The 57,671-nt window shown below is 73.5% G+C and carries 50 protein-coding genes and 1 pseudogene (1 of these 51 only partly in view); 27 read left to right on the forward strand and 24 right to left on the reverse strand.

The genetic code is table 11. From position 1 onward, the window contains the following. Positions 1–177: 177 nt before the first annotated feature. The 3 genes from IE260_RS03340 to IE260_RS03350 form a co-directional block, all read right to left on the reverse strand. Positions 178–1,470, reverse strand: coding sequence for an HRDC domain-containing protein (locus IE260_RS03340; RefSeq protein ID WP_189868919.1), 1,293 nt, complete (start codon positions 1,468–1,470; stop codon positions 178–180). A 187-nt stretch (positions 1,471–1,657) separates the two neighbouring features. Further along, the gene (locus IE260_RS03345) at positions 1,658–2,320 is read right to left on the reverse strand and encodes a response regulator transcription factor (protein ID WP_003972894.1); all 663 of its coding nucleotides are present in this window, start codon (positions 2,318–2,320) and stop codon (positions 1,658–1,660) included. A gap of 343 nt (positions 2,321–2,663) precedes the next feature. Next, a complete protein-coding gene (locus IE260_RS03350) occupies positions 2,664–3,341 on the reverse strand; it encodes a DUF3000 domain-containing protein (protein ID WP_189868920.1) in 678 nt (225 codons plus the stop codon). Positions 3,342–3,502: 161 nt separating this feature from the next. On the opposite strand from IE260_RS03350, the gene hemE reads away from it, so the two are divergent. The 4 genes from hemE (at position 3,503) to IE260_RS03370 (ending at position 8,315) form a co-directional block, all read left to right on the forward strand. After that, positions 3,503–4,570, forward strand: coding sequence for a uroporphyrinogen decarboxylase (hemE, locus tag IE260_RS03355; protein WP_189868921.1), 1,068 nt, complete (start codon positions 3,503–3,505; stop codon positions 4,568–4,570). 61 nt (positions 4,571–4,631) lie between these two features. Continuing rightward, complete coding sequence (locus IE260_RS03360) at positions 4,632–5,213, forward strand: GNAT family N-acetyltransferase (RefSeq protein WP_189868922.1); 582 nt, start codon at positions 4,632–4,634, stop codon at positions 5,211–5,213. A 61-nt stretch (positions 5,214–5,274) separates the two neighbouring features. Continuing rightward, positions 5,275–6,681 (forward strand): cellulase family glycosylhydrolase, encoded by a 1,407-nt coding sequence (locus IE260_RS03365; RefSeq protein ID WP_189868923.1) that lies wholly within the window; start codon positions 5,275–5,277, stop codon positions 6,679–6,681. A 104-nt stretch (positions 6,682–6,785) separates the two neighbouring features. Next, positions 6,786–8,315: a ricin-type beta-trefoil lectin domain protein gene (locus IE260_RS03370; protein ID WP_189868924.1), complete on the forward strand. Its 1,530-nt coding sequence runs from the start codon at positions 6,786–6,788 to the stop codon at positions 8,313–8,315. 212 nt (positions 8,316–8,527) lie between these two features. Here the strand turns inward: IE260_RS03370 and IE260_RS03375 are convergent, their stop codons facing one another. Beyond that, positions 8,528–9,346, reverse strand: a complete 819-nt coding sequence (locus tag IE260_RS03375; RefSeq protein WP_189868925.1) for a rhomboid family intramembrane serine protease — start codon at positions 9,344–9,346, stop codon at positions 8,528–8,530. Positions 9,347–9,479: 133 nt separating this feature from the next. Here IE260_RS03375 and IE260_RS03380 point away from each other — a divergent pair, with 133 nt between their 5' ends. Beyond that, complete coding sequence (locus IE260_RS03380; RefSeq protein ID WP_189868926.1) at positions 9,480–9,800, forward strand: hypothetical protein; 321 nt, start codon at positions 9,480–9,482, stop codon at positions 9,798–9,800. Between the two features lie 52 nt (positions 9,801–9,852). Here the strand turns inward: IE260_RS03380 and IE260_RS03385 are convergent, their stop codons facing one another. Beyond that, on the reverse strand, positions 9,853–11,250 hold the full coding sequence (locus IE260_RS03385; RefSeq protein WP_189868927.1) for an FAD-dependent oxidoreductase: 1,398 nt from the start codon (positions 11,248–11,250) through the stop codon (positions 9,853–9,855). A 28-nt stretch (positions 11,251–11,278) separates the two neighbouring features. Next, complete coding sequence (locus tag IE260_RS03390) at positions 11,279–12,304, reverse strand: DUF4349 domain-containing protein (RefSeq protein ID WP_189868928.1); 1,026 nt, start codon at positions 12,302–12,304, stop codon at positions 11,279–11,281. Between the two features lie 163 nt (positions 12,305–12,467). Between IE260_RS03390 and hemG the strand changes: the two genes are divergently transcribed. Both hemG and hemQ read left to right on the forward strand, forming a co-directional pair. Then, a complete protein-coding gene (gene hemG, locus IE260_RS03395) occupies positions 12,468–13,931 on the forward strand; it encodes a protoporphyrinogen oxidase (protein ID WP_189868929.1) in 1,464 nt (487 codons plus the stop codon). A 4-nt stretch (positions 13,932–13,935) separates the two neighbouring features. Then, positions 13,936–14,667, forward strand: a complete 732-nt coding sequence (gene hemQ / locus IE260_RS03400; RefSeq protein WP_189868930.1) for a hydrogen peroxide-dependent heme synthase — start codon at positions 13,936–13,938, stop codon at positions 14,665–14,667. Between the two features lie 84 nt (positions 14,668–14,751). Here hemQ and IE260_RS03405 read toward each other — a convergent pair whose 3' ends face one another. From IE260_RS03405 to zapE, 12 genes are all read right to left on the reverse strand, one after another. Further along, the gene (locus IE260_RS03405) at positions 14,752–15,540 is read right to left on the reverse strand and encodes a TIGR04222 domain-containing membrane protein (RefSeq protein WP_189868931.1); all 789 of its coding nucleotides are present in this window, start codon (positions 15,538–15,540) and stop codon (positions 14,752–14,754) included. Positions 15,541–15,641: 101 nt separating this feature from the next. Next, on the reverse strand, positions 15,642–16,952 hold the full coding sequence (locus IE260_RS03410; protein WP_189868932.1) for an MbnB/TglH/ChrH family RiPP precursor modification enzyme: 1,311 nt from the start codon (positions 16,950–16,952) through the stop codon (positions 15,642–15,644). Between the two features lie 148 nt (positions 16,953–17,100). Next, positions 17,101–17,817 (reverse strand): peptidyl-tRNA hydrolase, encoded by a 717-nt coding sequence (locus IE260_RS03415; protein WP_189868933.1) that lies wholly within the window; start codon positions 17,815–17,817, stop codon positions 17,101–17,103. Between the two features lie 48 nt (positions 17,818–17,865). Then, the gene (locus IE260_RS03420) at positions 17,866–18,060 is read right to left on the reverse strand and encodes a hypothetical protein (RefSeq protein WP_189868934.1); all 195 of its coding nucleotides are present in this window, start codon (positions 18,058–18,060) and stop codon (positions 17,866–17,868) included. Positions 18,061–18,078: 18 nt separating this feature from the next. Beyond that, positions 18,079–18,945, reverse strand: coding sequence for a polysaccharide deacetylase family protein (locus IE260_RS03425; RefSeq protein ID WP_189868935.1), 867 nt, complete (start codon positions 18,943–18,945; stop codon positions 18,079–18,081). 75 nt (positions 18,946–19,020) lie between these two features. Then, complete coding sequence (locus IE260_RS03430) at positions 19,021–20,547, reverse strand: FAD-dependent oxidoreductase (protein WP_189868936.1); 1,527 nt, start codon at positions 20,545–20,547, stop codon at positions 19,021–19,023. A gap of 55 nt (positions 20,548–20,602) precedes the next feature. Continuing rightward, complete coding sequence (locus tag IE260_RS03435) at positions 20,603–22,024, reverse strand: PhoX family protein (protein ID WP_189868937.1); 1,422 nt, start codon at positions 22,022–22,024, stop codon at positions 20,603–20,605. Positions 22,025–22,114: 90 nt separating this feature from the next. Continuing rightward, positions 22,115–22,915, reverse strand: a complete 801-nt coding sequence (locus IE260_RS03440) for a slipin family protein (protein ID WP_189868938.1) — start codon at positions 22,913–22,915, stop codon at positions 22,115–22,117. Positions 22,916–23,037: 122 nt separating this feature from the next. After that, the gene (locus IE260_RS03445) at positions 23,038–24,528 is read right to left on the reverse strand and encodes a SulP family inorganic anion transporter (RefSeq protein ID WP_189868939.1); all 1,491 of its coding nucleotides are present in this window, start codon (positions 24,526–24,528) and stop codon (positions 23,038–23,040) included. A gap of 8 nt (positions 24,529–24,536) precedes the next feature. Beyond that, on the reverse strand, positions 24,537–25,118 hold the full coding sequence (locus tag IE260_RS03450) for a carbonic anhydrase (protein WP_189868940.1): 582 nt from the start codon (positions 25,116–25,118) through the stop codon (positions 24,537–24,539). Between the two features lie 76 nt (positions 25,119–25,194). After that, entirely contained in the window at positions 25,195–25,596 is a 402-nt protein-coding gene (locus tag IE260_RS03455; RefSeq protein ID WP_189868941.1) for a hypothetical protein, read from the reverse strand. A 177-nt stretch (positions 25,597–25,773) separates the two neighbouring features. Further along, positions 25,774–26,895: a cell division protein ZapE gene (zapE, locus tag IE260_RS03460; protein ID WP_189868942.1), complete on the reverse strand. Its 1,122-nt coding sequence runs from the start codon at positions 26,893–26,895 to the stop codon at positions 25,774–25,776. Between the two features lie 606 nt (positions 26,896–27,501). On the opposite strand from zapE, the gene IE260_RS03465 reads away from it, so the two are divergent. The 4 genes from IE260_RS03465 (at position 27,502) to msrB (ending at position 30,918) form a co-directional block, all read left to right on the forward strand. Then, positions 27,502–28,296: a pyrimidine reductase family protein gene (locus IE260_RS03465; RefSeq protein ID WP_189868943.1), complete on the forward strand. Its 795-nt coding sequence runs from the start codon at positions 27,502–27,504 to the stop codon at positions 28,294–28,296. A gap of 227 nt (positions 28,297–28,523) precedes the next feature. Further along, positions 28,524–28,997, forward strand: a complete 474-nt coding sequence (locus IE260_RS03470; protein WP_189868944.1) for an indole-3-glycerol phosphate synthase — start codon at positions 28,524–28,526, stop codon at positions 28,995–28,997. A gap of 101 nt (positions 28,998–29,098) precedes the next feature. Then, the gene (gene murC, locus IE260_RS03475) at positions 29,099–30,496 is read left to right on the forward strand and encodes a UDP-N-acetylmuramate--L-alanine ligase (RefSeq protein ID WP_189868945.1); all 1,398 of its coding nucleotides are present in this window, start codon (positions 29,099–29,101) and stop codon (positions 30,494–30,496) included. Between the two features lie 14 nt (positions 30,497–30,510). Beyond that, positions 30,511–30,918, forward strand: coding sequence for a peptide-methionine (R)-S-oxide reductase MsrB (gene msrB / locus IE260_RS03480; protein ID WP_189868946.1), 408 nt, complete (start codon positions 30,511–30,513; stop codon positions 30,916–30,918). A gap of 9 nt (positions 30,919–30,927) precedes the next feature. Here msrB and IE260_RS03485 read toward each other — a convergent pair. Continuing rightward, positions 30,928–31,698: pseudogene (locus tag IE260_RS03485) on the reverse strand (sensor histidine kinase); the annotation flags it as partial. Positions 31,699–31,950: 252 nt separating this feature from the next. On the opposite strand from IE260_RS03485, the gene IE260_RS03490 reads away from it, so the two are divergent. From IE260_RS03490 to cyc2, 7 genes are all read left to right on the forward strand, one after another. Then, the gene (locus IE260_RS03490; RefSeq protein ID WP_189868947.1) at positions 31,951–33,075 is read left to right on the forward strand and encodes an ABC transporter ATP-binding protein; all 1,125 of its coding nucleotides are present in this window, start codon (positions 31,951–31,953) and stop codon (positions 33,073–33,075) included. Then, a complete protein-coding gene (locus IE260_RS03495) occupies positions 33,072–33,776 on the forward strand; it encodes an ABC transporter permease (RefSeq protein WP_189868948.1) in 705 nt (234 codons plus the stop codon). Before IE260_RS03490 ends, IE260_RS03495 begins: the two co-directional genes overlap by 4 nt. Then, positions 33,773–34,438, forward strand: a complete 666-nt coding sequence (locus IE260_RS03500; RefSeq protein WP_189868949.1) for an ABC transporter permease — start codon at positions 33,773–33,775, stop codon at positions 34,436–34,438. The genes IE260_RS03495 and IE260_RS03500 overlap by 4 nt, the downstream gene beginning before the upstream one ends. Positions 34,439–34,516: 78 nt before the next feature. Next, complete coding sequence (locus IE260_RS03505; RefSeq protein ID WP_189868950.1) at positions 34,517–35,473, forward strand: ABC transporter substrate-binding protein; 957 nt, start codon at positions 34,517–34,519, stop codon at positions 35,471–35,473. Between the two features lie 335 nt (positions 35,474–35,808). Then, the gene (locus IE260_RS03510; protein ID WP_189868951.1) at positions 35,809–36,456 is read left to right on the forward strand and encodes a ScbR family autoregulator-binding transcription factor; all 648 of its coding nucleotides are present in this window, start codon (positions 35,809–35,811) and stop codon (positions 36,454–36,456) included. Between the two features lie 22 nt (positions 36,457–36,478). Continuing rightward, the gene (locus IE260_RS03515) at positions 36,479–37,669 is read left to right on the forward strand and encodes a damage-control phosphatase ARMT1 family protein (protein ID WP_189868952.1); all 1,191 of its coding nucleotides are present in this window, start codon (positions 36,479–36,481) and stop codon (positions 37,667–37,669) included. A 129-nt stretch (positions 37,670–37,798) separates the two neighbouring features. Next, entirely contained in the window at positions 37,799–39,982 is a 2,184-nt protein-coding gene (cyc2, locus tag IE260_RS03520; RefSeq protein WP_189868953.1) for a germacradienol/geosmin synthase Cyc2, read from the forward strand. On the opposite strand, the gene IE260_RS03525 is transcribed toward cyc2, so the two are convergent. Next, positions 39,975–40,739: a CTP synthase C-terminal region-related (seleno)protein gene (locus IE260_RS03525; RefSeq protein WP_189868954.1), complete on the reverse strand. Its 765-nt coding sequence runs from the start codon at positions 40,737–40,739 to the stop codon at positions 39,975–39,977. The two genes, cyc2 and IE260_RS03525, sit on opposite strands and share 8 nt — an antisense overlap. A 93-nt stretch (positions 40,740–40,832) precedes the next feature. Between IE260_RS03525 and IE260_RS03530 the strand changes: the two genes are divergently transcribed. From IE260_RS03530 to IE260_RS03545, 4 genes are all read left to right on the forward strand, one after another. Then, positions 40,833–41,699: a LysR family transcriptional regulator gene (locus IE260_RS03530; RefSeq protein ID WP_189868955.1), complete on the forward strand. Its 867-nt coding sequence runs from the start codon at positions 40,833–40,835 to the stop codon at positions 41,697–41,699. An 82-nt stretch (positions 41,700–41,781) separates the two neighbouring features. Continuing rightward, complete coding sequence (locus IE260_RS03535; RefSeq protein WP_373303305.1) at positions 41,782–42,138, forward strand: hypothetical protein; 357 nt, start codon at positions 41,782–41,784, stop codon at positions 42,136–42,138. 311 nt (positions 42,139–42,449) lie between these two features. Continuing rightward, entirely contained in the window at positions 42,450–43,580 is a 1,131-nt protein-coding gene (locus IE260_RS03540) for an aminopeptidase P family protein (RefSeq protein ID WP_189868956.1), read from the forward strand. 47 nt (positions 43,581–43,627) lie between these two features. After that, positions 43,628–44,575 (forward strand): aminoglycoside phosphotransferase family protein, encoded by a 948-nt coding sequence (locus IE260_RS03545; RefSeq protein WP_189868957.1) that lies wholly within the window; start codon positions 43,628–43,630, stop codon positions 44,573–44,575. A gap of 61 nt (positions 44,576–44,636) precedes the next feature. Here the strand turns inward: IE260_RS03545 and treZ are convergent, their stop codons facing one another. Continuing rightward, positions 44,637–46,382, reverse strand: a complete 1,746-nt coding sequence (gene treZ / locus IE260_RS03550) for a malto-oligosyltrehalose trehalohydrolase (RefSeq protein WP_189868958.1) — start codon at positions 46,380–46,382, stop codon at positions 44,637–44,639. A gap of 174 nt (positions 46,383–46,556) precedes the next feature. Here treZ and IE260_RS03555 point away from each other — a divergent pair, with 174 nt between their 5' ends. The 3 genes from IE260_RS03555 (at position 46,557) to IE260_RS03565 (ending at position 49,049) form a co-directional block, all read left to right on the forward strand. Beyond that, a complete protein-coding gene (locus IE260_RS03555; protein WP_189868959.1) occupies positions 46,557–47,108 on the forward strand; it encodes an FHA domain-containing protein in 552 nt (183 codons plus the stop codon). Between the two features lie 199 nt (positions 47,109–47,307). Further along, entirely contained in the window at positions 47,308–48,627 is a 1,320-nt protein-coding gene (locus IE260_RS03560) for a M14 family zinc carboxypeptidase (RefSeq protein WP_189869056.1), read from the forward strand. After that, a complete protein-coding gene (locus IE260_RS03565; RefSeq protein WP_189868960.1) occupies positions 48,624–49,049 on the forward strand; it encodes an SSI family serine proteinase inhibitor in 426 nt (141 codons plus the stop codon). The genes IE260_RS03560 and IE260_RS03565 overlap by 4 nt, the downstream gene beginning before the upstream one ends. A 44-nt stretch (positions 49,050–49,093) precedes the next feature. Here IE260_RS03565 and lpdA read toward each other — a convergent pair whose 3' ends face one another. Further along, positions 49,094–50,497 carry a dihydrolipoyl dehydrogenase gene (lpdA, locus tag IE260_RS03570; protein WP_189868961.1) on the reverse strand — a complete coding sequence of 468 codons (1,404 nt, stop codon included), beginning with the start codon at positions 50,495–50,497 and terminating at the stop codon, positions 49,094–49,096. Between the two features lie 119 nt (positions 50,498–50,616). On the opposite strand from lpdA, the gene IE260_RS03575 reads away from it, so the two are divergent. After that, positions 50,617–51,567, forward strand: coding sequence for a LysR family transcriptional regulator (locus IE260_RS03575; protein WP_189869057.1), 951 nt, complete (start codon positions 50,617–50,619; stop codon positions 51,565–51,567). A gap of 290 nt (positions 51,568–51,857) precedes the next feature. On the opposite strand, the gene treY is transcribed toward IE260_RS03575, so the two are convergent. Then, on the reverse strand, positions 51,858–54,233 hold the full coding sequence (gene treY, locus IE260_RS03580; protein ID WP_189868962.1) for a malto-oligosyltrehalose synthase: 2,376 nt from the start codon (positions 54,231–54,233) through the stop codon (positions 51,858–51,860). Between the two features lie 81 nt (positions 54,234–54,314). Here treY and IE260_RS03585 point away from each other — a divergent pair, with 81 nt between their 5' ends. Beyond that, on the forward strand, positions 54,315–55,619 hold the full coding sequence (locus tag IE260_RS03585) for an MFS transporter (protein ID WP_189868963.1): 1,305 nt from the start codon (positions 54,315–54,317) through the stop codon (positions 55,617–55,619). On the opposite strand, the gene glgX is transcribed toward IE260_RS03585, so the two are convergent. Beyond that, positions 55,616–57,671 carry the 3' portion of a glycogen debranching protein GlgX gene (gene glgX / locus IE260_RS03590; RefSeq protein WP_189868964.1) on the reverse strand. Its footprint extends 62 nt past the window's final position, so the window shows 2,056 of its 2,118 coding nt (coding positions 63–2,118); its start codon lies off the right edge, out of view — the gene reads right to left on this strand; it ends in the stop codon at positions 55,616–55,618. The genes IE260_RS03585 and glgX overlap by 4 nt on opposite strands.

The following is a 57,671-nucleotide window of genomic DNA, read 5'->3' on the forward strand; positions in this document are numbered from 1 at the left end:
AAAGGGGCGCGGGGAACTGCGCGCCCGACCACGACGAACCGGCAGCCGCCCACGAGGAGAACCCGGCAGACGCTCAGCGCGTGTCCCGGGAACGGGTGCCTGCGAAAACACCCCCGCAGACACGCCCCGCCCCGACGGACCCGCAGCCGCCGCCCACGGCAGGAACCCCGCGGACGCTCAGCGCGTGTTCCCCGCCGAGGCCAGCGCAGCGACAAGTACCGGCGTCACCTGCTCCACCTGCCAGGGCCGGGCACCGTACCCGGCGAGGGCCGCGCCCACCGACTCCGCGTCGACGACCTTGGGCGGCTCCCAGCAGACCCTGCGCACCGTGTCGGGGGCGATCAGGTTCTCCTGCGGCATGTTCAGGCGCTCGGCCACCGCCGAGACCGCCGTCCGCGCGGCGGACAGCCGGACCGCGGCGGCCGGGTCCTTGTCGGCCCACGCGCGCGGCGGCGGGGGACCGGCCACCGGCTGTCCGGGCTGCGGCAGCTGCGATTCCGTGAGGCTCTTCGCCCGGTCCACCGCCGCCTGCCACTGCTCCAGCTGCCGGCGGTTCACGCGCCCGAACCCGTTCAGCGCGGCCAGCGCGTAGGCGTTGGCCGGCATCGCGAGCGCCGCCTCGACGATGGCCGCGTCCCCGAGGACCTTGCCCGGCGAGACGTCCCGGCGCCGCGCGATCCGGTCCCGGGTCTGCCACAGCTCCCGCACGACGGCGAGCTGCCGCCGCCGGCGCACCTTGTGCATGCCCGACGTGCGGCGCCACGGATCCTTGCGGGGCTCGGCCGGCGGGGCCGAGGCGATGGCGTCGAACTCCTGCCGGGCCCACTCCAGCTTGCCCTGCCGGTCCAGCTCCTTCTCCAGGGCGTCACGCAGGTCGACGAGGAGTTCCACGTCGAGCGCGGCGTAGCGCAGCCACGGCTCGGGCAGCGGGCGCGTCGACCAGTCGACGGCCGAGTGGCCCTTCTCCAGCACGAAGCCCAGGACGTTCTCCACCATCGCGCCGAGACCGACCCGCGGGAAGCCGGCGAGCCGTCCGGCGAGCTCGGTGTCGAACAGGCGGGTGGGCACCATCCCTATCTCACGCAGACAGGGCAGGTCCTGCGTGGCGGCGTGCAGCACCCACTCGGCGCCGGAGAGCGCCTCGCCGAGCCCGGACAGGTCGGGGCAGGCCACGGGGTCGATCAGCGCGGTCCCGGCGCCCTGGCGGCGCAGCTGGACCAGGTAGGCGCGCTGTCCGTAGCGGTAGCCGGAGGCGCGTTCGGCGTCGACGGCGACGGGGCCGCTCCCGGCGGCGAACGCGGCGGTCACCTCGGCGAGGGCGACCTCGTCCGCGATCACCGAGGGAATGCCCTCGCGCGGTTCGAGCAAAGGTATCGGCGCCTCCGAAGCAGAAGATCCGGCCTCGTCCGGAGGGGCGCCTCCGGTGGTTCGCAGTGAACGGTCTGCTGCGGTTTCGTGGGCGTCGGTCACCTGTCAAGAGTATCTGTGTATCGACGGCGCCCGCCGACGGAACGTTCCGTCGGCGGGCGCCGGGGGGTCGTAAACCAGTCAGGGCGGTGAAAGATCGGGTCCACGGTCGGCGGTGGGGGCGGTCCGGGACCGGCGGTGATCTCTGTTCACGCCGGTGAACGGTGGGGGAGAGGGGACGGCACGGGGATCAGTGGATGATGCCGGTCCGCAGGGCGACCGCGACCATCCCGGCGCGGTCGCCCGTGCCGAGCTTGCGGGCGATGCGGGCGAGGTGGCTCTTGACGGTCAGTGCGGACAGGCCCATCGAGACGCCGATCGCCTTGTTGGACTGGCCTTCCGCGACCAGTCGCAGCACCTCCACCTCGCGGCCGGACAGCTCGCGGTAGCCGCCCGGGTGGCTCGGGGCACCCGGGGGGCGGCGGTGGAGACGGGCGGCGGCGGCACCGATGGGGGCGGCGCCCGGCCGGGTGGGGAGCCCGACGTTGGTACGGGTGCCGGTGACGACGTAGCCCTTGACGCCGCCGGCGAGGGCGTTGCGTACGGCGCCGATGTCGTCGGCGGCGGACAGGGCGAGCCCGTTGGGCCAGCCGGCGGCGCGGGTCTCCGACAGCAGGGTGAGACCGGAGCCGTCGGGGAGGTGGACGTCGGCGACGCAGATGTCGCGGGGGTTGCCGATGCGGGGACGGGCCTCCGCCACGGACGAGGCTTCGATGACATCGCGTACACCGAGCGCCCAGAGATGGCGGGTGACGGTGGAACGGACGCGCGGGTCGGCCACGACGACCATGGCGGTCGGCTTGTTGGGGCGGTAGGCGACCAGGCTTGCAGGCTGCTCGAGGAGAACGGACACCAGGCCTCCTGGGTGCGGGACGGGGTCGGCTCGTGGGGGGAAGAAGCCGGGACGAACCGTGCTTTCAAGGTCACAGTCGTCTTCGGCACCGAACCGGTCCGCCTTTAGGGAATGATCACGATCTGGTGAGTAACAATCTGCGCAATTCGGACACGCGATCGATCATTCGAAGATCGAACGGGTCCGCTCTGCGTCGATACGCGCTCGAAAGTGTCCGTGTCGACAAAGTGACGGACGATGCTGCACATGGGCAGGAAGTCCGGCGAAGAGCCGCCGAGGAGCCGAGGAGAAGAGCCGCGAGCAGAGTCCTGCCGGGTCCGGAAAACGCCGGGGGCCGGTGCGCCTACCGCGCCTGCGGCCCGCGCCGCTGGGGCAGCGTCACCACCGACGCGTCCCCCGGGCCGGCCGGCGGCAGACCCGCGACCTGGGCCAGCAGATCGCACCAGGAGGCCAGGTGGGCGGCGGTGTCCGGGACGCCGCCCAGGCCCTCGCGCGGCGTCCAGGAGGCGCGGATCTCGATCTGCGAGGCGGCCGGGCGGTCCGCGAGGCCCCCGAAGTAGTGGGAGCTCGCGCGCGTGACGGTGCCGCTGGGCTCGCCGAAGGCCAGACCGCGCGCCTGGAGGGCGCCGGTGAGCCAGGCCCAGCACACCTCCGGCAGCAGGGGGTCGGCGGCCATCTCCGGCTCCAGCTCCGCGCGCACCAGCGTCACCAGCCGGAAGGAGCCCTGCCAGGCGTCGTGTCCGGCCGGGTCGTGCAGCAGCACCAGGCGCCCGTCGGCCAGGTCCTGGTCGCCGTCGACGACCGTCGCCTCCAGCGCGTACGCGTGCGGGGCGAGCCGCTGCGGCGGGCGCGTCGCCTCCACCTCGATCTGCGGCCGCAGCCGGGCGGACCTGAGCGCCTCGACGGCGGCGCCGAAGAGCGGCGGAGGCGCACCGGCGCCATGCCGGGCTCCCCCCTCGGTGTCCTTCGGTTCGTCCATTCCGCCAGCGCCGTCCGACAGTCGTCCCTGAGCCGCAGCCATGCGGGGAAGATTAAGCGGAACGCGGCCGCGTCGCAGGGAGGGACACCCGCGTGCGGGCGCGATGTCCGGATCACACCGCGCCACGGGGGCGCGCCCGGACGTTCGGAGGGTGTGCGCCCCGCGGTCCGGCGCCGTCGGGCGGACATGCGAGACTTGCCGACGTGAGTGCCAACCAGAGCCCCGCGGGCAAGCAGCCGACCGCCACGTACGAGTCCGCATTCCTCAAGGCGTGCAGGCGCGAGGCAGTGCCGCACACGCCGGTGTGGTTCATGCGCCAGGCCGGGCGTTCGCTGCCGGAGTACCGCAAGGTGCGCGAGGGCATCCCGATGCTCGAGTCCTGCATGCGGCCGGAACTGGTCACCGAGATCACCCTTCAGCCGGTGCGCCGGCACGGCGTGGACGCGGCGATCTACTTCAGCGACATCGTGGTGCCGCTCAAGGCCATCGGCATCGACCTGGACATCAAGCCGGGCATCGGCCCGGTCGTCGAGAGCCCGATCCGCTCCCGCGCGGACCTGGCGCGGCTGCGCGACCTGACCCCCGAGGACGTCTCCTACGTCACCGAGGCGATCGGCCTGCTCACCCGCGAGCTCGGCGGCACCCCGCTCATCGGCTTCGCGGGCGCGCCGTTCACCCTCGCGAGCTACCTCGTGGAGGGCGGTCCGTCCCGCAACCACGAGCACACGAAGGCGCTGATGTACGGCGACCCGCAGCTGTGGGCCGACCTGCTCGACCGGCTCGCCGACATCACGGCCGCCTTCCTGAAGGTGCAGATCGAGGCCGGCGCGAGCGCGGTCCAGCTCTTCGACTCCTGGGTCGGCGCCCTCGCCCCCGCGGACTACCGCAGCTCGGTGCTGCCCGCCTCGCGCAAGGTCTTCGAGGCCGTCGCCGGGTACGGCGTGCCGCGCATCCACTTCGGCGTCGGGACCGGCGAGCTGCTCGGGCTCATGGGCGAGGCCGGAGCGGACGTCGTCGGCGTCGACTGGCGCGTCCCGCTGGACGAGGCCGCCCGCCGCGTCGGCCCCGGCAAGGCGCTCCAGGGCAACCTCGACCCGGCCGTCCTGTTCTCCTCCCGGGAGGCGGTCGAGACCAAGACCCGCGAGATCCTGGACGCGGCGGCGGGCCTGGAGGGCCACGTCTTCAACCTGGGCCACGGCGTCCTGCCGTCCACCGACCCGGAGGCCCTGACCCGGCTCGTGGAGTACGTCCACACCGAGACCGCGCGCTGAACCACAGGCGGGCCCGGCGGGAAACCGACCGCCGCCGGGCCCGGCGTGACATCGTGGTGCCATGACCATCGACGTGCGCCCGGCCTCGGTCTTCGAGGACGTCCGCGCCGTGCTCGGCCCGAAGTCCCCGACGGCCAAGGTCTGCTGGTGCCTCAGCCACCGCATCCCGTCCAAGCTCAACAACGAGCTGCGCGGACCGGCCCGCGGCGAGTACGTGGCCGGGCTGTGCGACGCGGATCCCCCTCCGGGGGTGCTCGCCCACGACGGGGACGAGCCGGTCGGCTGGGCCGCCGTGGCACCGCGCTCGGAGACCTCCTTCGCCCGCAACCGCAGGATCCCGCACGTCGACGACCTGCCGGTCTGGTCGCTGTGGTGCATCCGCGTGCGCCCCGGTCACCGCAAGAGGGGCATCTCGCACGCCCTCATCGCCGGCGCGGTGGCCTTCGCCCGCGAGCACGGCGCACCGGCGATCGAGGCGTACCCCCTCGACAACGGTGACGCCAAGGTGGACCTGACCATGGCGTACGCCGGGATCCGGAAGAACTTCGAGCGCGCCGGCTTCGTGCACGCCGCCGACACCACCTCGGTGCTCGCAGGTCATCCCCGGATCCTGATGCGGCTCGACCTGCGCCCGGAGTCTTGAACAATTCTCAGCTTTACTGATGTGATCTGCGGCACTGCCGACCGACCGTGCCGGAGGTCCCATGTACCGCCGTCTGCTCGCCGCGCTCGTCTGCACCGTCCTGCTGTCCGCCCCGACCGCCCACGCGAAGGCCGCCGCCGAGGACCACCGGGACCCGCCCCCCGGGATACCCCGGCTCACCGACGACCGGGGCCGCGTCCTGACCCTGCGCGGCTGGAACGTCGAGGACAAGACCCACCGCGGCGAGGCCGCCCTGTCCGCGATCGGTGAGCGCCACTTCCGGGACCTGCGGGCCCGGGGCTTCAACTTCGCGCGGCTGCTGGTCTTCTGGGACGACCTCGAACCCGAGCGGGGCCGTTACAGCGAGAGGTACCTCCGCAAGATCGAACGCGTCCTGGACTGGGCGCACAAGCACCGCGTCCGGGTGCTGATCGACGCGCACCAGGACGTCTTCGGGCCCGCTTTCGGGCACCGCGGCATCCCCGAGTGGGCGACCAGGACCGACGGGCTGCCGTTCTCCCCGCACCCCGACGACTGGTTCGCCGAGTACTTCGAACCGGCCGTGCAGCGTGCGTTCACCCACCTCTACGAGGACCGGGACCTGCGGCGCGCCCAGGCGGACATGTGGCGGGTGCTGGCCGCACGCCTCGGGGACCATCCGGCCGTACTCGGCTACGACCTGATCAACGAGCCCATGGGCGAGATCGCGCCGGGCGAGGACCTGCCCACGGCCGCCCGGCGCATCGAGCGCGATCAGCTCACGCCCCTGTACAACCGCCTCGCCGACGCCGTCCGCTCCGTCGACGACGACTCCTGGATCTTCTTCGAGCCGACCCCCATCGTCGGTGAGGGCGTCCCGACCGGGCTGGGCCGGATCGACGACCCGAAGGCCGTCTACGCGCCCCACTTCTACAACACGGCGATGGAGGCGGGCGCCGACTACGACCCCTCGGCGGGCTGGATCGAGGCGTACGAGTCCGCGGTGACCGTCTACCCGCGCCGGTACCGCGTCCCCGTCGTGGTGGGGGAGTGGGGCCCGCTCAACAACTCCCTGCCGAACATGGGGCGTTTCTACCGCGACGCCCTGTCGTCCCTGAACCGCTACAGCTCCGGCTGGGCGGGCTACGTCTGGTGCTACGGCGGCGGTTACTGCGCCGTCGACGCCGAGGGGCGCTTCCGGACCAACAAGGAGCAGACCGCGGCGCCGTACGCCCCGGCGGTCGCCGGCCGGGTCACCGCCGAGGCGTACGAGCCGGACGGCCGCGCCTTCCGGCTGTCGTACCGGGCCGGGCGCGGTGTCACCGAGATCTCCGTGCCGCCCCGGGCGGGCGGCTGGCGCATCGAGCTGACCGGGGCCGCCCGGACCGGCACGCCCGTGCTGCCCGGGGACCGCGCGGCGACCGCGCGCGTACTGGCGCGGCCCGGCGCGCACGTCACCGTCGTCGTCACTCCGCGCCCGCCGCGCTGACTCCCGGACCAGCCGCAAAAGTTGAGCAGTTGTCTTGTTTCAGCCGTTCCCCCGGTGCCTACCGGCCAGTACAACCCCTGGTAACCCCACCACCAGGAGGTGCAGTGAAGGGCACACGGCACAGACATCACTGGCTGACGGCGGCTGCCGCCGCGGTGGCGGTGGCATGCGGAACCATCACCGCCGCCGCCCCCGCACAGGCCGCCCGGCCCGGCTCCGCCGAGTCCGTCTCCTCCGTACCGCTCTCCCCGGAACTGGAGGCCATCCGCGCGGCCGAGGCCACCGAGATCTACGGAAGCCCCGGGGAACGGCCTCTCGAGGACCGCAGGACCAGCCTGATCTCCCTCGGCGACAGCGAGATCTCCGGCGAGGGGATCGGCACCTACGAACCCGGCACCAACGGTCCCGACAACTGGTGCCACCGCTCGCCGGACGCCGCCATCCACCGCACCGGGATCCCCGCCGACCTCACGTTCAACGTGTCCTGCTCCGGTGCGTACACCGGTAACATCCGCATCGGCGGCTCCAAGCAGTACGCCGACGAACTCGTGCAGAGCGACAGCCTCGCGATCAAGGCGCGCAACACCCGCGTCAAGATGGTGCTGCTGGTCGCCGGAGCCAACGACGACCTCCAGTTCGGCCCCGTCATGACCGACTGCGTCACGCGCTACCTGCTAGTCCAGGGCCCCTGCGAACCCAAGTACGCCCCCGGCTGGCAGGCCCGCGTCGACGCTCTCGTGCCCAAGGTCGAGCAGACCGTGCGCGACCTGAAGAGCGTGATGAGGGACGCGGGTTACGCCGACGGCGACTACAGGCTCGTCGTCATGGGCTACCCCAGCCCGATCGGCCCCGACTTCCGCGACAACCCGGACTTCGCCGGCAAGCTCGCCTGCGGCGGCCTGGGGTACGACTCCGACACCGTCTGGGGCCGCAACAGCGCCGTCCCCGCCTTCGAACGCGGGATGCGCAAGGCCGCGGCCGACACGGGCGCCGTCTACCTCGACAACTCCCGGCTCTTCCACGGACACGAGGTCTGCATGGAGGACACCTGGGCCCGGGGCGCCTACATCGACCTCTCCAAGCCCGGCCTGCCGGACGAGAACTCCCTGCGCCAGTCCTTCCACCCCAACGAGCGCGGCCACGCCGCCTTCGCCTCCTGCCTCACGCAGCTGTACGACTCGGGTGCCGACGAGGCGAGTTGCGCGGACGTGGGCTCCTCCGGGCGGCCGGTCCTCTTCCCGTACGCCTGGGACACGGTCTACCGGCCGCTGACGGACCGGGCGACCGGCACCTGCGTGGACGTCGACGCCGCCGAGAGCGCCAACGGCACCCGCGTCCTCGGCTGGGCTTGCCACGGTGGGCGCAACCAGGGCTGGTGGTACGACCCGGCACGGGGCACCATCCACACGGAGCTGACCCAGGACCGCTGCCTGGACGTCCCCGACACCAGGTACCCGGCCGGCACGGGTCTGGTCCTGTGGAACTGCCACGGCGGGACCCACCAGAAGTTCGTCCGTGACGGGGCCACGATCCGGCCGACGGCCGCGCGGGGGCTCTGCCTCACCCTGGCCGGCCCGGGCCAGCCGCTGCGGATCCAGAACTGCGACGGTTCGGCGAACCAGCAGTTCGCGTAGGTACCGCCGCCGTCCCCACCCCGGCCGCGCCCGCCTGCCGAACAGCGGCCCGCGCGGCTCCGGTGGGGGCGGGTACCTGCCGCACGACGGCTCCGTCGGCACTCGTACGGACGACTTCCAGGACGGGACGGACGACTCCCTCGTCACCGATCTTTACCTGACGGCCCATCGGGTAGGCCGGTATCGGGTCACCGTAAGCCTGCGGCAGGCTCCTACGGGGCCCGCCGGGCCTGCCGGCCGAAGAGGATGCCGCGTGGTTCCGGTGGTGGGGGAGTGCCGGGCTTGAGGGGCCAGGCGATCAGCATGCCCGCCAGGAAACCCGCCACATGGGCCAGATAGGCCACGGTGCCGGCCTGGGAGACACCCTGCCCGGACGAGTAGACCGCCTGGATCCCGAACCAGGAGCCCAGCACGATCCAGGCCGGCAGCCGGAGCGGCAGGAAGATCAGGAAGGGGACGAGGACCCACACCCGGGCCCTCGGGAACAGCACCAGATACGCGCCGAGGACCCCGGCGATCGCCCCGGACGCGCCGACCAGGGGGTCGGCGGAGTCGGAGTTCGCCAGGGCGAAACCGTAGGCACCCACGTACCCGCACACCAGGTAGAAGAGGGTGAAGCGGATGTGGCCCATCCGGTCCTCGACGTTGTTGCCGAAGATCCACAGGAAGAGCATGTTGCCCAGCAGGTGCAGCCAGCTGCCGTGCAGGAACATCGCCGTCAGGACGCTCAGCTCCGGGGACTTGTCGTAACCAGGCGGTCCGATCACGCAGCCCGGTCCCTGCGGGCCCACCCCGACGTCCCCCGTCGGCACCAACCGGGGCATCCGGTGGTGGAGCAACTCCTGCGGCACCGCCGCGTAGTGGTCCAGGAACGCCTCGTAGTGGCACAGCTCCGCGAGATTCGCGTCACCGGCCACGGAGCCGGCCAGACCGGGCGTGAACACGAAGACCAGGAAGTTGGCGACGATCAGTGTGTACGTCACCCAGGGCGTGCCGCGCACCGGGTTCACGTCATGGACGGGGATGACCACGAGGAACTATTGCCCGTACGGCGGCGGGCGAATCGGCACGCGGTCCTGAACGCCGCCGTCCGGGTCTGCGTATGTCCTTTCAACGGCCCGCGGCTCGGGGAAGGCGGCTGCGGGGACGACGTGAGGACAGGCGATGAAGGACCGAGTCACCCCCGCTATGCACGCCCTGCCCGACGGTGAGGCCGAGGTCGCCCTCGTGCTGCGCCTGCCCTGGGAGGACGTCGCCAGGCTCGGCCAGGAGGCCGGACGGCTGGCCGCGCAGATGCAGCGGCCCGTGACCCTGGACGAGGCGGTGAGTCACCGCCTGCGCTCCGCACGGGGCGCCGCGCACGCCAAGCCGGCCGGGGAGCAGCCGCCGGCCGTGACGGCACCGGCGTCGGTGTCGTCCCTGCCCTCGCGGCCGCCGGCCGAGCAGGCACGGCAGGCGATCGACCGGATCAACGGGACGGCGTAGGGAACGCGCCGGGCCTCGCCCGGCACGGCGGCCCGTACCGGGCGCCCGCCTGTCAGGACTGCTGCGCCACCGCCCTCGCCGCCTTGCGGGCGGCCACCAGCACCGGGTCCCACACCGGGGAGAACGGCGGCGCGTAGCCCAGGTCCAGGGCGGTCATCTGTTCCACCGTCAGGCCGGCCGTGAGCGCCACCGCGGCGATGTCGACCCGCTTGCCCGCGCCCTCACGGCCGACGATCTGGACACCCAGAAGCCGGCCGGTGCGGCGCTCGGCGAGCATCTTCACCGTCATGGGCGAGGCGCCCGGGTAGTACCCGGCGCGACTGGTGGACTCGATGGTCGCCGTCACGAACTGCAGCCCCACCCGGCGCGCGTCCTTCTCGCGCAGTCCGGTCCGGGCGATCTCCAGGTCGCAGACCTTGCTGACGGCGGTGCCGACCACTCCCGGGAAGGTGGCGTAGCCTCCGGCCGCGTTGGTGCCGATGACCTGGCCGTGCTTGTTGGCGTGCGTGCCCAGCGCGATGTGCCGCTCCTGGCCGGAGACCAGATCCAGCACCTCGACGCAGTCGCCGCCCGCCCAGATGTTCTCGTGCCCGCGCACCCGCATGGCCAGGTCGGTCAGCAGACCTCCGTGGGCTCCGAGCGGAAGGCCGGCGTCCGCGGCGAGCCCGGTCTCGGGGCGCACACCGATGCCGAGCACCACCACGTCGGCCGGGAACTCGGCGTCCTCGGTGGCCACCGCGCGCACCCGCCCGTCGTCGCCGGTGAGCAGCTTGGTGACCTCCGCGTCGTTCACCATGGTGATGCCGAGGCCCTCCATGGCCTCGTGCACCAGGCGGCCCATGTCCGGGTCGAGCGTGGACATCGGCTCCCGGCCGCGGTTGACCACCGTCACCTCGTAGCCCCGCTTGATGAGCGCCTCGGCCATCTCCACGCCGATGTAGCCCGCGCCGACGACCACCGCGCGGCGGCCACGCGTGGCCGCCAGCGTGTCCAGCAGTTCCTGCCCGTCGTCCAGCGTCTGCACGCCGTGCACCCCGGGCGCGTCGACGCCCGGCAGGTCCGGGCGGATCGGACGGGCGCCGGTCGCGATCACGAGCTTGTCGTACGACGTCCAGGACTCCGCCCCCGAATCGACGTCACGCGCGCGTACCCGCCCGCCCGCGACGTCGATCTCCGTGACCTCGGTGCGCATCCGCAGGTCGATGTCCCGCGCCCGGTGCTCCTCGGCCGTACGGGCGATCAACCGGTCCCGCTCGGGGACGTCGCCGCCCACCCAGTACGGGATGCCGCACGCGGAGAACGAGGTGAAGTGGCCGCGCTCGAACGCCACGATCTCCAGTTCGCCGGGCCCCTTCGACCGGCGTGCCTGCGACGCCGCGGACATCCCCGCGGCGTCGCCGCCGATCACCACCAGTCGCTCTCGCGTACCCCTCGCAGCGTTCATGCTCATGCGAACACGCTACGGGGGGCGGGGCATTTCAGTCCCGTTCGCCGCCGGACCCCGCGCCGGGCGCGGGCTCGGGCGCCTGCCGGGCCGCCGGCAGCGGGCCCAGCGCCGTCATCGGGGGCTCGGTGGCCGGGCGGCGCGGCAGCCGGGGCCGCACCACCCGCAGCCACAGCAGCAGGAGCAGCGCGGCCACCGCGGCGAACGGCAGCACCGCGCCCAGCGCCACGGCCAGCCAGCGCAGCATGGTCACGAACGCGTCCCAGCCGCCCGCCAGCGCGTCCATGAACCCGGGGTCGTCGTTCTCCTCCTGCGGCTTCACCGGGGTCTCGGACAGCGACAGGGTGATGGTCGCCAGGCTCGTCCGGTCCTTCAGCGACTCCTGCTGGGCGAGCAGCGCCTCCAGCTCGGCCTGGCGGGAGCTCAGCTCGCCCTCCAGGGTCACCACGTCGCTGAGCCGGGTCGCCCGGTCCATCAGCTCGCGGACGCGGGCGACGCTGGCGCGCTGCGACTTGATGCGGCTCTCCACGTCGACGACCTGGTCGGTGACGTCCTGGGCCTTCGCGTTGCGCTCCAGGAGCTTTCCGGCGCCCTCCAGGTCGTCGAGCACCTCGTCGTACTTCTCGACGGGCACGCGCAGCACGACCCGGGTCTGCTCGTGGCCCTCCTCGTCCCGGTCGGTGTTCTCGTCGCCGACGTAGCCGCCGGCGTTCTCGGTCGTGGTGCGGGCCGCGTCCAGGGCCTTGGGAACGTCCTTGACCTGCACGGTCAGCGACGCGGTGCGGATGATGTGGCTCGGCGAGACCTTGGGCGGCGCGGTGGCCTGGGAGGCGTCGGCCCGGGAGGAGCCGGCCTCTGCGCCGGCGGAACCCGCCCGCCGGTCGTCGGCCTGGGGCCCCAGGGCCTCCTTGGCGGCGCCGCCGGCGGAGTCGGAGCCGTCGTCCGCGCCGCTGCACCCGGCGAGGGCGAGGGCCGCGGCCAGCACCAGCCCGGCCAGGGCCGGGACGGGGCGCCGCGCGGAGCGTCGGGCGGATGGTCGTGGTGAACGTGGTGCGCGCATGTGGGCTTGCCCCCCGGGACGTCGTGACGACTGATGCTCCTACGACGCCGGCACCGGCCCGGAACGTTTGCGGGAAAGGGTCCCGAAGAGGTCACGGTCCGGACTCGCGCCGGACACCGGGCCTGCGGGACGCACTGTCGGCGGGGTCTGAGAGGCTGGGCCCATGTGCGCAAGCGAGACCCGTACCGGCACGGGGCATGTCGTCGTCATCGGGGCAGGCATCGCCGGACTGGCCGCCGCCCACCGGCTGCTTCTGCGTGGCGCGCGGGTGACCGTGCTGGAGGCGTCGGACCGCGTCGGCGGCAAGCTGCTGCCCGGCGAGATCGCCGGGGTCCGCGTCGACCTGGGAGCCGAGTCGATGCTGGCCCGCCGCCCGGAGGCCGTCGGCCTCGCCCGCGAGGTGGGGCTCGCCGACCGCCTGCAGCCGCCGGCCACCGCGACGGCCTCCCTGTGGACCCGCGGCGCCCGGCGCCCCATGCCCAAGGGGCACGTCATGGGCGTCCCCGGCACCGCGTCCGCCCTGTCGGGCGTCCTGTCCGAGGAGGGGCTCGCCCGCATCGAGCGCGACGCCGAGCTGCCCCGCACGGAGGTCGGCGACGACGTGGCGGTCGGGGAGTACGTGGCGGCGCGGCTGGGCCGCGAGGTCGTCGACCGCCTGGTCGAGCCGCTGCTGGGCGGCGTGTACGCGGGCGACGCGTACCGCATCTCGATGCGGTCGGCCGTGCCCCAGCTCTTCGAGGCCGCCCGGACGCACACCTCCCTGACCGAGGCCGTGCGCGGCATCCAGGGCCGGACCGCCGCCGCCCCGCAGCAGGGGCCGGTGTTCATGGGCATCGAGGGCGGCATCGGCACCCTCCCCCTAGCGGTCGCGGAGTCGGTGCGCGCCCGGGGCGGCGAGATCGTCACCGAGGCGCCGGTGACCGAGCTGCGCCGCACGGCCCCGGACGGCTGGCGGGTCGTCGCCGGCGACCGGGTGCTGCACGCCGACGCGGTCGTCGTCGCCGTCCCGGCACCCGCCGCCGCCGGCCTGCTGCGGGCCGAGGCCCCCGCCGCCGCGGCCGAGCTGGCCGCGGTCGAGTACGCCTCCATGGCCCTGATCACCCTCGCCTACCGCCGCTCCGACGCCGCCGCGCTCCCCGAGGGCAGCGGCTTCCTCGTGCCGCCGGTCGACGGGCGCACCATCAAGGCGTCCACGTTCGCCTCCCGCAAGTGGGGCTGGATCGCCGACGAGGACCCGGACCTGGTCGTCCTGCGCACCTCCGTCGGGCGGTACGGCGAGACGGGGATCCTCGGCCGCGACGACGCCGGGCTGGTGGCCGTCTCCCGGCACGACCTCGCGGAGGCGACGGGCCTGACCGCCGAGCCCGTCGCGGCCCGCGTCACGCGCTGGCAGGACGGCCTGCCCCAGTACCCCGTCGGCCACCACGCGCGCGTGGCCCGCATCCGTGAGCAGGTCGCCGAGCTCCCCGGCCTGGCCGTGTGCGGGGCGGCGTACGACGGCGTCGGCATCCCGGCGAGCATCGCGAGCGCGTACGCGGCCGTCGACCAGATCCACGGCGACCTGCGAGGTGTGGAGGAGCTCACCGCCCACCCGGTGCAGAGCCTGCACGGCGGAGCGGGAGAATAGGACCATGAGTGACGACGCCTCCACCCCCGCCGCCGAGCGGATCCCCAATAAGGGCAAGCTGGCCAAGGACCTCAACGAGGTCATCCGCTACACCCTCTGGTCCGTCTTCAAGCTCAAGGACGTGCTGCCCGAGGACCGCGCGGGTCACGCCGACGAGGTCCAGGAGCTGTTCGACCAGCTCGCCGCCAAGGACGTGACGGTCCGCGGCACCTACGACGTGTCCGGTCTGCGCGCCGACGCCGACCTCATGATCTGGTGGCACGCCGAGACGGCCGACCAGCTCCAGGAGGCGTACAACCTCTTCCGCCGCACGAAGCTGGGCCGCGCGCTGGAGCCCGTCTGGTCGAACATGGCGCTGCACCGCCCCGCCGAGTTCAACCGCTCGCACATCCCGGCCTTCCTGGCCGACGAGACGCCCCGGAACTACATCAGCGTCTACCCCTTCGTGCGCTCCTACGACTGGTACCTGCTGCCCGACGAGGACCGGCGCCGCATGCTCGCCGACCACGGCAAGATGGCCCGCGGCTACCCGGACGTGCGCGCCAACACCGTCGCCTCCTTCTCCCTCGGCGACTACGAGTGGATCCTCGCCTTCGAGGCCGACGAGCTCTACCGCATCGTCGACCTCATGCGCCACCTGCGCGGCTCCGAGGCCCGCATGCACGTCCGCGAGGAGGTCCCGTTCTTCACGGGCCGCCGCAAGGACATCGGCGAGCTGGTGGCCGGGCTCGCCTGACCGTGCCCTCGGGCCCGGGCCCGCGCTCGGGCCCCGGCTCCGCGGGGAGGCGGCCCCCGAGCAGGTGCGCCGCCTCCCGCACCCTCACCCCCTGCGGTCCTCCTCCAGGTACTCCTCGCGGTGGGCGAAGGCCGCGCGCAGGTCCGGTTCGCCGATCGCGTGCACGCCCAGGACCGCGACGGACGTCAGGTACGTACGGTCGTCGACGGGGCCTTCGGACCGCCGGGCGAGAGTGGCGAGCAGCCGCTGTCCGGCCGGGGAGGCCCAGCGCGAGTACGGGTGGATCTCCATGCGCGCGATGGCGAGGCAGCTCAGGGTCAGGGCGAGCGGCAGCGCGAACCACAGGGCGATCAGGTGCCGTGGCACGTCCGTCGGGACGGGCAGCGCGACGGCCACCGCGCCCAGCAGGCACACGGCCACGGCGGCGAACCGCACCCGCCGGACCCCGGCCGCGACGGAGCGGGCACCGTCCGGTACGGCGAGGCCCGCGCTGACGAGCCGGTCGGCCAGGCCCCGCACCGCGTCCGCGGCGGCAGCGGCGGCCCGCACGGGGGCGATCCGGGACTGTCCCTCCGGCCCGATGGCACCTATCACGGACCGCTCCATCTCGTCCCGGCCGCGCGGGTCGACCACGGTCGCCCAGCCGGTGTGGGCGAGCAGCAGTCGGCGCTGGCGCGCCATGGACACGAGCGTCAGGTCGGCGACCCGCCGCGGCCCGCCGGACAGGAACGCCGCCTCGTACAGCGTCAGATCGCGTCCGCGGCCGGCGGCGCCGGTGTCGACGGCCGCGTCACGCACGGCCGCCAGGCACAGCCGTGTGCACGCCGTGGCGGCGACGGCCCAGGCGGGCAGGAGGAGAAGGACCCAGAACATGCCGTTTTTCTATGCCAAAGGCTTTCGCCGGCGCCATGCCCTGTTCACATTCCGGGACGCAGGTATGTGACGTTCCGTTTGATGCGCCGGTCACCACCGTCTCAACGGCGCAACAGCGCCCGCCGGGTCGCACGTGCCAGCCGCACCCCCGGGCGCCGCGAACGCGGCACCGGCCCCGACCGTTCCAGCCACCACTTCCGCAGCTCCCGCCGCACCCGGGCGTCCCCGGGCTGTCCGTCGCGCCACAGCCGTTCGGCGAAGTCCAGCGCGTCACGCCGGTAACCGCCGGTCATCGGATGCCCCTGGGCGTAGCCGAGGAAGGCGGGCCGGTAGGCCGTACCGAGGATCTCCGGCAGTTCGGGCGCGACCTTCGCCACCACGTCCGCCCGCTTCCCGGCGAGCGCCCGCGCCTGCACCCCGAGCCGCACCCGGTCGAACCCCTCGGGCACGGGCGTCCCGGCGACCAGCGCGGACAGCAGCGCGGTCTGCGCGAGGGCGAGCCGCCGACGCGCGGCCTCGGGCTCGGCCGCCCGCTGCGGGGACCGCCGCCCCGGTGCCGTGGATCCGGAGAGCGCCCCGCCCGAGGCCCGCCCCTTCTCCACGGCGGCACGGATCGCCTCCACCTCGCCCTCCAGCTCCGCCGGCTCGGGGAAGTTCTCGTCCCGCTCCAGGAGCACGCCCGGCGGCGCGACGCGCGCGGCGAGGTCGGTCAGGATGTCCAGGACCGGCTCCGGCACCGGGTGGGCATGGCTGTCGTGCCAGACGCCGTCCCGCTGGAAACCGCCCGCGACATGGACGTAGGCGATGGCCTCCAGAGGCAGTTCGGCGAGCGCCTCGGCCGGATCCTCACCGCGGTTGACGTGGTTGGTGTGGAGATTCGCGACGTCGATCAGCAGCCGAACGCCGGTGCGGTCGGCCAGTTCGTACAGGAACTGTCCCTCCGTCATCTCCTCGTCCGGCCAGGAGAAGAGCGCGGCGATGTTCTCGACGGCGAGCGGCACGGGCAGGGCGTCCTGGGCGATGCGCACGTTCTCGCAGAGGACGTCGAGGGCGTCCCGGGTACGCGGCACGGGCAGCAGGTGCCCGGCCTCCAGGCGCGGGGAGGCGGTCAGGGGCCCGCCCGCCCGGACGAACGCGATGTGCTCGGTGACCAGCGGCGAGCCCAGCGCCTCGGCCCGCTCGGCCAGTGCCGTGAGCCGTGCGGCGTCGGGCCGCTCGGCACCGCCGAGCCCCAGCGAGACGCCGTGCGGCACGACGGTCACGCCGCGCCCGCGCAGCCTGATCAGCGAGTCGGGGAGGTGGCCGGAGCAGACGTTCTCGGCCACGACCTCGACCCAGTCGATCCCCGGCATGCGCTCCACGGCGTCGCCGATCTCCGGCCGCCACCCGATGCCCGTCCCCAGCCGCTCCATGGCCCGTCCCCCTTCTTGGCGCCGGTCGCTCACGCTCGACGGGGGTATGGCCCCGGCGGTGGCGGACGAATCCCGTGGAGGGTGTGTTCAGAGCAAGATCTGAGGTTGCCGCCGGAATCCCCGCCACCGTCGGTCCGGCGGCGCGGACCTACCGCAGCGCCGGATGATCCGCCACCACCGTGCACGAGCCGGGGGCGATCTCCGTGAACCCCGCGTCGCGGACCACCGGCAGACCGCTCGTGGTGAGCCGCTTCCACCGCTCGGGGTCCGGGGTGCGCACCGCCAGGGGGAAACCCGCGTCGCGCCAGGCGGTCCGCTCCTCGTCCGGCAGTTCCCACCAGGCGAGCTGGGCGCCGTGGCCGGCCTGCGCCATCGCTTTGCCCGCCGACATGCCGAGGTCGGGATTCATCCACAGCACCGGCGCGGCCGGGTCGGCGGCCACCGGCGGCTCGGGGTCGTCGAGGTCGGTGCCGGAGACCTGGAGACGGGCGAGGTCCTTGGGCCAGCCGTCCAGCGGGACCGGCGGGAAGACCCGCACTTCCGCCGCCTTGCCGGTGACCGTGATGCCGTCCAGCGCCTCGGCCCGCCGCCACTCGGCGCCGCGCGCCCGGCGCACCACCTTGCGGATCCGGGCGTCCTGCCAGTCACGCATCGCCTGCGCCCATGCGCCGTCGCCGGTCGACCGGGCGTCGCCGAGCATCACCAGCACCGCACGGGCCGCGGTCTCCAGGGCGTCCGTGCGGGCCGGCGGCGCGGCCCGCTCGATGCGCACGACCAGCGGCAGGACGAACTGCGGCGCGAGGTCGCGGTCGCCGGGCTCGGCACGGAAGGGACTGTCGTTCACGGGCGTCGGATCGTTGCTCACGCCCACCAGTCTGCCAAGCCGATCGGCGCGCGAGGGCGGGCGGGCCGGTCACCCGGAGCACGACGTGCGCTGGGCCTCCTGCCATTCGCAGGCCGGGCAGAGGGTGATCCCCTTGTAGGACTCCGGGTACTCGGTCGGCTCCCGGCACAGAACGCACTCCGCGTACGGCGGGCCGTCGGCCTCGGGCGGCCTGGTCGCGCCGATCGGACAGTAGTCGTCCGGACCGTGGTCGTTCTCGCTCATGTCTCCAGCGTAGGACGGTCAGCGCCGCCCGTTCGCGGCGCCGATCAGCTCGGAGACCTTCACGAAGCGGAAGCCCCTGCGGCGCAGTTCGGGCACGATCGTCCGCACCGCCGGCTCGGTCACCGGGGCGGCGCTGCGGGTGCAGTGCAGGACGACGACCGACCCCGGCCGTACGCCGTCCAGGACCTGCCGGGCGACGGCGTCGGCGTCGGTCGCGAACGCGTCCCCGCTCACCACGTCCCACTGCACGGCGGTGACGCCGGTGGCGCTGATCTCCCTGAGGGCGGCGCGGTCGTAACAGCCGCCGGGGAAACGGAAGTACGGCATCGGGCGCGGTACTCCGGCCTCGCGGAGGGCCGCGTACGCCCGCTCGACGTCGGACCGCATCCGCTCGCGGGACACGGTCGGCAGGCCGTGGCAGTCCTCGGTGAACGCGTAGTGGCTGTAGGAGTGGTTCGCCACCTCGAAGTTCGGGTCGTGGCCGAGGGAGCGTGCCTGGTCCGGGTACTCCTCTGCCCACCGTCCGGTCATGAACACCGTGGCCGGCACCTTCAGCCGCCGCAGCGTCGCGAGCAGCGGCGGATTGTCGAACCGTTCGCCCGCCGCCGCCCGCGGTCCCTGATCGGCGGTCATGTCGGCGTCGAAGGTGAGGGCGACGGTCTTGCCGCGGGCCCGTGGTCCGTGGGCGAAGACGGGGGTGAGTCCCGCCGGGCCGGGCGCGACCGTCGGCGCCCGGGACGGGGCGGGGGAGGAGGGGACGACCGAGGTGGCGGAGGGGGCCGGACGGGGCGCCCGTGCCGTACGGGCGGGGCCGCAGGCGGCGAGGGCGGCGGCCAGCGCGCAGAGGGCGGTCACCGTGGTCACACGTCGCACGTGGGGGATCACTGAACGAACGTATGAGTGTGATGTTCAGTTTGTGTGACTATCCGTGGTGACGTGCCGGGGAGTCACCCTCCCGGGTCAGATGTCCCGCCGCTCCAGCGGCTTGGTGGCCGGTCCCTCGATCACCTTGCCGTCCGTGTCGAAGCGCGAGCCGTGGCAGGGACACTCCCAGGCGCGTTCGGCGGCGTTGAAGCTGACCAGACAGCCGAGGTGGGTGCAGCGCGGCGAGACGGCGTGCAGAGTCCCGGCGTCGTCGCGATGGACGGCGAGCCGGTCGCCGCCGACCCGGACCACGGCGCCTTCACCGGGCGGCAGGGAGTCGACGGGCGGCGCGGGCCTGAGCCGGTCGCCGACGAAGTGCCCGGCGACCTCGGCCTGCAGCTTCAGCAACGCCGGCGCTTCACGCACCGCGGTACGCAGCCGGCGCGGATCGTACAGGCCGCTCCACGCACACTCCTCGCCGGTGATCTGCGCGGTGAGCAGCCTGCCCGCCATCATGCCGCCGCTCAGTCCCCAGCCGCCGAAGCCGGTGGCGACGTAGGTGTGGTGCGCGCCCGGGTGCAGCGGACCCACCATGGGCACGGTGTCCGTGGGGTCGATGTCCTGCGTGGCCCAGGCGTAGGTGAGGTCGACCCCGGGGAAGTGATCGTGCGCCCAGGCGGACAGGCGGTCGAAGCGCTCCCGGGTGTCGCCGGTGCCGGGGGTGAAGTGCTCCCCGGTGACGACGAGGAGCCGGTCCCCGGACTCCCCGTCCAGCGGCGCCGTACGGACCGAGCGGGTGCCCTCGTCCGGGGTGATGTACATGCCGTCCGGATCACGGTCGGTCCCGATGTTCCCGGCCACGACCAGTTCCCGCCGCGGAGAGAGACGGGCGAACAGCAGCGCCCGGTCGAAGATCGGGTAGTGGGTGGCGACCACCACGTCCCGGGCGGTCACGGTCGCACCCGTCCCGGTCGACACCCGGCACGGCGTGCCCTCGTCCAGGCCGTGGACGGTGGTGTGCTCGAAGATCCGCCCGCCGCGCGCCACCAGGTCCTCGGCGAGGGCCAGCAGGTACTTGCGCGGATGGAACTGCGCCTGTCCCGTGACCCGCACCGCGCCCGCGACGGGGAACGGCAGCCCGGTCTCCGTCACGAACGACGCCGGCAGCCCGGCCTCCTTCGCGGCGGCCGCCTCCGCCCGCAGCTCGTCCACGCGGCCCGCGTCGCAGACGTAGGTGTAGGCGCTGCGCGACTCCCAGTCGCAGTCGATGCCCAGCTCGGCCACGACCTCGGCGGCGTGCTCGATCGCCTCGGTCTGTGAACGGGCGTACAGCCGGGCGCCCTCGGTGCCGCGGGTGCGGCGCAGCTTGTCGTACTTCAGGGTGTGCAGGGCGGTCAGCTTGGCGGTGGTGTGGCCGGTGACGCCGGCGGCGACCCGCCCGGCCTCCAGCACCGCCACGCTCCGCCCGGCCCGCGCCAGCTCCCAGGCCGTGCTCAGCCCGGCGACTCCGGCGCCGATCACGGCCACATCGACGTCGAGGTCGTCCTCCAGTGCGGGTCGGGCGGCGCCGCCCGGTGCGGTCCGAAGCCAGTAGGAGCCGCTGACGTGCGGTTTCTCGGTCATGCGGCCCCGAGTACCCCGTTGCCGCGGCTTCAGTGACCGGGCGGCGCGCGGCCGGCTACCTGCGCCAGGGGCCGGTCACCGCGAAGGTCGTCCCCGGCGTGTAGCAGTTGACGTACATGGTGTCGCCGTCGGGGGAGAAGGTGACCCCGGCGAACTCGCCCCACTCGGGCTCCGCCTCCGTGCCGATGTTCTGCCGGCCGCGGGCCATCGCGTACACCTCGCCGCGCCGGGTCACGCCGTAGACGTGCTGGGCGCCGTTGCCGTCCTCGCAGACCATGAGACCGCCGCTGGGCGCGAGACAGATGTTGTCCGGCGACTCGCCGGGGAGCTGGACGTCGGTGTCCGGGCCGAAGACGATCACCAGCGTCAGCCGGCGCCGGTCGGGGTCGTAGCGCCAGATCTGGCCGTAGTGGTCGGCCGCCGAACCCTCCGCGCTGCGGGCGAAGGACGACACGAAGTACACGCTCCGTCCACCCCAGTAGCAGCCCTCCAGCTTCTGCGCGTGGGTGATGCCCCCGGGCCCGAAGTCCTGCAGGCGGATGGGGGTTTCGACCGCCAGCGGGTCGGGGACGTCCACCCACTCGACGCCGTCGAAGGAGGCGCCGGTCTCCTGGATCGAGGACAGGTCGGGCACGCCCGGCACACGCATCGCCTGGAGCCGGCCGCCCGCCCGCAGCGAGCCCGTGCCGCCCAGCGGCTTCTCGGGCAGGAACCGGTAGAAGAGGCCGAACGGCCGCTGGAAGGCGTCCTCCGTCTCGTACACGATGCCCCGCCGCGGGTCCACGGCGACCGCCTCGTGCTGGAAGCGGCCCATCGCGGTCAGCGGCACGGCACCGGTTCGGTGCGGGTCGGCCGGATCGACCTCGAAGATGAAGCCGTGGTCCTTGGTGTAACCGCTGGTGCCGGCCTTGTCCTCGGTCTCCTCGCAGGTCAGCCACGTGTGCCAGGGGGTGGGGCCGCCCGCGCAGTTCACGGCCGTCCCGGCGATCGCGACCCGCTCGGCGAGGACACGGTTGCGGGAGTCCAGGGTCAGCGCCGTGCAGCCGCCCTTGCCGGCCGGGTCGTAGGTCAGGCCCTCGACCGTGGGCACCGGGACTCTGCCGGTCGCGCGGTTCTCGTGGTTGCGGACGAGGTGGACCCGGCCGTGCCGGCCGGGGAAGGCCGACATGCCGTCGTGGTTGGACGGGACCGGGCCCTCGCCGGAGCGCAGCATGTCGCCCTCGCGGGACAGGACCCGGTAGCGGAACCCCTCGGGCAGGTCGAGCAGTCCGTCGGGGTCGGGAACCAGCGGGCCGTAGCCGCTGTGGCCCAGGGTCTGCGCGGCGGCCGTGCCGGCGAAGAGTTCGGAAAGGCTTCCGGCGAAGGCGATCGAGACGCCCAACGCGCCGGTGCGGGCGAGCACTTGACGCCGTGACGCACGGCCGTCGGCGAGGCCGGTGCCGCTGTCGGACAGGGTCCCGGGCGTGTTTTCGGGCATGGGGCAACCTTCCTGCTGGCGGACAGGGACGGTGACCCCGCTGTGTCTATCACCTGCTACGAGCCTCGGGAACCACGCGTGCTACACGCGTCACTTCCGGGCTCCCCTCTCGACGGCACCGTCGGACGGCGCCTGCTGCGCCTTCTCCAGGAACCGCAGCAGTTCCACGGGGAAGGGGAGTACCAGCGTGGAGTTCTTCTCGGCGGCGACCGCGACGACCGTCTGGAGCAGCCTCAGTTGCAGCGCGGCGGGCTGGTCGGCCATCTGCCCGGCCGCCTCGGCGAGCTTCTTCGACGCCTGGAGCTCGGCGTCGGCGTTGATGATCCGGGCCCGCCGCTCCCGGTCGGCCTCGGCCTGCCGGGCCATGGAACGCTTCATCGTCTCCGGCAGGGACACGTCCTTGATCTCGACCCGGTCGACCTGCACACCCCAGCCGACCGCCGGGCTGTCGATCATCAGTTCCAGGCCCTGGTTGAGCTTCTCCCTGTTCGACAGCAGGTCGTCCAGGTCGCTCTTGCCGATGATCGAGCGCAGCGACGTCTGAGCCATCTGGGAGACGGCGAAGCGGTAGTCCTCGACCCGGATGAGCGCGTTGGCCGCGTCGACCACCTTGAAGTACACGACGGCGTCGACCCGCACCGTCACGTTGTCCCGGGTGATGCCCTCCTGCGCGGGCACCGGCAGCGTGACGATCTGGATGTTCACCTTGTGCAGCCGGTCCACGAACGGGATGATCATGGTGAAACCGGGCGGGCGCACCTCGCCCGCGAGCCGTCCGAGCCGGAGGACCACCCCGCGCTCGTACTGCTTCACGATCCGCGCCGCCGAGACGACGTAGACCACCCCGGCGCTTCCGACGGCGGCGGCCGCGGTGAGCAGTTCCTCGAGCATGACGACCCCCTCGCGCAGAGGTCCGTTTCACGTGCACTTATCACGATATGCCCGACGCCCGGTCCGGGGCCATGGCCAGGACCGGGCGTCGGGCACGAGCGGATCACCCGTGCGAGTGGCGGCTACACCGCCGCCTTGGCGGGCTCCGTCACCTTCACGGGTTCCGTGCCGCTCGCGCTGTGCCGCTCGGCCCAGTTCTCCAGCGCCGTCCGGCAGGCGTGGTCCAGGTGGTGCAGCCCGGACAGGTCCAGCTCGACCGGGCGGTCCTGCGGCAGCGCCTCCAGGCTCTCCAGGATCCTCGGCAGCCGCAGGAAGGTGGCGTTGCCCGACAGGTACGCCTGGACGGGGCCGGCGCCCTTGTCGACGACCTCCAGCCTGAGGTGCGAGGCCTCCCAGGCGGTCTTGACCACGGACAGGGCCAGGCCGATCAGCACGCCCTCGAACATGTTGACCGCGACGATCGACACGGCCGTCACCACCAGGATCAGCGCCTCGCCCCGGTGCGCCCGCCACAGCGACACGATGCCGCGGAACGGGATCAGCTTCCAGCCCGCGTGGACCAGGATGCCGGCCAGCGCGGGCAGCGGGATCAGAGCCAGCGCGGAGGGCAGCAGTGCGGCGAACAGCAGCAGCCACACACCGTGCAGGACCCGGGACGCCTTGGTGCGCGCCCCGGCGCTGACATTGGCGGAGCTGCGCACGATGACCGCGGTCATCGGCAGGGCGCCGAGCAGGCCGCACACCGTGTTGCCCGCGCCCTGCGCCATGAGCTCCTTGTTGTACTCGGTACGCGGGCCGTTGTGCAGCCGGTCCACCGCGGCGGCGCTGAACAGGCTCTCGGCCGAGGCGATCAGGGCGAAGGCGAGGATCGTGCCGATGACGCCGACGTTCGCCAGCTCGCCGAAGCCCTCCGAACCGGGCGGCTGGACGGAGTCCAGCAGGCCGTTCACCTCGACGGTCGCCACCGACAGGCCGGACGCCAGGGTCACCAGCGTGGCCAGGACGACCGCGGCGAGCGCGCCGGGGACGGCCTGCGCCCGCTTCGGCAGCCGCTTCCACAGCACCATCACCGCGACGGTGCCCGCGCCGACCGCCAGCGAGGTCAGTGCCTCGCCGCTGCCCAGCGCGTCGGCGACGGCCCCCGGCAGCCCCAGGATCTTGTCCAGGCCGGAAGCGGGCGCCTCCAGCCCGGCCGCGGCGTACAACTGGCCCGCGATGAGCACCAGGCCGATGCCGGCCAGCATGCCCTCGACGACCGACAGGGAGATCGCCCGGAACCAGCGCCCCAGCCCCAGGGCGCCCATGGCGAGCTGGAGCAGCCCGGCGGCCAGCACGATCACGCCGAGCGCGGGCAGCCCGTACTCGTCGACGGCGCCGAAGACCAGCACGGTCAGCCCGGCGGCGGGCCCGGACACCTGCAGGCTGCTGCCCGGCAGCAGACCGGTGACGAGACCGCCCACGATGCCGGTGACCAGTCCCAGCTCCGCCGGCACACCGGAGGCGACGGCGACGCCCACGCACAGCGGGAGGGCGACCAGGAACACGACGAGCGAGGCGGTGAAGTCCCGCCGCAGATGGGGGTACTTCCCCGCGTGCTTGGTTATCGCGGTCATGGCCCGGCTCACAGGACCTCGAAGGCGTCGGTGTCCGCGCGGTACTGGCGCACGGCACCGGTGTGGACCTCGTAGTACCAGCCGTGCAGCCGGATCCGGCCGTCCGCCAGCCGCCGCTCGACGCACGGGTAGGACCGCAGGCGCAGCAACTGGGCCAGGACGTGGTGCTGCACGGCCTCGGCGACGGTCGGGTCGGCGGGGTCGGACGGCTTCGGCTCGTCCGCGGCGTGCGCCAGCCACTCGCGCACGGCGGGTACGGCGGTCAGGTCGTCGCCGCGCACCAGCGCGCCCACGGCGCCGCAGTGCGAGTGGCCGCAGACCACGACGTCCGTCACGCCGAGGACCTGCACGGCGTATTCGATGGTGGCCGCCTCGCCCGTGGGGCGCCCGGCGGCGTACGGCGGGACGATGTTGCCCGCGGTGCGCAGCTCGAAGAGCTCGCCGGGCCGGGCACCCGTGATCAGGGCGGGCACGACCCGCGAGTCGGAGCAGGTGATGAACAGGACTTCGGGCGACTGGCCTTCGGCGAGCCCGGCGAACTCCTCAGGGCGCTGTCCGAACGTGCGGGCGTTGTCGATGAGGGGTTGCATGATGTGGTTTTTCCTCCTGGCGCGCCGTGGGGGACGCGTCGGATGTGCAGGACAGGGTGGGGGCTGCTCTGCGAACTCAGCAGCGGAAGACCTGAAGTGCCGCCGGGGAGTGGGTCGTCGACGATCTCGACGGGTGCCGGTGCGCGCTGCCGGACGCGGCCCGTTCGGGCGGGGTCTCGGCGTGCCGGCGCGCGAGGGGGCGCTCCGGGGTCTCCGGTGCGGAGGGGGCGGCGGCACGGTGCCGGTCGCGGAGGCGCGGGGAACCGTTCGGGCTCCCGGGCTTTCCGGCGTCGTGGCAGGTGACGGTTTCGCCGCGCGGGGCCGTTCCGGACGGGTCGAATCCGGGGGCGGCCTTGGCCACGGCATCACGACTCGTATGCGCGGATGCGAAGGATGCGGAGGGGGTGAGGAAGTGGAGGGCGAGCAGGACGGCGGCGAGAAGCGCAACGATGGTCCGGGCCCTCGTGCCCTCGAACATGCGCCTCCCTCCAGGTGGTTCACACCTCTGATGCACCTCTTGTGCGCACACCAACGCTTGGTCAATGCTTGGTCAAGAAACACGTTAACCCTGCAAGGTCGTTTGCAGGGTTAACCAAGCGTTACGAGTCGAAGAGAGCCTGAAAATCGAGGGTGGGTTGGCGCGTTCGGGCCGATCTCAGCCCATGTCGACGAGGCGGGCGGCGTCCCGGGCCAGCGCGGTGAGCCGGGAGATGGCCCGGAAGTACTTCTTGCGGTACCCGCCCTTCAGCATCTCCTCGCTGAACAGCCGGTCGAAGGGCAGACCGGAGGCCAGGACGGGCACCTCCCGGTCGTAGAGCCGGTCGGCGAGCACGACGAGCCGGAGAGCCGTCGACTGGTCCGGCACCGGGCGGACCCCGGTGAGGCACACGGCCTCGATGCCGTCGGTCAGCGCCCCGTAGCGGCTGGGGTGGACGCGGGCGAGGTGGTCGAGGAGCGCGGGGAAGTCGTCCAGGGAGGCGCCCTCGGTGGCCTGCGCGGCCCGCGTCACCTGCTCGTCGGAGTACGGCGCCGGCGCCTCGGGCAGGCCGCGGTGGCGGTAGTCCTCGCCGTCGATGCGCAGGGCGCGGAAGTGGGCCGACAGGCCCTGGATCTCGCGCAGGAAGTCGGCGGCCGCGAACCGGCCCTCTCCGAGCTTGCCCGGCAGCGTGTTGGAGGTGGCGGCGAGCGCGACGCCCGCCTCCACGAGCCTGCCGAGCAGGGAGGAGACGAGGACGGTGTCGCCGGGGTCGTCCAGCTCGAACTCGTCGATGCACAGCAGCCGGTGCCCGGACAGGGTCTGGACGGTCTGCTGGAAACCGAGGGCGCCGACCAGGTTGGTCAGCTCCACGAAGGTGCCGAACGCCTTGCGGGACGGCTCGGCGGGGGTGGCGTGCCACAGGGAGGCCAGCAGGTGGGTCTTGCCGACGCCGTAGCCGCCGTCGAGGTAGACGCCGCGGGGGCCGGCGGGGGTCTTCGGGGCCTTGCTCCGTCCGAAGCCGAGGAAACCGCGCCTGCCGCCGTCGGCGGCAGGCGCCTGGCCCAGTCCGGACGCGAAGCCCTCCAGGACCCGCACGGCCTCGCTCTGGCTGGGCTGGTTCGGATCCGGGATGTACGTGCTGAAGCGGACGGAGTCGAAGCGCGGCGGCGGCACCATCTCGGCCACCAGCCGGTCCGCGGGTACGTGCGGCTCACGGGCGCACAGGGACAGCGGGGCCGTCCCGGCTATCGGGGCGGAGCCGGGGGTGGCGGAACCGGGGGCGGGGGAGGAGGACGACACGGTTGTCCATGGTAGGGCCTGCGGGGCGGGTGCCCGGCGGGCGGGCGGAGGGAGGGGGCCGGCGGGCCGGTGCTTCGGGCTGCCCGGCGTGGGTGCGGGGGCGCTGCCGCGGGGTGCGTGGTCCTTGCGTGCATCTGGTTGCCCGGCGTTGGTGCGGGGTTGCTGTGCGGGGGTGTTTGCCTGGTGCCCGGCGTCGGTGCGGGCCGGGGGTGGGTGGCGCGGCCCGGCGCCGACGGGGTGCCGCCGCGCCCACCCGTGCCGCCCCAGGCGGCACGACTGCCCGCGGTTACGGCGGCGGCGAGGGTGACCGCCAGTCACGGGGGCGCGGTTCCGCGGTGGGCTGCGCGGGGGCGGGTTGGCGGCGCGGTTGCCAGTGGTTCCGGCGGTGCGGGTTGTCCGCGGTCACGGCGGCGCGGTTGCCCGTGGTTACGGCGGCGGCGAGGGTGACCGCCAGTCACGGCGGTGCGGGTCGCCCGCGGACCCGGCGGTGCGGTACCGCGCGGCCACGGTGTGTGACTGCCCGCGTTCCGGCGGTGTGGCTGTCCGTCGGCGTGGTCGCCTGGAGTGGTGGGGTTCGGGGGTGGGGGGCGTGGAACACTGCACGGCATGCGACGCCTGTTCCCTGTGACCGACCAGACAGCAGACCGGGACTCCGGCGGGACCGACCGGGAGTGGAGCCTCGCCGAGCTGGCCGCCGCCTACGCCTACCCCGGGCCGGGCGGGCCGGACGGGCGGCCGGGGGCCTGGCTGCGGGCCAACATGGTCTCCACCCTGGACGGGGCCGCGCAGCACGACGGCCGTTCGCAGCCCATCTCCAGCGCGGCCGACATGCGGATCTTCGGCACGCTGCGGGCGCTGGCGGACGTGGTGATCGCGGGCGCCGAGACGGTCAGGCAGGAGGGTTACCGCCCGGCACGCGCGCGTGCCGAGTTCGCGGAGCTCCGGCAGGCGGCCGGGCAGGGCCCGGCGCCGGTGATCGCGGTGGTCAGCGCGAGCCTGGAGCTGGATTTCTCCCTGCCGCTGTTCACCGCGCCACTGGTGCCGACCCTGATCCTGACCGGCGCCGCGGCGGCCCCGGACCGGATCGCGGCCGCCGAGCGGGCGGGCGCCCGGGTGGTGGTCGCCGGCGACGGTGCCGGAGTGGATCCCGCCCGTGCCGTCCGCGCGCTCGCGGAGCTGGGCCACACGCGGCTGCTGACCGAGGGCGGGCCGCGGCTGCTCGGGCAGTTCGTCGCCGCCGGTGTGCTCGACGAACTCTGTCTGACCGTCTCCCCGATGCTCACCGCCGGCGATGCGCAGCGGATCGCCGGCGGGCCCTCGGTCGAGGTTCCCCGGCGGTTCACGCTGGCCTCCCTGCTGGAGGAGGAAGGTTTCCTCTTCAGCCGGTACCGGCGCGACTGATGCGGCCGACGGCGGCCCGGCCGGGCGGCGGTGAGCCCGAAAAGCGTACGGACGTTCGAGCGTTACCGCACATCCGGGAATCGGCGGAATCTGTCGTTCCGTTTAGTCCGCGCCGGGCACACTGAATCCGGCAGTACCCGTTCGATCACGGGGCAGGATGGTTTCCGCAGGGCCTGTCACGGCCCGCGGAAGGTGGGCCCACGGGCCCTCGAAGGAAGGGGCGCCTGGTGTTCACAAGCGTTTTGATGATCGAGAAGGCCCTGACGTCCGCCGACGTGGAGTTCGTCACCACCCTGCACGGGGACGAGCCGGTCGCCTTCCACGTGCTGCTCCAGCCGCGCGGCGACCAGGCCGACCGGCTGCTGCGGGCCATCGACGACGTCGCCCTCGGCGAGCTCGACGAGGCCGTCCGCGAGGGCGAGACGCCGGAGGGCGAGGAGGCGCTGCCCGTCGGGCAGCGGGCCCTGGAGGTCTCCCTCACCGCCCTGCGCGCCGCCGGCGCCCGGGCCGAGGGCCGGATGGTCGAGGACCACCCGCTGGACGAGCTGAGATCCCTGGTCGTGGAGGCCGGGGCCGACGAGGTGATCGTCCTGACCGATCCGCACTACGTGGAGGAGTTCTTCCACCGGGACTGGGCCTCGCGGGCCCGGCACAAGGTCGGCGTACCGGTCCTGAAGCTCTTCTCCCACAGCAAGGCATAGGCTTGGCCCGCGCTCCCGCGCCGGGGGCGCCGACCGTCGTAACCGGCCGTCGGCAACCGCTGCCGACGCACCACCCGTCGCACCAATGGGGAGAACAGCGCATGGCACCCGGCCTTCCTACCGCCATGGACCGACCGCACTTCATCGGCATCGGCGGCGCCGGGATGTCGGGCATCGCCAAGATCCTCGCGCAGCGCGGCGCCGAGGTGGCGGGCAGTGACGCCAAGGAGTCCGCGACCGCCGAGGCGCTGCGCGCGCTGGGCGCGACCGTGCACATCGGGCACGCGGCCGAGCACCTCGCCGACGACGCGAGCTGCGTGGTCGTGTCGTCGGCGATCCGCCAGGACAATCCGGAGCTGGCCCGCGCGGCCGAGCTGGGCATCCCCGTCGTCCACCGCTCCGACGCCCTCGCCGCGCTGATGACGGGCCTGCGCCCGATCGCGGTCGCAGGCACCCACGGCAAGACCACCACCACCTCCATGCTGGCGGTCTCCCTGTCCGAGCTGGGCCTGAACCCGTCGTACGCGATCGGCGGCGACCTCGACGTGCCCGGCTCCAACGCCCTGCACGGCGAGGGCGAGATCTTCGTCGCCGAGGCGGACGAGAGCGACCGCAGCTTCCACAAGTACGCGCCCGAGGTCGCCATCGTCCTCAACGTCGAGCTGGACCACCATGCCAACTACGCCTCCATGGACGAGATCTACGAGTCCTTCGAGACGTTCGCCGGGAAGATCGTCCCCGGCGGCACGCTGGTGATCGCGGCCGACCACGAGGGCGCCCGGGAGCTGACGCGGCGGCTGGCCGGGTCGGTGCGGACGGTGACGTACGGCGAGGCCGAGGACGCCGACGTACGGATCCTGTCGGTCGTGCCCCAGGGCCTCAAGAGCGAGGTGACGGTCCTGCTGGACGGCGCGGAACTCACCTTCACCGTCTCCGTCCCCGGCCGCCACTACGCCCACAACGCGGTGGCCGCCCTCGCGGCGGGCGCGGCGCTGGGCGTCCCGGCCGCGGAACTGGCCCCGGCGCTGGCCGCCTACACGGGCGTAAAGCGGCGCCTCCAGCTCAAGGGCGAGGCGGCGGGCGTCCAGGTCATCGACTCCTACGCCCACCACCCCACGGAGATGACCGCGGACCTGGAGGCGATGCGCGCGGCGGCCGGCGACGCCCGCATCCTCGTCGTCTTCCAGCCGCACCTCTTCTCCCGCACCCAGGAGCTGGGCAAGGAGATGGGTCAGGCCCTGTCCCTCGCGGACGCCTCGGTCGTCCTCGACATCTATCCGGCCCGCGAGGACCCGATCCCCGGCGTCACCAGCGACCTGATCATCGAGGCGGCCCGCGCGGCGGGCGCGGACGTCACGCCGGTCCACGACAAGGCGGAGTCGCCCGCGGTGATCGCGGGAATGGCGAAGGCCGGTGATCTCGTTCTCACCATGGGCGCGGGCGACGTCACCGACCTCGGACCGCGCATCCTGGACCAGCTGTCGAGCAAGGCGAAGTGAGGGGCTGAGGACTCATGTCGTACGACGTCGAGAAGCCGGACGAGCAGTGGCGCGCGGAGCTGGCCCCGGCCGAGTACGCCGTGCTGCGCCAGGCCGCCACCGAACCCGCGTTCACCGGTGAGTACACCGACACCAAGACCAAGGGTGTCTACTCCTGCCGCGCCTGCGGCGCCGAGCTGTTCACCTCCACCACCAAGTTCGAGTCCCACTGCGGCTGGCCGTCCTTCTACGACCCGAAGGACTCCGACGCGGTGGAGCTGATCGAGGACCGCTCCCACGGCATGGTGCGCACCGAGGTGCGGTGCGCCCGCTGCGGGTCCCACCTCGGGCACGTCTTCGAGGGCGAGGGGTACCCGACCCCGACCGACCAGCGGTACTGCATCAACAGCATCGCGCTGCGGCTCGAGCCCGACGAGGGCTGAGCCGCCCGGTCAGCGGGCGTCCGGGCGCAGCGGCAGCGTCACCGTGAACGCCGTCGCGCCCGGTTCGCCGCTCAGCTCGATCGTCCCGCCGTGCGCCTCCACCAGGGAGTTCGCCACGGCGAGGCCCAGCCCGCTGCCGCCGCGGTCACGGCTGCGGGCCTTGTCGACGCGGTAGAAGCGGTCGAAGATCCGGTGCCGGTCCGCGGGCGGGATGCCGGGCCCGGTGTCGGCGACCGTCACCCGGGCGCAGCCCGCCAGGACGGAGACCGCGAGCGTGACCTTCGTGCCGGGCGGAGTGTGCACGGCCGCGTTGGTGAGCAGGTTGTCCAGCACCTGCCGGATCCGCTGCGGATCCAGCCGCAGCCGCACCGCCCCCGGCCCGGTCGTCACCGTCAGCGGACGGTCCGGGCGCCCGGCGCGGAGGGCGTCCGCCGCCTGCCGCACCAGCTCCGTCAGGTCGACGTCCTGAAGCCTCAGCGGTGTCTCCGCTCGGCCGCGTCCAGCCGGGCGAGCAGCAGCAGGTCGTCGGGGAGCACACCCATCCGGGCCGCCTCGGCGCGCAGCCGCGCCAGGTGCCTGTCGCGCTCCCCGGGCGCGTTGGCCGCCGCGTACTGGAACAGGTCCGCGTAACCCCGGACCGACCATCAGCGGGGTGCGCAGCTCGTGCGAGGCGTCCGCGACGAACCGGCGCAGCCGCTGCTCCGCCTCCGCACGCACCGCGAGCGCGCCGTCGATGTGCTCCAGCATCGTGTTGAACGCGGTGCGCAGCTCCTCCATCTCCGCCGCCGCACGGCAGGGGTGCGAGGTGTTCGCCGTGGACGCCGCGCGGCGGGTTTTCCGTACCCCCGGCCTGCCGGTGGCCGCCGAGAGCCCGCGGCGCGGCGCCCGGGTGTGAACGGCGGGACGGCGGGGACGCTCCGCCCGACGGCCCGGGACGTCCGGCCGGTCCGGTGACCTCGCCGTCTAGACTCTCCCGGCAACGACCCGCGCGACCCGGCCAGACTTCCGCCCACCCGAAGGGTTTTCGGCGTTTTGATACGGATGGAATCAGTCACCAAGCGGTACCCGGACGGCACGGTGGCGGTCGACCGGCTCTCTCTGGAGATACCCGACCGCTCGATCACCGTCCTCGTCGGCCCCTCCGGCTGCGGGAAGACGACGACCCTCCGCATGATCAACAGGATGGTCGAGCCCAGCGAGGGCACCATCCTCCTCGACGGCGCGGACATCCAGCAGCAGGCGGTCACCACCCTGCGCCGGTCCATGGGGTACGTCATCCAGAACGCCGGTCTCTTCCAGCACCGGACGATCCTCGACAACATCGCCACCGTGCCCCGCATGCTCGGCTGGGGCAAGCAGAAGTCCCGTGCACGGGCGGCGGAGCTGATGGAACGGGTGGGACTCGACACCTCCCTCGGCAAGCGCTACCCGTACCAGCTCTCCGGCGGCCAGCAACAGCGCGTCGGCGTGGCCCGGGCGCTCGCCGCGGACCCCCCGGTGCTGCTGATGGACGAACCGTTCTCGGCCGTCGACCCCGTGGTGCGCAAGGGGCTGCAGGACGAACTCCTGCGGATCCAGGAGGAGCTGGGCAAGACCATCGTCTTCGTCACCCACGACATCGACGAGGCGATGAAGCTGGGCACCAGGGTCGCGGTGATGCGGACCGGTGGCCGGCTGGCCCAGTTCGCGCCGCCGGCCGAGCTGCTCTCCGACCCCGCGGACGCCTTCGTGGAGGACTTCCTCGGCGCCGACCGCGGCATCCGGCGGCTGTCCTTCTTCCCGTCCGCCGGCCTGGAGCTGACGACCGGCCCGGTCGTCCCGGCCGACGCCGGCGCCGAACGGATCGCCGCGTCCGACGCCCCCTACCTCCTCGTGACCGACGCGGCCGGCCGGCCGCTCGGCTGGAGCGCACCGGGGGACCTGACGGCCGGGGACATCGTGCCGGAGCGACTGCTGCCGTACGGGCGGCCGTTCGTGCCCGGCACCGACTCGCTGCGCGCCGCCCTCGACTGCGCGGTGCTGTCGCCCACCGGCTGGGCCGTCGCCGTGGACGCCGACGGCCGGGTCACCGGCGTCGTCTCGCAGGCGGCCATCGGCGAGGCGATCCGCAGCGCCCACGCCGCCGGACAGGCCGACGACGCGAAGGTCGCCCCGTGAACGGCTTCTTCGACATACCCAGCGACCTCCAGCACAGCTGGTGGGGCCTGATCGGGCTGCACCTGCGCGAGGCACTGCTGCCGGTCCTGGCCGGGCTGCTGCTCGCGCTGCCGCTCGCCCAGCTCTGCGTCCGGCTGCGCTGGCTGTACCCGCCCGTGCTCGGCCTGACCACCGTGCTGTACGCCATCCCGTCCCTGGCGTTCTTCGTCGTCCTCATCGACTACACCGGCCAGACCGAGCTGACGGTGATGATCCCGCTGGCCGTCTACAGCCTGGTGGTGCTCGTCCCGGCGATCGTCGACGGTGTGCGCTCGGTTCCCGAGGAGACCCTGGCCGCCGCGAAGGCCATGGGCTTCGGGCCCGTACGGCGCTACGTGCAGGTGCAGCTGCCGATCGCCGTTCCCGCGATCCTCGCCGGCCTCCGCGTGGCCACCGTGTCGAGCATCTCCCTGGTCAGCGTCGGCACCCTGATCGGCAACCAGGGGGCCCTCGGCAACCTGCTCGCCGACGCGCAGAAGTACGACCGGCCCGAGCTGGCCGTGAACTCCGTGATCACGACGGCCGTCCTGGCCGTCCTGTGCGACGCGGCGCTGGTGCTGGCCCGCAACCTGCTGACGCCGTGGATGCCGCGTGGCACGCGCTCCCGCCCGGAGTCCGCCGCGTCGCGGGAGCTGACCGGTCCCAAGGAGACGGTCCGGTGAACGTACTGAACTTCGTCAGCGCCTTCTTCAGCGACAGCGCCCACTGGCACGGCTACGACGGCATCCCGCAGCGCCTGCTCGAACACCTCCAGTACTCGCTGCTCGCCCTCGCCCTCGCCGCCGCGATCGGCCTCCCGGTCGGCCTGCTGACCGGGCACACCGGGCGGGGCGGCAACGCGCTGGCGTTCATCGCCACCGCCGCCCGGGCGCTGCCCAGCTTCGGCCTGCTGGTGCTGATCGTCATCGTGATGGGCTTCGGGCTGCTGCCCGTGATGATCCCGCTGGTCGTCCTCGCCGTACCGCCGATCCTGGTCACCACCTACGAGGCGGTGCGCTCCGTCGACCCCTCCCCGGTGGACGCCGCCCGGGGCATGGGCATGCACGAGTCGCGGATCCTGTTCCAGGTCGAACTGCCGGTGGCGCTGCCGCTGATCCTGAGCGGGCTGCGCTCGGCGGCCATCCAGATCGTGTCGACGGCCACCATCGCCGCGTACGTCAGCCTCGGCGGACTCGGCCGGTACATCGTCGACGGGCTCTACCAGCGAAACTACGAGAAGGTGGTCGGCGGCGCCACCCTGGTGGCCGTCCTGGCGCTCGTCACCCTCGCGGTGTTCTGGGCGGCGGGCCGGCTGGCGGTGTCGCCGGGGGTGCGCAGGCGCTGACCCCCGGACACAGCTGTGCAAGAAACCGTAACCAGGCCGTTCTTGACGGACCGACAACCGGCTGGATTGGATCGCTGAATGACTTCTACCGCGAAGAACAGCCGGTCCAGGACGAGGCACACCGGCGCGGCGGCCGCCGCGCTCACCGCCGCGGTGGCGCTGCTCGCGGGCTGTTCCTCCGACGGCACCTCCGACGACCCCCTGGCGGGGGAGAAGGCGGATGCCGGCACCGTCGTCGTCGGCTCGAACAACTTCGCCGAGAGCACCCTGCTCGCCGACATCTACGGCGAGGCGCTCAAGGCCAAGGGCATCAAGGTGACCTACAAGCACAACATCGGCAGTCGGGAGACGACGTACGGCCTGATGAAGAACGGGTCCGTCACGGTCCTGCCGGAGTACAACGGCTCCCTGCTGGCGTACCTCGACCCCAAGGCCGAGCAGAAGTCCGCCGAGGCCGTGAACGCGGCCGTCAAGGCCAAGCTCGACAAGAAGCTGACGCTGCTGGACTCGTCGCCCGCGGAGGACAAGGACTCGGTGAGCGTCAACGCCGAGACCGCCAAGAAGTACGGCCTCACCTCCTCGTCCACCCTCGCCGACCTCAAGGAGATCGCTCCGGACCTGGTCATCGGCGGTTCGCCGGAGTTCCAGACCCGGCAGCAGGGCCTGAAGGGCCTGAAGTCCGTGTACGGCCTGGAGTTCAAGTCCTTCAAGGCGCTCGACGCGGGCGGCCCGCTGACCCAGGCGGCGCTGACCAAGAACACCGTTCAGGCGGCGGACATCTTCACCACGGACCCGACCATCGTCAAGGAGAAGTTCGTCGTCCTGAAGGACCCGGAGAACCTCTTCGGCTTCGCGAACGTGACCCCGCTGGTGCACAAGGACGGGCTCTCACAGGAGGGCGTGGCAGCGCTCGACGAGGTCTCCGCCAAGCTGGACACGAAGACGCTCCTCGAGCTCGACGCGCAGGTCCAGCTGGAGAAGAAGGACCCGCTGGACGTGGCCAAGGACTGGCTGAAGTCCGCCGGCCTGGTCTGACCGTCCGGACCGCCCGGGCCCGGTCGTGGGTCCGGGCGGCCGGGGTCCGTACGGGTCGGCTCAGGCGGGTTCGCCGGTCCGGGGCTGCGGCGGTGGCGACCGCCGGGCGGCCCGGAGGAAAGCGGCCGCCGGTCACCGCCGCCTACGCCCCGGTGACCGACGGGGGCGCCGCCGTCTTCGTCAACCGAGCGGACGCCTCGGGCGCACGGGCCGGCCGGAGCGAACGGGTGCCGGCCGGCCCGTGGAACACATGTCACCGGACAGTGAGTTATCGTATGCGTAGAGTTAAACCACATGGGTGACCCGTTCATTCCGAGCCCAGGAGTGTTCAGCCGATGGCGAGGCAGTTACGCGCCGAGCAGACCCGCGCGACGATCCTGACGGTCGCCGCCGACCTGTTCGACCGTCACGGCTACGAATCGACCAGCCTCAGCGAGATCGTGAACCACGCCCGCATCACCAAGGGCGCCCTGTACTTCCACTTCGCGGCGAAGCAGGACCTCGCCCAGGCCATCATGGAGTTCCAGTCCCGCACCTCGCGCCGACTGGCGGCGGAGCTGGACGGCCGGGGCTACTCCTCGCTGGAGTCCCTGATGCGCCTGACCTTCGACTTCGCACGCGTGTCCGCCGAGAACCCGGTCCTGCGCGCCGGGCTGAGGCTCGCCACCGGGGGAGTGGAGGTACGGCCCCCGCTGCGCCACCCCTTCGCGGAGTGGCGGGACCTCACCTCCTCGCGGCTCCTCGGCGCCGTCAAGGAGCACGACGTGCACCCGGACACGGACGTGGACTCCGCCGCCCACACCCTCGTCTGCTCCCTCGTCGGCACCGGGGTCGTCAGCCGCGCCCTCGATCCGGTCGCCCGGCAGTCCCGCCGGACGGCCGAGCTGTGGCAGGTGCTGATCCGGGGCATGGTGCCGGTGACCCGACGCCCGCGCTATCTGGGACTCGCCGCGCGCCTGGAGCGGGAGACCGCCGCCGCCTGAACCGCGCGCTACGGTGAGGCGCATGCCCGACACCGCCTCCGAGCCCGCGCCCGTCCTCCTCGGCAACGAGCCCGGGTCCTTCCCGCACGGCGTGCTGGCCGAGCGGCATCCCGCCATCATCCGGCAGGTACGGGAGTCGTTCCCGTACGAACCCGGCCAGCACCGGGCGCTCGACGCGCTGCTGGCGAACTGTACCGAGGGCGAGATCGAGCCGCTTCCCGGCGACGCCCGGGACCGGGACCGCTGGACCGCGTGGGGCTTGGACGAGTACGTCGGCCGGTCCTGGTTCGACGTGCCCTGGTTGTGGGCCGAGAGCCACTTCTACCGCCGGCTCCTCGATGCCGTCGGCTGGTTCGGCCCCGGGGCCTGGCAGGGCATCGACCCGTTCCGGCCCGCCAAGACCGCCGAGCTCGACTCCCCGGAGACGGACGAGGAACTCGCCGCGCTCGACGGTCTCGCCGGCCTGCCCGCCGACGAGCGCGGCCGGGCCCTGCTGCACGGCTCGCTCTGGGGCAACCGCGCGGACCTCGGCTTCAGCCTCTCCGCGACCGGCACCGGCGCGGGCCCCCGGGACGACGTCCCGGCCCTGGTCGCCGACGACGGCGAACGGCTCTGGTCGCTGCTCCCGCCCTCCGGGACCAACACCCTGTGCCTCGTCGCCGACAACGCCGGCCGGGAACTCGTGCCCGACCTGCTCCTCGTCGCCCACCTCCTCGCGCACGGCCGCATCGGACGGGCGGTCCTGCACGTCAAGCCGTACCCGTACTACGTCTCCGACGCCACGACGGCCGACGTGGTGGACGCGCTGCGGAGACTGACCCGGGCCGAGGGCGCGGCCGCCGACCACGGCCGGCTGCTGTGGTCCGCGCTGGCCGACGGCCGCCTCACCGTCCGTGCCCATCCCTTCTCCTGCGCCCCGCTGCCGTACGCGGACATGCCCGGCGACCTGCGCGCCGAGTTCGCGGCCGCCACGGTCACCGTCCTCAAGGGCGACCTGAACTACCGTCGCCTCGTCGGTGACCGGCTGTGGCCCCCGACCACGCCCTTCGCCGACGTCACCGCGTACTTCCCCGGCCCGGTCGCCGCGCTGCGCACGCTCAAGTCCGACGTGATCACCGGGCTGGACGCGGACACGGAGGGCGCGCTGGTCGCGGCCGAGGGACAGCGGTGGCGGACGAGCGGGACGCACGCGCTGATCCAGGTCCGGCGCTGAGCCGCCGGACCCGCGGCCCGCGGGTGGCCAAAGCGGTGGAAGATCCCGGCTTCGGCCCCGATTCACGCGATGGTGTGATCATGTTCCCCCTCGCGGATGCCCCACACGGGCCATGGGTAGGGCCGGGCCATGACGCAACAGCCCTTCGAACTCCCGCACTTCTACATGCCGCACCCCGCGCGGCTCAACCCCCATCTCGACGAGGCCCGCGCCCACTCGACGACGTGGGCGCGCGAGATGGGCATGCTGGAGGGCTCCGGGGTCTGGGAGCAGGCCGACCTCGACGCGCACGACTACGGCCTGCTCTGCGCCTACACCCACCCCGACTGCGACGGCCCCGCGCTCTCCCTCATCACCGACTGGTACGTCTGGGTCTTCTTCTTCGACGACCACTTCCTGGAGAAGTTCAAGCGCACCCAGGACCGCGTCGGCGGCAAGGCCCACCTGGACCGGCTGCCCCTGTTCATGCCGCTCGACCCGGCCACCGACATGCCCGAGCCGGAGAACCCCGTCGAGGCCGGACTCGCCGACCTGTGGAGGCGCACGGTGCCGGCGATGTCGGCCGACTGGCGCCGCCGCTTCGCCGTCGCCACCGAGCACCTCCTCAACGAGTCGATGTGGGAGCTGTCCAACATCAACGAGGGGCGGATCGCCAACCCCGTCGAGTACATCGAGATGCGCCGCAAGGTGGGCGGTGCCCCCTGGTCGGCCGGGCTCGTGGAGTACGCGACCGCCGAGGTGCCCGCCGCCGTCGCCGGGACAAGGCCGCTGAGGGTGCTGATGGAGACGTTCTCCGACGCCGTGCACCTGCGCAACGACCTGTTCTCCTACCAGCGGGAGGTGGAGGACGAGGGCGAGCTCAGCAACGGGGTGCTGGTACTGGAGACCTTCTTCGGCTGCACCACGCAGCAGGCCGCCGACATGGTCAACGACGTCCTCACCTCACGGCTGCACCAGTTCGAGCACACGGCCTTCACCGAAGTGCCCGCCGTGGCCCTGGAGAACGGCCTCACCCCGGCCGAGGTCGCCGCCGTCGGCGCGTACGCGAAGGGGCTGCAGGACTGGCAGTCCGGCGGCCACGAATGGCACATGCGCTCCAGCCGGTACATGAACGAGGGCGCGCGGTCCACCGCCCCCTGGCAGGCGCTCACCGGGCCCGGCACCTCGGCCGCCGACGTCGGCGCGCTGCTCGCCGTGGCCGGTGCCGAGCGGCTGCGTTCCCACACGCACGTCCCGTTCCAGAAGGTCGGCCCGTCGATCATCCCCGACATCCGCATGCCGTTCCGGCTGGAGCTCAGCCCCCACCTGGACGGCGCCCGACGGCACCTGTCCGAGTGGGCGGCCCGGATCGGCTTCCTCGGCGAGGGAGTGTGGGACGAGGACAAGCTCGCGAGCTGCGACCTGCCCCTGTGCGCCGCGGGCCTCGACCCGGACGCCACCCAGGACCAGCTCGACCTCGCCTCAGACTGGCTGGCCTTCGGCACCTACGGCGACGACTACTACCCGCTGGTCTACGGTCACCGCCGCGACCTGGCCGCCGCCCGGCTGACCACCGCCCGCCTGTCGGCCTGCATGCCGCTCGACGGAGAACCGGTGCCGCCGCCCGCGAACGCCATGGAGCGGGCCCTGATCGACCTGTGGGCGCGCACCACCGCCACCATGACGCCCGAGCAGCGCCGCCCCCTGAAGTCGGCCGTCGACACGATGACCGAGGCCTGGGTGTGGGAGCTGTCCAACCAGATCCAGAACCGGGTCCCCGACCCGGTGGACTACCTGGAGATGCGGCGCGCCACCTTCGGCTCCGACCTCACCCTCGGTCTGTGCCGTGCCGGACACGGCCCGGCCGTCCCTCCCGAGGTCTACCGCAGCGGCCCCGTCCGCTCCCTGGAGAACGCGGCGATCGACTACGCCTGCCTCCTCAACGACGTCTTCTCGTACCAGAAGGAGATCGAGTACGAGGGCGAGATCCACAACGCCGTCCTCGTCGTGCAGAACTTCTTCGGCATCGACTACCCGACCGCTCTGCCCGTGGTGCAGGACCTGATGAACCAGCGCATGCGCCAGTTCGAGCACGTGGTGGCCCATGAACTTCCCGTCGTCTACGACGACTTCCAGCTGTCGGACGAGGCGCGCGCGATCATGCGGGGATACGTGACCGACCTGCAGAACTGGATGGCCGGCATCCTCAACTGGCACCGGCACGTCCCGCGTTACCAGGCCGAGTACCTGGCCGGGCGGACCCACGGCTTCCTCCCGGACCGGTCCCCGGCCGTGCCCGTTCCCAGGGCCGCGCCGCTGCCCGCGTTCAGCTGACGGACCCGGTCCGTCCGGCCCGTGCCGCATGCTCCGTCGCCGCTCGTGCCAGCGCCCGGACCATGGGGTGCGGGCGCCGGCCGTCGCCCGCCAGCTCCGGCTGGAACAGGGAGGCGAGGAAGAAGGGGTGCCCGGGAAGTTCGGCCAGCCGGACGTGTCCGTCCTCGTCGTGCCCGGAGAAACGGAGCCCGTGCGCGCGCAGGGTGTCGAGGTGGCGGGAGGGGCCGTAGGCGCAGAAGTACCGCTCCACCGTCCGTCGCGAGCCGATCACCGACTCGGCCAGCGTGCCGGGCTCCACCCCGACCGCGGCCTCGTGGCCGACCAGCGAGCAGGCCAGCGGTTCGATGAGGAAGTCGTCGGCGTCGGGGTCGTTCTCGGCATGCGCGACCCGGGTCAGCCCGCACACGTTCCTGGCGTACTCCAGCAGCGCGTGCTGGAACCCGCCGCACGTCCCGAGGAACGGGACCCCCGACTCCCGGGCCGTCCGGATCGCCGACAGCACGCCCGCCTCACTGCGGTAGGGGCTGCCCGGCAGCACCCACACGGCGTCGAAGCCGCGTACCGCGTCCTCGGCCTCGGCGTCCCCGGTCGGGATCCAGTAGGCGTCGAGGAACAGCCGGTCGTGCGTGGCGAGGGCGTCGAGCAGTGACGGGATCCGCGTGTGCGACACGACGCCGGGAGAGCGGTCGCCGACCAGGGCGATCCGGGCGGTGCGTGGTGGAGTGGAAGGGGACGGCCGGGACGGGGTGTTCGTCATGGGCTCATCCTGTGCCGGGCCTTCCGTTCACGTCCAACGATGATTCTTGCTCCTTCCATAAGCGTTGCTGATTCTGTAAGGGATCCTGTCCCCATGGACCCGCACCTGCTGCGCACCTTCGTCACCGTCGCCCGCCTCGCGTCCTTCTCGGACGCCGCCCGGGAGCTGGGCTACACGCAGTCCGCCGTCTCCCAGCAGATCGCGGCGCTCGAACAGGATCTGGGCGCGCCGCTCCTGGCCCGGCGGCCCGTCGCCCCCACAGCCGCCGGCGAGCGGCTGCTCGAGCACGCGGGCCCGCTGCTGCTGCGCCTGGAGGCCGCCCGCGCGGACGTCGCGCGGATGGCGGGCGCGCCCCCGTACGGGCTGACCCTGGCCGCCGCCGCGACCGCGCTGACGCCCCGCATCGCCGCCGTGCTGCCCCCCGCCGGTGTGACGCTCAAGGTGCTCGCCCGCGCCGAGATCCCCGCGGCCGTGGCGGCGGGGACGGCGGACCTCGGCCTGGTCGACGGCCTGGCCGCCCCCAGCGACCCGTTGCGCCTGCCCGACGTGGCGCCGCTGAGCACGCGTGGCGTGGGGGAGGCGCCCGTGCACGTTCTGCTGCCCGTCGGTCATCCGCTGGCCGGGCGCTCCGGGCTGCGCCTCGGCGACCTCGCCGACGCCCGCTGGCTGGACGCCCCCGACGCCGGTCTGCCGCTGGACCAGCTCCGCGCGGCAGGCGGCGGTCACGGCTTCCGCCCGGCCCTGCGCTACGAGGGCACCGACGTGCGCGGCCTCACCGTCCTGGCCGCCGCGGGTCACGGCCTCACCCTGCTGCCCGCCACGGTGGCCGTCGGCGTGCCGGGGGCGGCCGCCGTCCCGGTCGTCGAGCCCCGGGTGGTGCACCGCACGGAGGTGGTGCACGCCGGTGGTGTGCGGGGCGCGGCGGCAGCGCTGGTGGAAGCGCTGCTCGGGCCGTCCTGACGCTCGACCGCAGGTCAGTCTCACTCGTTCGTGGCTCGTCGGGCGTTGGCCGGCCGGGTAGAGCACCTGCTGGAGGCGATCCATGGAACAGACTGCGCTGCGTCCCAAGCCCATGCCCGGCCAGGAGCCCGGTGGTGGCACCGTGCCCGACTCCGCCCGGCGTCCGCCCACCGCGCGGCGGCGCCGCCGACGGCTCCCGACCCTGCTGTTCGGCCTGTTCGTCGCGACGGCCCTGCTCCTGGCTGGGGTCGGCATCGGCACCGTGAGCGCCACGGTGATCGGTATGAGCAAGCTGGCCGAGATGCAGCGGCAGGCGGGGGCGCCGGTGCCGGGGCCGCGGGAACCCGGCACGTCCGCGGGGCGCCTCGACGCACCCCAGTGCCGCGGCGCCGGCGGCCAGGCCCCGTCCGGCTCCGGCCGGCACGATCCCAGAGGCTGACGCCGGGGCGGGCACTGCGGGGGCGGAGCGGGGCCGTCGTGCGGGCGGCTTCGGCCAGAAGGCGGGTGACCTCCTCGTGTTCCGCGTTCGCGCCGTGGTCCGCGATGTCCCGGGTCCCCGGCGGTGCGTTCGCTCGGGCCGCACCTCCTACGGTCGGTAGTGCACGCGCTCTCGTCCGGGAGCGTTGATGTGTGATGGGGTCGTGGGTGGTCGACGGCTGCCGATGCGGTTCTCTTATCGGCTCGCGTCGCTCCTCCGCTCCGGGCAGGATGCTGCCCGTAGTCCCCATCACCCGCCCCGGGAGGCCCGCGATGACCGGCAGAGCGCACGCCGCTCCCTTCACCACCGACGACTACAGGGCCCGCATGGAGCGCGCGGCGCGCTCGGCCGCCGACGCGGGCCTGGCCGGTCTGCTGGTGGCGCCGGGGCCGGACCTCGTGTGGCTGACCGGCTACGCGCCCACCGCGGCCACCGAACGGCTCACCCTGCTCGTCCTCACCGCCGGGCACGACCCCGTCCTGGTCGTCCCCACGCTGGAGGCCCCGGACGCCGAGAAGGCCGCCGGGGCGCCCGCCCTCACCCTGCGCGACTGGACCGACGGCAAGGACCCCTACGCCGTCACCGCCGCCCTCCTCGGCGGCTCGGGGCGGTTCGGCATCAGCGACAACGCCTGGGCGATGCACCTGCTGGGCCTGCAACGCGCGCTGCCCGGCACCTCGTACGCCTCCCTCACCGAGGCGCTCCCCATGCTGCGCGCCGTCAAGGACGCGGCCGAGCTGGAGCTGCTCGCTGCGGCGGGCGCGGCGGCGGACGCGGCGTTCGAGGAGATCCGCAAAGTCCGGTTCGCCGGGCGCCGGGAGCGCGAGGTCGGTGCCGACCTCGCCGACCTGCTGCGGCGCTCCGGGCACTCCCAGGTCGACTTCACGATCGTCGCCTCCGGCCCGAACGGTGCCAACCCGCACCACGAGGTCGGCGACCGCGTCATCGAGGACGGCGACATGGTGGTCCTCGACTTCGGCGGCCTGAAGGACGGCTACGGCTCCGACACCTCCCGCACGGTCCACGTCGGTGAGCCCACCGGTGAGGAGCGCCGGGTGCACGACCTCGTACGTGAGGCCCAGGAGGCCGGTTTCCGCGCGGTGCGGCCCGGCGTCGCCTGCCAGGAGGTGGACCGGGCGGCCCGCGCGGTCATCGCGGACGCCGGATACGGCGAGTACTTCATCCACCGCACCGGGCACGGCATCGGCGTCACCACGCACGAGCCGCCGTACATGATCGAGGGCGAGGAGCAGCCCCTCGTGCCAGGCATGTGCTTCTCCGTCGAGCCGGGCATCTACCTCCCCGGCCGCTTCGGGGTACGCATCGAGGACATCGTCACGGTCACCGAGGGCGGCGGCCGGCGCTTCAACGACACGACCCGGGAGATGGTCATAGTGGAGTGACGGCAACGGCAGGACCCCTGACGCCCCCGGAAGACGACGGCGCGACCATGACCCAGGCACCGACACCCACCGCGGACACCGTCCGCCGACTGGTCCGTTCCCTGCTCAAGGAGGGGGAGGGGAGCGGTCCCGACGTGCGGCCCGCCACCGGGGGCGCCGAGCCCGACACGTGGTGGGTCGGCGCCCGCCATGTGCTGCGCCTGGCTCCCGACCGCGAGGCCGCCGTGCGCCGGCGCCGCGAACTGCGCCTGCGCGATCTGGTCCGCCCGTACGTCCCCGTCGCGGTGCCGACGAGCGTCGCGCACGGCGAGTGGGCGCCGGGGCTGCCCTACACGCTGGACACCCGCGTGCCCGGCGGGTCGGGTGAGCACCATGACGTGTCGGCCGTCGGCGAGGCCGACCTGGCGGCGCTGCTCACGGGGCTGCGCGAGGTACCGGTCCGCCAGGCCGAGGCCCTCGGCGTCCCGCGGGCCGCCCCGCGCTCACTGGAGTCGCTGCGCAAGGCCGCCGACCGTGCCGCCGGGCGGCTCGCCGCGGCCGACGAGTTCGACCCCGCCCGTCTGGCCCAGCTCACCCAGGCTGCGGCGGCCCAGCTCGGCGCCCAGCCCGGTACGGCGGTCCTGGTCCACCGCGGCCTGACCGCCGGGCACCTCGTCGTCAGCGCCGACGGCCGGGTGCGCGGCGTCCTCGGCTGGACCGACGCCGCCCTCGGCGACCCCGCCGAGGACATCGCCGGGCTCGCGCTCGCCGTCGGTTCCCCGGCCGCCGTCCGCGCGGCCACGCTGGCCGGCTACGGGGCCCGCCCCTGTCTGCGCGGCCTGTGGCTCGCCCGCTGCGACGCGATCGTCCACCTGGCCGAGGGACTCACCGGGCGGTCCGCCGTGCCGCTCCCCTTGCTGAGGACACGGCTGCGACACGCCTGGGAGGCGATCCTGCTGGAGCGGGTGACCGAGCTGCGCGAGGACGGTGCGGACGACGCGGACGACGCCCCTTGAGCGGTCCCCGCGCCGTTACCGGCTCCTTGCGAGCGAGCCCCCGGCACGGGGCGCGGCGTCCTCACTCCTGAAGGAGCACCACGCCCGACTCGCCGGGGACGCGCAGCGCCCCGTCCTCGCCCGGTGCCTCCACCGGCTCCCACGCGGCGAGCACCCGCGCGGGGCGGTTGCCCAGGGGGATCGCCGCCGGTTCGGTGCCGAGGTTGACGGCCACCCGGATGTCCCCGCGGCGGAAGGCCAGCCAGCGCGCCTCGTCGTCGTAGGCCACCTTGATGTCGCCGAGGTCGGGGTCGGTGAGGTCGGGCTGCTCGTGACGGAGGGCGATCAGCCGGCGGTACCAGGCCAGCACGCGCGCGTGGGGCTCGCGTTCCGGCTCGGACCAGTCGAGGCAGGAACGGTCGCGCGTCGCCGGGTCCTGCGGGTCGGGCACCTCCTCCTCCTTCCAGCCGTGCGCGGCGAACTCGCGCCGCCTGCCGCGTCGTACGGCCTCGGCGAGCTCCGGATCGGTGTGGTCGGTGAAGAACTGCCACGGCGTGCCCGCCGCCCACTCCTCGCCCATGAACAGCATCGGAGTGAACGGGGAGGTCAGCGTCAGCGTGGCCGCGCAGGCCGCGAGGCCGGGGGAGACCAGGGCCGACAGCCGGTCCCCCTGGGCCCGGTTGCCGACCTGGTCGTGGGTCTGGCCGTAGCCGGTGAGGCGGTGCGCGGCCACCCGGCTGCGGTCCAGCGGGCGGCCGTGGCTGCGGCCCCGGAAGCTGGAGTAGGTGCCGTCGTGGAAGTAGCCCCTCGTCAGCGTCTTGGCGAGCGCGGCCAGGGGTGCGCGCGCGAAGTCGGCGTAGTAGCCCTGCGACTCCCCGGTCAGCGCGGTGTGCAGGGCGTGGTGGAAGTCGTCGTTCCACTGCGCGTGCACGCCGAGTCCGCCCTCCGCGCGCGGGGTGATGACCCGCGGGTCGTTCAGATCCGACTCGGCGATCAGGAACAGCGGGCGGTCCAGGTCGGCGGCGAGGGCGTCCACGGCCGTGGACAGCTCCTCCAGGTAGTGGCACGCGCGCGTGTCGACCAGGGCGTGCACGGCGTCCAGCCGCAGACCGTCGATGCGGTAGTCGCGCAGCCACGCCAGCGCGCTCTGGACGAGGTAGGCACGCACCTCGTCCGAGCCGGGCGCGTCCAGGTTGACGGCGGCGCCCCAGGGCGTGTGGTGGGTGTCCGTGAAGTACGGGCCGAAGGCGGGCAGGTAGTTGCCGGACGGCCCCAGGTGGTTGTGCACCACGTCCAGGACCACGCCGAGGCCCAGTTCGTGGGCCCGGTCGACAAACCGTTTCAGCGCCTCCGGTCCGCCGTAGGGCTCGTGCACCGCCCACAGCGAGACGCCCTCGTATCCCCAGCCGTGCCGGCCCGGGAAGGGGCAGACGGGCATCAACTCCACGTGCGTCACGCCCAGTTCGGCGAGGTGGCCGAGCCGGTCGGCGGCGGCGTCGAGCGTGCCCTCGTGGGTGTAGGTGCCCACGTGCAGCTCGTACAGCACCGCCCCGGGCAGCGGGCGCCCGGCCCACTCCACGCGCCACGCGTACCGCCCGTGGTCGACGACCGCGCTCAGCCCGTCCGGACCGTCCGGCTGCCGCCGCGAGCGCGGGTCCGGCCGTACCGGCCCGTCGTCCAGCGCGAACCCGTACCGCGAGCCGTCGCGCGCCTCGGCCTCCCCGCGCCACCACCCCGGCCGCTCCGGATCGCGCTCCAACGCACGCGTGACGCCGTCGCACGTCAACGTCGCACGGCCGGCCTGCGGTGCCCACACCTCGAACTGCACGGACGGTTCCCCTTCGTCTGCTCACCGTGATGTAGCCCGTCCATGGTCCTGCAAAAGCGATCAATCCGCTTGTGAAAGTTCCCTTTTGCGGCGGGTGTCGCGGCGCGTCGGCGCGGGGTGGTGCGTTTTCCCGATTCCTGGACACCCCGGCCCGGCTGACCGACAATCACCTGCGTGACGTCGTCCTTCGAGTTCAACACGTACCCCGCGCGACTGTCCGACGCGGAGCGCGACAAGGCGCTGAAGGTGCTCCGGGACGGCGTCGCCATGGGCCGTCTGTCGCACGACACCTTCGTCCGCCGGATGGAGCTGGCGCTCGCCGCCCGCCGCGTCGACGAGCTCGCCGCGCTCACCGCCGACCTGCCCACGGAGGGCCGGGTGTCGCGCCTGGTGTTCGGTGCCGTCGAGGCGGTGTCCGGCTTCGGCGTACGGCTGCGCAGCGCCTGGCAGGCCGAGCGGCTGCCCAAGCTGCTGCTGCCCCACCCCGGAACCGGCCACCCGCTGCGCATAGGGCGCGACCCCGCGAGCGGTCTGCGGCTGAACCACGAGACGGTCTCCCGCGTGCACGCCGAGCTCAGCCGCCAGGGCGGCATGTGGGTCCTGCGCGACCTCGGCTCCACCAACGGCACCACGGTCAACGGGCGGCGGGTGATCGGCGCGGCCGTCGTCCGCGAGGGTGACCGGATCGGCTTCGGGCAGATGGCGTTCCGGCTCGCGGGGAACTGAGCCGCCGTTCACCTCTGGCCTGGGTTTCACTCGGTGTCGCCGCCTTGTCGTGGCTGAAATCCCTTTGCCCTTCGTGGTGTTGACGTACTCCTGAAGTCGTGACTGACTGTGCGTACACCGCGCACACCAGGTGAACCGACGCCCCGCATCATGGAGGTGTGCCCTGCCGCCCCTCCTGCGCTACCCGACCGTGGACGAGATGGGCGTCCGGGCCGCCGCGCTCGCCGCCCGCCACCCCGCCGACGCCCGGCTGCGCCGCGTCGGCACGTCCCGCGCGGGCACCCCGCTGCTGCTGCTGTCCGTGGGCCACGGCAGCCGTCAGGTCCTCGTCGTCGCCGGACCGCACGCCAATGAGCCAGTGGGCGGCGCCACCGTCCTGCGACTGGCCGAGCGGGCCCTGGCCGACCCCCGGCTCACCGAGGCCGCCGACGCCACCTGGAACCTGCTGCTGTGCGTCGACCCCGACGGCCTGCGCCGCAACGAGGGCTGGCTGTCCGGCCCGTACACCCTCGGCCGCTACGCCCGGAACTTCTTCCGCCCCGGTTTCCTGGAGCAGCCCGAGTGGCTGCCCGACGGGCCGGGACGCGCCACGCTGCCGGAGACCCGCACACTGCTCGAACTCCAGGACGAACTGCGGCCCTTCCTGCAGTTCTCCCTGCACGGCGTCGACGTCGGCGGCGGCTTCGTCGAGCTGACCCACGACCTCCCCGGCCTCGCCCAGCGCCTCGCCCACAGCGCGGCCCGCCTCGGCGTACCCCGCGAGCTCGGTGCCTACGACGCCCTGTACTGGCCGCACCTGGGACCCGCCGTCTACCGGATCCCGCCGCCGCGCCGCGGCGACCTGACCGCGGCCATCACCGAGGCGGCCGTCGAGTCGACGTGGTGCCACCCCCAGCGGTACGGCACCGTCACGGCGGTCGTCGAGGCCCCCATGTGGGGGGTGGCCGCCGTGGGCGACGGCTCGCCGCCCGCCGACCGGGACGCCGTACTGCGCTCCGTCAGCCGCACCCTGCGCGACGACACCCGGCTCCTGAACCACCTCCTCGCCCGGATCCGGCCCGGTGCGCGGCACGCCGGGCCGGACGCGGCCCGCCTGCTCGCCCCGGTCGACGACTACCTGCTGGTCTGTCCCAGGCTCGCCGACGCGTGGGACCCCGACACCGACGACGGATCGGGGCGCTCCCTGCCGCCGCTGAGCACCGCGCACCTGGTCGCCCTGCGCATCGCCGGACGGCGCCTGGCCCTGCGGACCGCCGGCCTGCTGCACCAACTGGTGACCCGCGCGGGACGCGACCCGGCGGACGTACTGCCGGAGCTGGACCGGCTCGTCGACGAGTGGTGCGCCGACTACCGCGACGGCTGCGCGGCGCGCTGGATACCGGTCGCCCGCCAGGCCGAGTACCAGACGCGGGTGGTGCTCGCCGCGTTCGAACTGGCCGGGCGGCGCGCCTCCGCGTGCTCCCGTTCGGGTGAGCCGGGCTGGGGTTCCGAGGCCGCCGTGCCGATGCACCGGGAATGACCCACACCATCACAGCGAGAGTGCTGCGGAGGGGCCTGCCGGCGGCGGTCGCCCTCCTCGTGGCGTGCGCGGCCCCGGTACCGGCGGCCGTGCAGCCGGAGCCGACGGGCGACTGGCTCCGCGTCAAGGTCTCCCGGGGCGACGCCCGGGCCGGCGCCGCACGCGAGGCCCTGCTGCAGTGCGACCCGCCCCGGGGCCACGACCAGGCGGCGCGGGCCTGCGCGGACCTCGACGCGGCGCAGGGCGACCTCCACCGCATCCCCCTGCGGGACACCTACTGCCCGATGGTCTACGCCCCGGTGACCGCCGAGGCGCGCGGGCAGTGGCGGGGACGGTCGGTGGAGTACAAGGAGACCTTCCCCAACACGTGCGTCATGACGGCACGGACGGGAGCGGTCTTCGCCCTGGACACCGCCGGCTGACCCCTGGGGCGGGGCCGCCCGCAGCGGCGGCCGGCCCCGCTCGCTCACTGCTGGTGCAACCCCCGTCCCGCCAGGGTCAGGAACGCCTCGCCCACCGCCTCCGACAGCGTCGGATGCGCATGGACGTGCCGGGCCACGTCGGCGGGCTCGGCGTCCCAGCCGACGATCAGCTGGCTCTCGGCGATCATCTCCGAGACGTGCGGGCCCACCAGGTGCACCCCGAGCACCTGACCGCCCCCGGCCTCGGCGACCACCTTCACCATCCCGCCCTGCCCGTGCACCATCCCCTTGGCGACGGCCGTCAGCGGCATGGTGTTGACGGCCACCTCGTGCCCCCGCGCGCGTGCCTCCGCCTCGCTCAGGCCGACGGAGGCGGTCTGCGGCGCCGAGTACGTCACCCGGGGCACGGCCGCGTAGTCGACGGGTGCCGACGGCACGCCCGCCAGCGTCTCGGCGACCAGCAGGCCCTCCGCGAAGGAGGCGTGGGCCAGGCCGAGCGACGGGGGCGGCAGCAGGTCGCCCACGACGTGGATGCCGGGCACCGCCGTCTCCAGCCGGGACCAGTCCGCCGGCACGACGAAGCCCCGCTCGTCCGTGCCCAGGCCCGCGGCGGCCAGGTCCAGCCCGTCGGTGACCGGTGCCCGGCCGACGGCCACCAGGAGCCGCTCGGCCTCGACCGTACGGGTCTCGCCGCGGGCCGTGCGCACGCGCGCGCGTACGCCGTGGCCGAGCACCTCGGCGTCCAGCAGCCGGGCACCGGCCTGCACGTCGACGCCACGCCTCTTCAGACCGCGCGTCAGATGGCGGCCGACGTCCGCGTCCTCCAGCGGCACGATCCGGTCGGCCGCCTCCACGAGGGTGACCTCCGCGCCCATCGAGCGGTGGAACGAGGCGTACTCCACGCCGATCGCACCGCCGCCCAGGACCAGGACGGAGGCCGGCAGCCCCGGTGCGAAGAGTGCGTCGTCGCTCGTCACCACCCGCCGCCCGTCCGACGCGAGCCCCGGCAGCATGCGCGGACGGGAACCGGTGGCCAGCACGATCCCCCGGCGCGCGGTGAGCTCCTGCCCGTCGTCCACCCGCACGGAGCGCGTGCCCGTCAGCCGCGCGCTGCCCCGCACCACGTGGACGCCCGCGTGCGCGAGATGTGCCTCCACGCCCTTGTGGTTGCGTGCCACGATGTCGTCGCGGGTGGCGACCAGCGCAGACCAGTCCACGGCGTCCAGGGTCGCCTTGACGCCCCAGCGCTCCCGGGCCTCGGCGATGCCGTCGACCAGCTCGGCGGCGTGCAGCATCGCCTTGCTCGGGATGCAGCCGCGGTGCAGACAGGTCCCGCCGACCTTGTCACGTTCGACGAGCACGACGTCGAGACCCAGGGCGGCGGCGCGCAGAGCGGTGCCGTACCCGCCGGTGCCGCCGCCGATGACGATCACGTCCGGTGTGTTCATGTCCTCAGCCTCCGCCCGGGCCTTGCCATGAGTCCAAGGCAATGTTCTTGTGGGTTCGATGCAAGGAGTTCATGACGGGAGCCGGTGACCACCGGACGTCGGACGGGGGACGGGGCGGGATGAGCCTGCGGCAGATGGAGTACTTCCTGACCGTCGTCGAGGAGGCGTCCTTCACCCGGGCGGCCGAGAACCTGCACGTGACGCAGTCCGCGCTCTCCCACCAGATCAAGGCCCTGGAGAAGTCCGTCGGCGGCGCCCTCCTGGAGCGCATGCCGCGCGGGGTGCGGCTGACGCCGATGGGCCGCGCCTTCCGGCCGCACGCCGAACTCGCCGTCCGCAGCGCCGCCCAGGCCCGCCGCGCGGCCCGTGCCGCCGCCGGGGCCGAGGGCGGCGAACTGCACGTGGCGGCCCTGCACTCGGTGGCGGTCGGCATCCTTCCCGACGTCTTCGCGCGCTGGCGCACCGCGCACCCCGGGGTGGTGCTGCACCTCCACGAGTACGCGACGACCGAGGTGCTGGAGGAGGAGGTCGCGCGCGGCACCGCGGACCTCGCCGTCGGCCCTCCGCCGCGCGACTGGTCCGGCACCGTCGTCCCGGTCGGCCAGGAGGACATCGTCCTCGTGGTGCCCTTCGACGACCGGTTCGCCGGCCGTACCACGGTGCGGCTGCCCGAGCTCGCGGACCGGCCCTGGGTCCGCTGCGCCATGGAACCCGTCGTCGAGGGCGAGCGCTTCCTGGACTGGGCCTGCGGACGCGCCGGTTTCCGGCCCCGCACCGCCGTCCTCACCGAGCACACCTCGACGGCCGTCCGCATGGCCGCCGCAGGCGTCGGCGTCTGCACCGCTCCGTCGTACATCGTGAGCGGAGCGGTCGGCGACGGCTGTGTGGTCCTCGCGCCCGACCCGCCCTGGCGGCGCGCCCTGACGGTCTTCTCGCGCCTGCCGCCGACCGGCGCGGCCGAGGCCTTCGTCGACCTCCTGCGCCTCACATGGCCGACCACCGCCCCGGCCGGCCCACCCGATCGCCCGGCCGACATCTGCACGACCGCGACGGTGCGGGGCGGGCGTTGACGTCCGTTCGGGTGGACGGTGGTGTGTACGGAGGCACGCCGTTGGCGACACCGCAGTCACGGGGCTCGGCGCCACCCGGTTGGCTCGCCGGCCGGTTCCTGGACGCCCCCGACCACCCCGGCCGCCCCACCGCGCCGCCCGTCCGGCAAGGCCCCCGCTCGACCGCGCCGACAGACACCGGCCGGTCCCTCGTCCCGAGCCGCCCCGCCCCGGCACACAGCGCCCGTGCCCCGCTCGATGAAGCCCGCCCCGCAAGACCGCCTCCGACGAGGCACCCGGGGGCCCACCGGTCAGCCGGCGGTGTCCCCGCTGCCGATCCGGGTCAGCAGCGCCACCGGCAGCCGGGCGAAGAGTTCCTCCACGCGCGCGTGGCCCGTGAACTCCCGTCCGGGGACCAGCGCGTCGGCCCACCGGCCCGGCGGCAGCGGCAGGGTCGTCTCCCGCCAGCCGCCCGCCTGCGCCAGCCGCAGCGACAGCCGGGTCACGGCCGTCAGGACATCTCCCGAGCGCACGAACGCCAGGCAGTGCGCCGCCGCAGGCCCCTCGGCGGTCAGCGGCTCGTACGTCGCCGCGTCGCCGAAGACGTCGGGCCGCCGGCGCCGCAGCTCCAGCGCCGCCCGCGTGACCGCGCCCTTGTCCCCGGGACCGGCGGGCGGAAAGCTCACGGGCCGGCGGTTGTCGGGGTCCACCAGGGCCAGGTACTCGCCCTCGGTGCCCTGATAGAGATCCGGCACGCCCGGCATGGTCAGATGCACCAGGGCCGTGCCGAGGACGTTCGCCCGGATGTACGGCTCGAGGGTGTCGCGGAAGGCGGCCACCCGCTCGCCCGGCGGACCGCACGGCCCGGCCGCCACGAAGGCGGTCACCGCCTCCTCGTAGGGCGGTTCCTGCTCGGTCCAGCTGGTGTACATGCCCGCCTCGCGCACATGCTTCAGCAGTGCCCCGCCCACCCGCTCCGCGTCCGCCGGCCCGAGCCCGAACACCGTCTGCCAGGCCGCCCACGCCAGCTGCGCGTCGGGGACGCCCTCGCCGCTGCGGGTGACCTCCGCCAGGACGTCCGCCCAGCGCTCGGGGCACTCCGTGAGCACCGCCAGCGCCGCACGTACATCGGCGCTGCGCTTGGTGTCGTGCGTCGACACGACCGTGCCGGTCGCCGGCCAGTCGCGCTGCACGCGCGCGCAGTAGGCGTGGAACTCCTCCGGCGACAGGGCCGGCCGCCCCGGGTCGCCGCCCACCTCGGTCGCCGACAGCAGCGGCACGTAGCGGTAGAACGCCGTGTCCTCCACCGACTTGGCGCGCAGCGCCGACGCGGTCTGCGCGAACCTCGTCCGGAACTCCCCATGGTCCGGTCCGTCCCCGGCCCGACCGAGCACCAGGTCCCGCACGACGTCCACCGCACCGGCCTCCTCCGGCACGACGAACGCCGCCCGCGCCTCTGCCGCAGCCTCCTCGGTGACGACGGAGGCCGCGTCGACCGACGTGTACGGCCGGTACACCTCCATCCGGACCAGCAGCTCCTGCAGCGCGGTGCGCAGCGCCCAGGGCGCCCGGTCGCGCAGGGCCGGGTCCGGCGACATGGCGCACAGCCGGTGCGCCACCCGCGTCAGCCGGTCGGTCTCGGTGGCCAGTTCGTGCGTGAGCACCTTGTACGCGGCCCGCCGCACCGTCGCCGCCCAGTCCCCGCCCCGGTCGGTCTGCGGTGCGGCGAACCGCCGGTACTGTCCGAGGAGCTCCCCGTGTCCGGCCGGGTCGGTGAAGACACCGTCGATGTGCCGCAGGGCGTCGTAGCCGGTCGTGCCCGCGACGGGCCAGGCGGCCGGCAGCCGCTCCCCGTCCGCCAGGATCTTCTCCACGACCGTCCACCGGCCGCCGGTCGCCTCGTGCAGCCGCGCCAGGTAGGTGTCGGGGTCGGCGAGTCCGTCGGGGTGGTCGACGCGCAGTCCGTCGATCACCCCCTCGCGCAGCAGCCGCAGGACCGTGGCGTGCGTGGCCTCGAACACCTCCGGGTCCTCCACGCGCACCCCGATCAGCTCCGAGATGCTGAAGAAGCGCCGGTAGTTCAGCTCGGTGCGGGCCAGCCGCCACCACACCGGGCGGTACCACTGCGCGTCCAGCAGCTGCGGCAGCGGCAGGTCCTCGGTGCCCTCCCGGAGCGGGAAGGAGTGGTCGTGGTAGCGCAGCACGTCGCCGTCGACCCGCAGCTCGCCGATCACCTCGCCCAGCGGCCCGCCGAGCACCGGCAGCAGCACCTGCCCGCCCTGCGCCTCCCAGTCGATGTCGAACCACCGGGCGTACGACGACTTCGCCCCCTCCCGCAGCACCTCCCACAGGGCGCGGTTGTGCCGGGGGGACATCGCCATGTGGTTCGGGACGATGTCCACCACCAGACCGAGACCGTGCTCCCTCGCGGTGCGCGCCAGCGCCCGCAGCCCCTCCTCGCCGCCCAGTTCGCCGCGCACGCGCGCGTGGTCCACGACGTCGTAGCCGTGCAGCGAGCCGGGCACCGCCTCCAGCACGGGGGACAGGTGCAGGTGCGATACGCCGAGCGAGGCCAGGTACGGAACGGCCGCCGCCGCGGCCGCGAAGGGGAACTCGGGCTGCAGCTGCAGCCGGTACGTGGCCGAGGGGGCCGCGGGCAGCACCGGGTCGGGTCGCTCAGGTGTCATGGAGACCTACGTACCCGCCCTGCCGCCTTTCGTGTCATCGGCCCCTCCTCGGGCGTACGCGCGCGTGGCTAGCTTCGAGCGATGGGGAGAACGGGGAGCACGGGAAGTACGCCGAGCACCGGTCGGCGCGGCGCGCTGGAGACGTACCGAGAGGTGATCGGCCTGACCGGGCCGCTCCTGCCGGCGGTGTCCTTCCTGGGCCGGCTGCCGACGGCCACCGTCCAGTTCGGCAGCGTGCTCCTCGTCGCCCGCACCAGCGGCTCCCTGGCCGCCGCGGGGCTGACCGGCGGCGCGCTCGCCGTCGGACAGGTGGCCTGCGGGCCACTGGTGGGCCGGCTCGCGGACCGGCACGGCCAGCGCACGGTCGTGCTCGTGTTCAGCCTGGCCAACGCCCTGGCGATCGCGGCACTCGTGGCCGGAGCGCTCGCCGGGCTGCCGGTGCCCCTGCTGGCCGCCCTCGGCGCGGCGGCCGGCGCCAGCGTCCCCGTGATCGGCCCGCTGGCCCGCACCCGCCTGGTGGCCCTCGCCCGCCGTGCCGGAGCGCCCGAGGGCACCGTGGGCACCGCCCTGTCCTTCGAGAGCACCCTCGACGAGATCTCCTTCGTCCTCGGCCCGGCCCTGGTCGGCCTCGCGGCGGTACTGGCCCATCCGGCCCACGCCCTGGGCGCCGCGGCACTGCTGGTGGCCCTGTGCGGCACGGGCTTCGCGCTCCACCCGACGGCCCGGGCGGCGGCGGTCCCCGCCTCCGGCGGCCCACGCAGAGGTGCCCGTCCCCGGATCCCCCGTTCGGTCCACGCCCTCTACGCATCACTCGCCCTCCAGGGCGCGATGTTCGGGGCGTGCCAGGCGGGCATCACGGCGCTCACCGAACGGCTCGGGCAGCCGGACCAGGCCGGGCTGGTGTACGCCGCCATGGGGGTGATGAGCGCGGGCGCGGGGCTCGCCATGGCCGCCGTACCCGACCGGATCGGCCTGCGGGCACGCTGGCGGGCGGCCACCGCGGCGGCGTGCCTGCTCTCCCTGCCCCTGCTGTGGACGGACGGCCTCGCCGCCCTGTACGCGGTCGTCACCGTGCTCGGCATCGCCTACGCCCCGCATCTGATCGCCGTGTTCGCGCTCACCGAACGGACGGTGCCGCGAGCCCGGCTCGCCGAGGCGATGGCCTTCGCGACCAGCGCGATCACCGGCGGCCAGGCCCTCGCGGTCGCCGTCACCGGCCGTACGGCCGAGTCCCACGGCCCCGCCGCCGCCTTCGCGGTGGCGAGCCTGGCCGCCGCCCTCGCCTGCCTGATCGCCCTGGCGGCGCGCCCGGCGCCGTACGCCGTACGCACCGGAGCGGTCCTCCACGCGCGCGTGGAGGACCGCTCCGGCGACCCGGCCTCCTAGACGGGCCGCTGCAGCACCGTCAGGCTGCGGTCCACGAGGGTCAGCCGGTCCCCGGCCTGCACCTTCGTGCCCGTGTCCGGGGGCGTCCCGTCGGTGCGGGCGGTGTCGACCACGACCTGCCACTGCCGGCCGTGGTCGACCGGCACCACGAAGTCCAGCGGCTTCGGCGAGGCGTTGAACATCAGCAGGAAGGAGTCGTCGGCGATGCGCTCTCCCCGCGCGCCGGGTTCGGAGATCGCGTTGCCGTTCAGGAACACGGTCAGGGCCGACGCCTGCGCCGAGTTCCAGTCCCGCTGGGTCATCTCCCGGCCCTCCGGGGTGAACCAGGCGATGTCCGACAGGTCGTCGTGGGTGCCCTCCACGGGCCGGCCGTGGAAGAAACGCCGTCTGCGGAAGACCGGATGGTCCCTGCGCAGCCACACCATCGCGCGCGTGAAGTCCAGCAGGCCGGCGCCGGGCCCGTCGGCGTCGGGCCAGCGCACCCAGGACAGCTCGTTGTCCTGGCAGTAGGCGTTGTTGTTGCCCTTCTGGGTGCGGGCGAACTCGTCGCCGTGACTGAGCATCGGCACGCCCTGGGAGAGCAGCAGCGTGGCGATGAAGTTCCGCATCTGCCGCGCCCGCAGCTCCAGCACCGCCGGGTCGTCCGTCTCGCCCTCGGCGCCGCAGTTCCAGGACCGGTTGTGGCTCTCGCCGTCCCGGTTGTCCTCGCCGTTGGCCTCGTTGTGCTTGCCGTTGTACGCGACCAGGTCGTGCAGGGTGAAGCCGTCGTGGCAGGTGACGAAGTTGATGGAGGCCAGCGGGCGGCGGCCGTCGTCCTGGTACAGGTCGGAGGAGCCGGTCAGCCGGGAGGCGAACTCCGCCAGCGTGCGCGGCTCGCCGCGCCACAGGTCCCGGACCGTGTCCCGGTACTTGCCGTTCCACTCGGTCCACAGCGGCGGGAAGTTGCCCACCTGGTAGCCGCCCTCGCCCACGTCCCACGGCTCGGCGATCAGCTTCACCTGTGACACCACGGGGTCCTGCTGCACCAGGTCGAAGAACGACGACAGCCGGTCGACCTCGTGGAACTGCCGGGCCAGGGTGGCCGCCAGGTCGAAGCGGAAGCCGTCGACGTGCATCTCGGTGACCCAGTACCGCAGCGAGTCCATGATCATCTGCAGGACGTGCGGCGACCGCATGAGCAGGGAGTTGCCCGTGCCGGTGGTGTCCATGTAGTAACGCGGGTCGTCCGTGAGCCGGTAGTACGACGGGTTGTCGATGCCCTTGAAGGACAGCGTCGGGCCCAGGTGGTTGCCCTCGGCGGTGTGGTTGTAGACCACGTCGAGGATCACCTCGATCCCGGCCTCGTGCAGCGCCTTCACCGCCGACTTGAACTCCAGGACCTGCTGGCCGCGGTCGCCCCAGGAGGCGTACGCGTTGTGCGGGGCGAAGAACCCGATCGTGTTGTAGCCCCAGTAGTTGTTCAGGCCCATGTCCACCAGGCGGTGGTCGTTCACGAACTGGTGCACCGGCATCAGCTCCAGCGCCGTCACCCCCAGTCCGGTGAGGTGCTCGATGAGCGCGGGGTGCGCGAGGGCCGCGTAGGTGCCGCGCAGCTCCTCGGGGAGTCCCGGGTGGCGCATCGTCAGGCCCTTGACGTGCGCCTCGTAGATCACCGTGTGGTGGTACTCCGTTCGGGGGCGCCGGTCGTCGCCCCAGTCGAAGTACGGGTTGACCACGACCGACGTCATCGTGTGCGGCGCCGAGTCCAGGTCGTTGCGCCGACCGGGGTCGTCGAAGTGGTAGCCGTAGACCTCCTCGCCCCACTGGATCGAACCGCTGATCGCACGCGCGTACGGATCGAGGAGCAGCTTCGCGGAGTTGCAGCGCAGCCCGCGCTCCGGGGCGTAGGGGCCGTGCACGCGGTAGCCGTACCGCTGACCCGGCATCACGCCCGGCACGTACGCGTGCCGCACGAACGCGTCGCTCTCCCGCAACTCGATCGCCGTCTCGGAGCCGTCGTCGTGCAGCAGACACAGCTCTACTCGGTCCGCGGCCTCCGTGAAGACCGCGAAG

Origin of the sequence: Streptomyces viridiviolaceus, assembly GCF_014650995.1 — a bacterium.
GTDB classification, from domain to species: Bacteria; Actinomycetota; Actinomycetes; order Streptomycetales; family Streptomycetaceae; genus Streptomyces; species Streptomyces viridiviolaceus.

Coding starts and splice junctions, on each gene's coding strand:
- IE260_RS03350 (WP_189868920.1), bottom strand. CDS start 3,341: ATGGCTGCGGCTCAGGGACGACTGTCGGACGGCGCTGGCGGAATGGAC.
- IE260_RS03360 (WP_189868922.1), top strand. CDS start 4,632: ATGACCATCGACGTGCGCCCGGCCTCGGTCTTCGAGGACGTCCGCGCC.
- IE260_RS03365 (WP_189868923.1), top strand. CDS start 5,275: ATGTACCGCCGTCTGCTCGCCGCGCTCGTCTGCACCGTCCTGCTGTCC.
- IE260_RS03380 (WP_189868926.1), top strand. CDS start 9,480: ATGAAGGACCGAGTCACCCCCGCTATGCACGCCCTGCCCGACGGTGAG.
- IE260_RS03385 (WP_189868927.1), bottom strand. CDS start 11,250: ATGAGCATGAACGCTGCGAGGGGTACGCGAGAGCGACTGGTGGTGATC.
- IE260_RS03390 (WP_189868928.1), bottom strand. CDS start 12,304: ATGCGCGCACCACGTTCACCACGACCATCCGCCCGACGCTCCGCGCGG.
- hemG (WP_189868929.1), top strand. CDS start 12,468: ATGTGCGCAAGCGAGACCCGTACCGGCACGGGGCATGTCGTCGTCATC.
- hemQ (WP_189868930.1), top strand. CDS start 13,936: ATGAGTGACGACGCCTCCACCCCCGCCGCCGAGCGGATCCCCAATAAG.
- IE260_RS03405 (WP_189868931.1), bottom strand. CDS start 15,540: ATGTTCTGGGTCCTTCTCCTCCTGCCCGCCTGGGCCGTCGCCGCCACG.
- IE260_RS03410 (WP_189868932.1), bottom strand. CDS start 16,952: ATGGAGCGGCTGGGGACGGGCATCGGGTGGCGGCCGGAGATCGGCGAC.
- IE260_RS03420 (WP_189868934.1), bottom strand. CDS start 18,060: ATGAGCGAGAACGACCACGGTCCGGACGACTACTGTCCGATCGGCGCG.
- IE260_RS03430 (WP_189868936.1), bottom strand. CDS start 20,547: ATGACCGAGAAACCGCACGTCAGCGGCTCCTACTGGCTTCGGACCGCA.
- IE260_RS03435 (WP_189868937.1), bottom strand. CDS start 22,024: ATGCCCGAAAACACGCCCGGGACCCTGTCCGACAGCGGCACCGGCCTC.
- IE260_RS03440 (WP_189868938.1), bottom strand. CDS start 22,915: ATGCTCGAGGAACTGCTCACCGCGGCCGCCGCCGTCGGAAGCGCCGGG.
- IE260_RS03445 (WP_189868939.1), bottom strand. CDS start 24,528: ATGACCGCGATAACCAAGCACGCGGGGAAGTACCCCCATCTGCGGCGG.
- IE260_RS03450 (WP_189868940.1), bottom strand. CDS start 25,118: ATGCAACCCCTCATCGACAACGCCCGCACGTTCGGACAGCGCCCTGAG.
- IE260_RS03455 (WP_189868941.1), bottom strand. CDS start 25,596: ATGTTCGAGGGCACGAGGGCCCGGACCATCGTTGCGCTTCTCGCCGCC.
- IE260_RS03465 (WP_189868943.1), top strand. CDS start 27,502: ATGCGACGCCTGTTCCCTGTGACCGACCAGACAGCAGACCGGGACTCC.
- murC (WP_189868945.1), top strand. CDS start 29,099: ATGGCACCCGGCCTTCCTACCGCCATGGACCGACCGCACTTCATCGGC.
- msrB (WP_189868946.1), top strand. CDS start 30,511: ATGTCGTACGACGTCGAGAAGCCGGACGAGCAGTGGCGCGCGGAGCTG.
- IE260_RS03505 (WP_189868950.1), top strand. CDS start 34,517: ATGACTTCTACCGCGAAGAACAGCCGGTCCAGGACGAGGCACACCGGC.
- IE260_RS03510 (WP_189868951.1), top strand. CDS start 35,809: ATGGCGAGGCAGTTACGCGCCGAGCAGACCCGCGCGACGATCCTGACG.
- IE260_RS03515 (WP_189868952.1), top strand. CDS start 36,479: ATGCCCGACACCGCCTCCGAGCCCGCGCCCGTCCTCCTCGGCAACGAG.
- cyc2 (WP_189868953.1), top strand. CDS start 37,799: ATGACGCAACAGCCCTTCGAACTCCCGCACTTCTACATGCCGCACCCC.
- IE260_RS03525 (WP_189868954.1), bottom strand. CDS start 40,739: ATGACGAACACCCCGTCCCGGCCGTCCCCTTCCACTCCACCACGCACC.
- IE260_RS03530 (WP_189868955.1), top strand. CDS start 40,833: ATGGACCCGCACCTGCTGCGCACCTTCGTCACCGTCGCCCGCCTCGCG.
- IE260_RS03535 (WP_373303305.1), top strand. CDS start 41,782: ATGGAACAGACTGCGCTGCGTCCCAAGCCCATGCCCGGCCAGGAGCCC.
- IE260_RS03540 (WP_189868956.1), top strand. CDS start 42,450: ATGACCGGCAGAGCGCACGCCGCTCCCTTCACCACCGACGACTACAGG.
- IE260_RS03545 (WP_189868957.1), top strand. CDS start 43,628: ATGACCCAGGCACCGACACCCACCGCGGACACCGTCCGCCGACTGGTC.
- IE260_RS03560 (WP_189869056.1), top strand. CDS start 47,308: ATGGGCGTCCGGGCCGCCGCGCTCGCCGCCCGCCACCCCGCCGACGCC.
- IE260_RS03565 (WP_189868960.1), top strand. CDS start 48,624: ATGACCCACACCATCACAGCGAGAGTGCTGCGGAGGGGCCTGCCGGCG.
- lpdA (WP_189868961.1), bottom strand. CDS start 50,497: ATGAACACACCGGACGTGATCGTCATCGGCGGCGGCACCGGCGGGTAC.
- IE260_RS03575 (WP_189869057.1), top strand. CDS start 50,617: ATGAGCCTGCGGCAGATGGAGTACTTCCTGACCGTCGTCGAGGAGGCG.
- treY (WP_189868962.1), bottom strand. CDS start 54,233: ATGACACCTGAGCGACCCGACCCGGTGCTGCCCGCGGCCCCCTCGGCC.
- IE260_RS03585 (WP_189868963.1), top strand. CDS start 54,315: ATGGGGAGAACGGGGAGCACGGGAAGTACGCCGAGCACCGGTCGGCGC.